This window comes from Collinsella aerofaciens, assembly GCF_015548375.1.
Lineage (GTDB): Bacteria > Actinomycetota > Coriobacteriia > Coriobacteriales > Coriobacteriaceae > Collinsella > Collinsella aerofaciens_AB.
Map to the genome: position 1 here is coordinate 114,826 of NZ_JADMWW010000002.1, position 57,671 is coordinate 172,496.

The 57,671-nt window shown below is 59.8% G+C and carries 49 protein-coding genes and 6 tRNA genes (2 of these 55 only partly in view); 17 read left to right on the forward strand and 38 right to left on the reverse strand.

The genetic code is table 11. The features are described 5' to 3' along the window. Positions 1-1,004, reverse strand: the 5' portion of a protein-coding gene (locus tag I1969_RS01780; RefSeq protein ID WP_195232347.1) for a pyridoxal phosphate-dependent aminotransferase. 133 nt of this gene lie to the left of the window's left edge; only the first 1,004 of its 1,137 coding nucleotides appear in the window; its start codon is at positions 1,002-1,004; its stop codon lies beyond the left edge, outside the window. 93 nt (positions 1,005-1,097) lie between these two features. Here I1969_RS01780 and I1969_RS01785 point away from each other — a divergent pair, with 93 nt between their 5' ends. Further along, the gene (locus I1969_RS01785) at positions 1,098-1,760 is read left to right on the forward strand and encodes a hypothetical protein (RefSeq protein ID WP_195232349.1); all 663 of its coding nucleotides are present in this window, start codon (positions 1,098-1,100) and stop codon (positions 1,758-1,760) included. 1 nt (position 1,761) lies between these two features. On the opposite strand, the gene I1969_RS01790 is transcribed toward I1969_RS01785, so the two are convergent. The 5 genes from I1969_RS01790 to I1969_RS01810 all read right to left on the reverse strand — a co-directional run bounded on the left by I1969_RS01790 (position 1,762) and on the right by I1969_RS01810 (position 8,909). Then, the gene (locus I1969_RS01790; RefSeq protein ID WP_195232351.1) at positions 1,762-2,325 is read right to left on the reverse strand and encodes a uracil-DNA glycosylase family protein; all 564 of its coding nucleotides are present in this window, start codon (positions 2,323-2,325) and stop codon (positions 1,762-1,764) included. A 3-nt stretch (positions 2,326-2,328) separates the two neighbouring features. After that, positions 2,329-3,705 (reverse strand): alpha-amylase family glycosyl hydrolase, encoded by a 1,377-nt coding sequence (locus I1969_RS01795; protein ID WP_161144888.1) that lies wholly within the window; start codon positions 3,703-3,705, stop codon positions 2,329-2,331. A gap of 153 nt (positions 3,706-3,858) precedes the next feature. Beyond that, positions 3,859-5,055 (reverse strand): MFS transporter, encoded by a 1,197-nt coding sequence (locus I1969_RS01800; RefSeq protein ID WP_195232353.1) that lies wholly within the window; start codon positions 5,053-5,055, stop codon positions 3,859-3,861. Between the two features lie 121 nt (positions 5,056-5,176). Continuing rightward, positions 5,177-7,588, reverse strand: coding sequence for a ferrous iron transport protein B (gene feoB, locus I1969_RS01805; protein ID WP_195232355.1), 2,412 nt, complete (start codon positions 7,586-7,588; stop codon positions 5,177-5,179). A gap of 421 nt (positions 7,589-8,009) precedes the next feature. Then, positions 8,010-8,909, reverse strand: a complete 900-nt coding sequence (locus I1969_RS01810; RefSeq protein WP_195232357.1) for an alpha/beta hydrolase — start codon at positions 8,907-8,909, stop codon at positions 8,010-8,012. A gap of 243 nt (positions 8,910-9,152) precedes the next feature. On the opposite strand from I1969_RS01810, the gene I1969_RS01815 reads away from it, so the two are divergent. The 10 genes from I1969_RS01815 (at position 9,153) to I1969_RS01860 (ending at position 19,955) form a co-directional block, all read left to right on the forward strand. Continuing rightward, positions 9,153-9,716, forward strand: a complete 564-nt coding sequence (locus I1969_RS01815; RefSeq protein WP_040359007.1) for a PTS sugar transporter subunit IIA — start codon at positions 9,153-9,155, stop codon at positions 9,714-9,716. 181 nt (positions 9,717-9,897) lie between these two features. Continuing rightward, positions 9,898-11,301, forward strand: coding sequence for an asparagine--tRNA ligase (asnS, locus tag I1969_RS01820; protein ID WP_055285210.1), 1,404 nt, complete (start codon positions 9,898-9,900; stop codon positions 11,299-11,301). Between the two features lie 258 nt (positions 11,302-11,559). Further along, positions 11,560-12,345 (forward strand): hypothetical protein, encoded by a 786-nt coding sequence (locus tag I1969_RS01825; protein WP_117745796.1) that lies wholly within the window; start codon positions 11,560-11,562, stop codon positions 12,343-12,345. A 160-nt stretch (positions 12,346-12,505) separates the two neighbouring features. Continuing rightward, on the forward strand, positions 12,506-13,486 hold the full coding sequence (locus I1969_RS01830; RefSeq protein WP_117745795.1) for an ABC transporter substrate-binding protein: 981 nt from the start codon (positions 12,506-12,508) through the stop codon (positions 13,484-13,486). Positions 13,487-13,689: 203 nt separating this feature from the next. Beyond that, positions 13,690-14,613 carry an ABC transporter permease gene (locus I1969_RS01835; protein WP_006234992.1) on the forward strand — a complete coding sequence of 308 codons (924 nt, stop codon included), beginning with the start codon at positions 13,690-13,692 and terminating at the stop codon, positions 14,611-14,613. Then, entirely contained in the window at positions 14,606-15,400 is a 795-nt protein-coding gene (locus I1969_RS01840; protein ID WP_195232365.1) for an ABC transporter ATP-binding protein, read from the forward strand. Before I1969_RS01835 ends, I1969_RS01840 begins: the two co-directional genes overlap by 8 nt. A 158-nt stretch (positions 15,401-15,558) precedes the next feature. Further along, a complete protein-coding gene (locus I1969_RS01845; RefSeq protein WP_195232373.1) occupies positions 15,559-16,413 on the forward strand; it encodes a metallophosphoesterase in 855 nt (284 codons plus the stop codon). A 58-nt stretch (positions 16,414-16,471) separates the two neighbouring features. Further along, positions 16,472-17,239, forward strand: a complete 768-nt coding sequence (locus I1969_RS01850; protein ID WP_195232375.1) for a mechanosensitive ion channel family protein — start codon at positions 16,472-16,474, stop codon at positions 17,237-17,239. A 92-nt stretch (positions 17,240-17,331) separates the two neighbouring features. Then, positions 17,332-19,248 carry a BMP family ABC transporter substrate-binding protein gene (locus I1969_RS01855; protein WP_195232383.1) on the forward strand — a complete coding sequence of 639 codons (1,917 nt, stop codon included), beginning with the start codon at positions 17,332-17,334 and terminating at the stop codon, positions 19,246-19,248. Next, complete coding sequence (locus I1969_RS01860) at positions 19,245-19,955, forward strand: metallophosphoesterase family protein (protein WP_195232385.1); 711 nt, start codon at positions 19,245-19,247, stop codon at positions 19,953-19,955. Before I1969_RS01855 ends, I1969_RS01860 begins: the two co-directional genes overlap by 4 nt. A 286-nt stretch (positions 19,956-20,241) precedes the next feature. Here the strand turns inward: I1969_RS01860 and rplA are convergent, their stop codons facing one another. From rplA to I1969_RS01915, 11 genes are all read right to left on the reverse strand, one after another. Further along, positions 20,242-20,949, reverse strand: coding sequence for a 50S ribosomal protein L1 (gene rplA / locus I1969_RS01865; protein ID WP_195232387.1), 708 nt, complete (start codon positions 20,947-20,949; stop codon positions 20,242-20,244). Between the two features lie 117 nt (positions 20,950-21,066). Further along, positions 21,067-21,495: a 50S ribosomal protein L11 gene (gene rplK, locus I1969_RS01870; RefSeq protein ID WP_152067404.1), complete on the reverse strand. Its 429-nt coding sequence runs from the start codon at positions 21,493-21,495 to the stop codon at positions 21,067-21,069. Positions 21,496-21,615: 120 nt separating this feature from the next. After that, entirely contained in the window at positions 21,616-22,152 is a 537-nt protein-coding gene (gene nusG / locus I1969_RS01875; RefSeq protein ID WP_195232389.1) for a transcription termination/antitermination protein NusG, read from the reverse strand. 3 nt (positions 22,153-22,155) lie between these two features. Then, positions 22,156-22,494, reverse strand: coding sequence for a preprotein translocase subunit SecE (gene secE / locus I1969_RS01880; RefSeq protein WP_117583102.1), 339 nt, complete (start codon positions 22,492-22,494; stop codon positions 22,156-22,158). Positions 22,495-22,570: 76 nt separating this feature from the next. Continuing rightward, positions 22,571-22,646: transfer RNA gene (locus tag I1969_RS01885), tRNA-Trp, on the reverse strand. 13 nt (positions 22,647-22,659) lie between these two features. Continuing rightward, positions 22,660-22,809 carry a 50S ribosomal protein L33 gene (gene rpmG / locus I1969_RS01890; RefSeq protein WP_117655047.1) on the reverse strand — a complete coding sequence of 50 codons (150 nt, stop codon included), beginning with the start codon at positions 22,807-22,809 and terminating at the stop codon, positions 22,660-22,662. Positions 22,810-23,088: 279 nt separating this feature from the next. Further along, the gene (tuf, locus tag I1969_RS01895) at positions 23,089-24,279 is read right to left on the reverse strand and encodes an elongation factor Tu (RefSeq protein WP_035137538.1); all 1,191 of its coding nucleotides are present in this window, start codon (positions 24,277-24,279) and stop codon (positions 23,089-23,091) included. Between the two features lie 96 nt (positions 24,280-24,375). Then, positions 24,376-24,452, reverse strand: a tRNA-Met gene (locus I1969_RS01900). Positions 24,453-24,455: 3 nt separating this feature from the next. Then, positions 24,456-24,531: transfer RNA gene (locus I1969_RS01905), tRNA-Thr, on the reverse strand. A gap of 10 nt (positions 24,532-24,541) precedes the next feature. Continuing rightward, positions 24,542-24,623, reverse strand: a tRNA-Tyr gene (locus I1969_RS01910). Between the two features lie 399 nt (positions 24,624-25,022). Continuing rightward, positions 25,023-25,859 carry a MurR/RpiR family transcriptional regulator gene (locus tag I1969_RS01915; protein ID WP_195232391.1) on the reverse strand — a complete coding sequence of 279 codons (837 nt, stop codon included), beginning with the start codon at positions 25,857-25,859 and terminating at the stop codon, positions 25,023-25,025. 151 nt (positions 25,860-26,010) lie between these two features. Between I1969_RS01915 and I1969_RS01920 the strand changes: the two genes are divergently transcribed. Beyond that, complete coding sequence (locus tag I1969_RS01920) at positions 26,011-27,429, forward strand: glycoside hydrolase family 1 protein (RefSeq protein WP_195232393.1); 1,419 nt, start codon at positions 26,011-26,013, stop codon at positions 27,427-27,429. Positions 27,430-27,438: 9 nt separating this feature from the next. Next, positions 27,439-28,839, forward strand: coding sequence for a PTS transporter subunit EIIC (locus I1969_RS01925; protein WP_195232395.1), 1,401 nt, complete (start codon positions 27,439-27,441; stop codon positions 28,837-28,839). Between the two features lie 532 nt (positions 28,840-29,371). Here I1969_RS01925 and I1969_RS01930 read toward each other — a convergent pair. Continuing rightward, positions 29,372-29,446, reverse strand: a tRNA-Thr gene (locus tag I1969_RS01930). 223 nt (positions 29,447-29,669) lie between these two features. Here I1969_RS01930 and I1969_RS01935 point away from each other — a divergent pair. Next, positions 29,670-31,010, forward strand: coding sequence for a DNA-binding protein (locus I1969_RS01935; RefSeq protein ID WP_195232396.1), 1,341 nt, complete (start codon positions 29,670-29,672; stop codon positions 31,008-31,010). A 27-nt stretch (positions 31,011-31,037) separates the two neighbouring features. Here the strand turns inward: I1969_RS01935 and I1969_RS01940 are convergent, their stop codons facing one another. From I1969_RS01940 to disA, 6 genes are all read right to left on the reverse strand, one after another. Continuing rightward, positions 31,038-31,715 (reverse strand): NYN domain-containing protein, encoded by a 678-nt coding sequence (locus I1969_RS01940; protein WP_117786129.1) that lies wholly within the window; start codon positions 31,713-31,715, stop codon positions 31,038-31,040. A 3-nt stretch (positions 31,716-31,718) separates the two neighbouring features. Further along, complete coding sequence (rlmB, locus tag I1969_RS01945; protein ID WP_195232398.1) at positions 31,719-32,633, reverse strand: 23S rRNA (guanosine(2251)-2'-O)-methyltransferase RlmB; 915 nt, start codon at positions 32,631-32,633, stop codon at positions 31,719-31,721. 143 nt (positions 32,634-32,776) lie between these two features. Continuing rightward, positions 32,777-34,243: a cysteine--tRNA ligase gene (gene cysS / locus I1969_RS01950; protein ID WP_195232400.1), complete on the reverse strand. Its 1,467-nt coding sequence runs from the start codon at positions 34,241-34,243 to the stop codon at positions 32,777-32,779. A gap of 3 nt (positions 34,244-34,246) precedes the next feature. Then, complete coding sequence (ispF, locus tag I1969_RS01955; RefSeq protein ID WP_195232402.1) at positions 34,247-34,741, reverse strand: 2-C-methyl-D-erythritol 2,4-cyclodiphosphate synthase; 495 nt, start codon at positions 34,739-34,741, stop codon at positions 34,247-34,249. Beyond that, positions 34,731-35,459 (reverse strand): 2-C-methyl-D-erythritol 4-phosphate cytidylyltransferase, encoded by a 729-nt coding sequence (gene ispD, locus I1969_RS01960; RefSeq protein WP_195232404.1) that lies wholly within the window; start codon positions 35,457-35,459, stop codon positions 34,731-34,733. Before ispD ends, ispF begins: the two co-directional genes overlap by 11 nt. Beyond that, positions 35,459-36,499 (reverse strand): DNA integrity scanning diadenylate cyclase DisA, encoded by a 1,041-nt coding sequence (gene disA, locus I1969_RS01965; protein WP_369796797.1) that lies wholly within the window; start codon positions 36,497-36,499, stop codon positions 35,459-35,461. The genes ispD and disA overlap by 1 nt, the downstream gene beginning before the upstream one ends. Positions 36,500-36,873: 374 nt before the next feature. Here disA and I1969_RS01970 point away from each other — a divergent pair, with 374 nt between their 5' ends. The 3 genes from I1969_RS01970 (at position 36,874) to I1969_RS01980 (ending at position 39,308) form a co-directional block, all read left to right on the forward strand. Continuing rightward, the gene (locus I1969_RS01970) at positions 36,874-37,452 is read left to right on the forward strand and encodes a manganese efflux pump MntP (protein WP_195232406.1); all 579 of its coding nucleotides are present in this window, start codon (positions 36,874-36,876) and stop codon (positions 37,450-37,452) included. Between the two features lie 119 nt (positions 37,453-37,571). After that, complete coding sequence (locus I1969_RS01975; protein WP_195232408.1) at positions 37,572-38,003, forward strand: helix-turn-helix domain-containing protein; 432 nt, start codon at positions 37,572-37,574, stop codon at positions 38,001-38,003. Further along, a complete protein-coding gene (locus I1969_RS01980) occupies positions 38,004-39,308 on the forward strand; it encodes a type II toxin-antitoxin system HipA family toxin (RefSeq protein WP_195232410.1) in 1,305 nt (434 codons plus the stop codon). A gap of 127 nt (positions 39,309-39,435) precedes the next feature. Here I1969_RS01980 and I1969_RS01985 read toward each other — a convergent pair whose 3' ends face one another. The 14 genes from I1969_RS01985 to rdgB all read right to left on the reverse strand — a co-directional run. Beyond that, a complete protein-coding gene (locus I1969_RS01985) occupies positions 39,436-40,893 on the reverse strand; it encodes an aminoacyl-histidine dipeptidase (protein WP_195232412.1) in 1,458 nt (485 codons plus the stop codon). 213 nt (positions 40,894-41,106) lie between these two features. Beyond that, positions 41,107-43,749 (reverse strand): ATP-dependent Clp protease ATP-binding subunit, encoded by a 2,643-nt coding sequence (locus I1969_RS01990; protein WP_195232414.1) that lies wholly within the window; start codon positions 43,747-43,749, stop codon positions 41,107-41,109. Positions 43,750-43,941: 192 nt separating this feature from the next. After that, positions 43,942-44,631, reverse strand: a complete 690-nt coding sequence (locus tag I1969_RS01995) for a TetR/AcrR family transcriptional regulator (protein ID WP_195232416.1) — start codon at positions 44,629-44,631, stop codon at positions 43,942-43,944. Then, complete coding sequence (locus I1969_RS02000; RefSeq protein ID WP_195232418.1) at positions 44,615-49,054, reverse strand: acyl-CoA dehydratase activase; 4,440 nt, start codon at positions 49,052-49,054, stop codon at positions 44,615-44,617. Before I1969_RS02000 ends, I1969_RS01995 begins: the two co-directional genes overlap by 17 nt. A 281-nt stretch (positions 49,055-49,335) precedes the next feature. Beyond that, entirely contained in the window at positions 49,336-49,884 is a 549-nt protein-coding gene (locus I1969_RS02005; RefSeq protein WP_195232419.1) for a DUF2798 domain-containing protein, read from the reverse strand. Positions 49,885-50,203: 319 nt separating this feature from the next. Further along, complete coding sequence (locus tag I1969_RS02010) at positions 50,204-51,772, reverse strand: threonine/serine exporter family protein (RefSeq protein ID WP_229028196.1); 1,569 nt, start codon at positions 51,770-51,772, stop codon at positions 50,204-50,206. A 336-nt stretch (positions 51,773-52,108) separates the two neighbouring features. Then, positions 52,109-54,073 (reverse strand): lysine--tRNA ligase, encoded by a 1,965-nt coding sequence (lysS, locus tag I1969_RS02015; RefSeq protein ID WP_195232423.1) that lies wholly within the window; start codon positions 54,071-54,073, stop codon positions 52,109-52,111. A gap of 79 nt (positions 54,074-54,152) precedes the next feature. Next, positions 54,153-54,623 (reverse strand): transcription elongation factor GreA, encoded by a 471-nt coding sequence (gene greA / locus I1969_RS02020; RefSeq protein ID WP_006234960.1) that lies wholly within the window; start codon positions 54,621-54,623, stop codon positions 54,153-54,155. A gap of 106 nt (positions 54,624-54,729) precedes the next feature. Beyond that, on the reverse strand, positions 54,730-55,005 hold the full coding sequence (gene tatA, locus I1969_RS02025) for a twin-arginine translocase TatA/TatE family subunit (RefSeq protein WP_022094895.1): 276 nt from the start codon (positions 55,003-55,005) through the stop codon (positions 54,730-54,732). A 112-nt stretch (positions 55,006-55,117) separates the two neighbouring features. Beyond that, positions 55,118-55,194, reverse strand: a tRNA-Pro gene (locus I1969_RS02030). Positions 55,195-55,243: 49 nt separating this feature from the next. Next, on the reverse strand, positions 55,244-56,140 hold the full coding sequence (gene ispE, locus I1969_RS02035) for a 4-(cytidine 5'-diphospho)-2-C-methyl-D-erythritol kinase (RefSeq protein ID WP_271748020.1): 897 nt from the start codon (positions 56,138-56,140) through the stop codon (positions 55,244-55,246). Positions 56,141-56,142: 2 nt separating this feature from the next. Next, a complete protein-coding gene (locus I1969_RS02040; protein ID WP_006234957.1) occupies positions 56,143-56,439 on the reverse strand; it encodes a Veg family protein in 297 nt (98 codons plus the stop codon). A gap of 183 nt (positions 56,440-56,622) precedes the next feature. Beyond that, positions 56,623-57,069 (reverse strand): D-aminoacyl-tRNA deacylase, encoded by a 447-nt coding sequence (gene dtd / locus I1969_RS02045; protein WP_022094897.1) that lies wholly within the window; start codon positions 57,067-57,069, stop codon positions 56,623-56,625. 3 nt (positions 57,070-57,072) lie between these two features. Continuing rightward, positions 57,073-57,671 carry the 3' portion of an RdgB/HAM1 family non-canonical purine NTP pyrophosphatase gene (gene rdgB, locus I1969_RS02050; RefSeq protein WP_022094898.1) on the reverse strand. 43 nt of this gene lie beyond the right edge of the window, so only the last 599 of its 642 coding nucleotides appear in the window; the start codon falls outside the window, past its right edge — the gene reads right to left on this strand; the stop codon is at positions 57,073-57,075.

The window sequence follows — 57,671 nt, forward strand, 5'->3', positions numbered from 1 at the left end:
TTGATGGCTTTGATGCAGAAGTCCTCACTTGTTAGGCCGAACTTTTTGATGCTCGGGAAAGTGTAGAAGGCTCCTGCGGGCTCTACTGCGTCGAGGCCCATGGCGTTTAAGGCTGCGAGTACACGTTCGCGACGAGCTCGGTAGACTTTGAGCATGGGGGTTGGGTCGACGGTCAGGGCTCGGGCTGCGGCGTCCATTTCGAAGGAGACGGCACTCGATACTAAGTATTGGTGAGCCTTGGCGATCTCGGCGATGACGGGTGCCGCTGCCGCGAGCCAGCCCAGGCGCCAGCCGGTCATGGACCAGGGCTTGGAGAAGCTCTCGATGATGACCGTCTGTTCACGCAGCTCCGGGTGACGCTGGGCAAAGCGCTCGTAGCCATCCACATAAACCAGGCGGTTGTATACGTCGTCGCAGACCACGTAGATGCCCGCCTGCTCTGCCACGCGCGCCACGGCGTCGAGCGAAGCCGCGTTGAGGATGCAACCCGTAGGATTGTTGGGCGAGCAGATGACGATGGCCTTGGTCGCCGGCGTCACGCAAGCACGAAGCGCATCCTCGTCAATCTGGAATTGCGCGGGCTCCGTATCCAAAAAGACTGCTTTGGCGTGGTTGGCCACGACGATGCTCTCGTACAGGCCAAAGGCCGGCGTGGGAATAATGACCTCGTCGCCGGGGTTGAGCATAGCCATGAATGTTGCCGACAGGGCCTCGGTCGCGCCGTCGGTCAGAATGACCTCGTCCGCCGAAAACGTAAGGCCCGCATCCCCCATGTAGGCAGATAACGCCTCACGCAGGGCGGGGCGACCGTTGTTGGGCGGATAGTGCGTGTCACCGCGGTCCAGTGCGGCGGTCACCTCGGCGCTAATCACATCGGGCGTGGGAAAATCGGGCTCGCCAAGCGCAAGCGCGATGCACCCCGGGTGCTGGGCGGCGAGCGCGTTGATCCGGCGGATACCGGAGGGCTTGAGCGTGGCAAGCGAGGTATTCATGGGCAGTCGCATGGCGTTCCTTTCGTAAGGGTTGCACTAGGATAGCGCGGCAGGGCGCCGCCAGACGGTGTAACCTAAACGGAAACGAGCCGGAAAGGAGATGGCATGGAGACGACCGCGCGTGGCGACGTACCAAAGACACTGCAAACCATTGCGTATATCAGTATTCCCAATAGCGCCGATCTTGATTTTTTGCTCTGGGACCTGCAGGATGCCATCGCCGCCTATGCCCGGTTTTCCGGCACCGTACTCCCCCACCCGGTTGACTTGAAGGCGGATAATGCCGACGGCGTTGCCGATGGCATCGTGCTGGCCATTGAAGATATGGCTGACGATGAGACGTTGACTGCTATCGAGCAGGCGCTTGAGCGCTTTGGCAGTACGGGAACGCGTGTCTATGCCGTGATCCGAGCCGCACGACAGGGCGCTGAGCAGGCGCGTGGTGCCGCCGTTCGCCTGCACAAGGCATGTGAGCGCCATGACCAATTGTGGTGTGGCGGCGTTGCCATTTGCGCTGGCAGCGGCATTGCGGCGCTTCGCCATTCCCCACGCATGGGCCTCTTGCGCCGACCATTTTCGGAAGCGATGGATAAGCTTGTGGGCGCTGTGCGCATGGGCTGCTCCGTCGAGCATGCACAGCGACTTGGCGGCGGCAATGCCGGTAGCGTCGATGCCGACGGCATGGTGCGCGCCAGGCCCGCGCTGCCCACACCGATCTGGCATGCCATCATGAAACGCCTCGGCACCCATGCTCAATCAAGGATCTAGACTACCGTGCGATCCAGTCAACGGCTTCGCGCCAACGCTCAACAAGACGTTCCAGACGCCAAGCCGCGTTAGCGGGACTAGTTGACGGCAATACGACAGCGGGCAGGCCTGTCCGCTCCTTTAGATAGCGCTTATAGAGGCGCCCCGCCGTACCTCCGTTACACACCACCAGCTCAATAGGCGCATTGCCCGTAATGCGCTCAATATGTGCCGGAACGACGTTTTTGATGCTGGCGTCGCTCGAGCCCTTAATGTCGCAGCTCTCGACCACATCCCACAGGGCCACGCCGCCGTTCAGCAGCATGGCCCGCTTGGCGGCAATGGAGGCATCGAGCGTCGCGGGCTCACCGCTTGCCAAAGGATCGCCCTCGTTGGGCGGCACAGGCATACCGAGGCACGTGGCCATCACACGCCAAAAGCGATTCTGAGGGTTGCCGTAATAAAAGGCATTGGCGCGCGAAAGCACCGAGGGAAACGACCCGAGCACCAAAACGCGCGAGTGCTCGTCAAACACGGGCTCAAACCCATGCTCAATATGTTGATAGCCCTCGTCAGACACGGCCATGGGCTAGGCTCTCAACAGATAGCGCACCTCGTAGGGTGCAAGCTCAAGGGTACCCGTCAGCTCGACCGTGGGCGCATCGTCGGCAAGCAGGTCGACGAAGGAGCCGTTGAGTTCGCCGGCGCCAAAGGTGTAAGGCTCACCCACGGCATTCACCGCCACGAGCACCGCCGCGTCGTCGCAGGCGCGCTCGAACAGCAGCTGCTTGTTCTGGATCACCACGTTGCGATAGGCACCGTAGTTGAGAGCACGGGCAGCCGCGTCGTCGGCCGAACGAAGGTGTGCGAGCTGCGTGATGAACGCCGTCAGCTCGTTGGGCGCAGGCTCATCGAGCGCAGGTCGCAGAGCCCAGTCACCATCGGGGCCGCCCTTTTCGCCAGGAATCCCCCACTCGCTGCCATAGTAGACGCACGGAATGCCCGGCATACCAAAGAGCATGCCGTAGGCGGGACGCAGGCAGGATTTGTCGGTGAGGATACTTGCCAGGCGCGGCACATCGTGGTTGTCGACAAACGAAAGCAGATGTTTGCCGCGGTAGATGCACCAAGGGTCGCCGCCAAACTGACGGTGCAGCGAATGGGCGATCTCGAACATGTTGACCGAGTTAAAGCTGGAATACAGGCCCTTGTAGCACTCGTAATTAGTGCACGAGTCGAGCATCTCGTCGTTGACGATCTGATTGTAGTCGCCGTGGAGCGTCTCGCCGATGAGCACAAAGCCGGGCTTGAGCTCACGGGTAAAGGAGTGTAGGCGGCGCATAAAGTCGCGGTCGAGCATGTAGGCGACGTCCAGGCGCAGGCCGTCGACGCCAAAGACGTCGGCCCAACGGCGCACAGACTCGAGCAGGTAATCGACCACAGCGGGATTTTGCAGGTTGAGCTTCACAAGCTCAAAATGACCCTCCCAGCCCTCGTACCAAAAGCCGTCGCCATAGCAGGAGTCGCCGTCAAAACTGATGTGAAACCAATCCTTGTACGGCGAATCCCACTTGCGCTCCTGCACATCGCGGAAGGCCCAAAAGCCGCGACCGACGTGGTTGAAGACGGCATCGAGCACCACGCGGATGCCATGGGCGTGCAGCGTGTCGCATACGGCGGCAAAGTCGGCATCCCCGCCCAGGCGACGGTCTATATGGCGCAGGCTGCGCGTGTCGTAGCCGTGACTATCGGACTCGAGCGGCGGGTTGATGAGCACAGCGCCAACGCCGAGTTTTTGCAGGCAGTCGGCCCATTGGGCAATCTTCATGATAGGAGCATCGGGGTTGGGTTCGACATCGGCGGCCTGGGCGAGCTCATCCTCGGCAACGGGGGCGGCGTTTTCGCGCGGAGCTCCGCAAAAGCCCAGCGGATAGATCTGATAGAACGTCGTCTCGTATGCCCACATAGCAACCTCCCGGTAAGCTCAACACAACGACATCCATTGTATGCCCAGCTTGTATCCCCTCCCCCAAAATAAGTTGCGGTGGAATAGTTCCTGCTTGGGCCTTCAAAGGCCTTAAACAGGAACTATTCCACCGCAACTGATGAGGGGACGTGGCTAGGCGACGGGCTTGGCGCGGCGGATGGCTGGGAACATCACCGTGATGGCGAGGATAACGCCCACGACGGCAATCGCCCCGCCCACAAAGCCGATCCAGGCGATACCGGGACCCGAAACCACGGCTCCGCCGATCGCGGTACCCGTGCCGATACCGAGGTTGAACAGGCCCGAGAAGATCGACATGGCGACGGCCGACGAATCTGCCGGCGTGTGCTTGATGAGCTCGGCCTGAAACGCCACGTTAAAGGCCGTGGCGCAGCAACCCCACAGTGCGCACACAGCGAGAACCGCAGCGAGTGACGATGCGGCCGGACCCATGAGCAGCAGAGCCACCGGCACGCCGGAGAGCGTGATAGCCAAGAACGGGAAGCGATGCCCATCGAACAGGCGGCCAAACAGCCAGCTTCCGAGCAAACCAGAGCAGCCAAACGCCGTCAACGTCATGGTAATGGCGCCCGCATCGACGTGCGCGACCTGCGCCAGGAAGGGCTCGATATAGCTGTAGCTTGCGTAATAGCCGGTCGCCATGAAGACCGTGACTGCGTAGAGCGCGATGAGGAACGGGTTCTTGAGCAGCTCGGGCAGCTGCTTGAGCGTAAAACGCTCGCCCGCTGGCATGGCAGGGAACACCGTGGCCTGGTAGACGACCGCGACAGCAGACAGCGCTCCGACCACGGCAAACGTCATGCGCCAGCCCACGGCCAAGCCAATGGCGCGACCGAGCGGCAGGCCAAAGATCTGTGCGATGGAAGAGCCCGTGGCGATCATGCTGATAGCGAGCGCCCCGTGGCGTGTGTCAACCAGGCGCGACGCCATGATCGAGGCGACCGACCAGAACACGGCGTGCGCGCAGGCAACCACCAGGCGCGCGCAGACTAAGATGGGATAGGTCGGTGCCAAGGCGGACAGGAACTGGCCCAGCGAGAACACGGCGAGCACGCCCAGCAGCATCCGCTTGAACTCGAAACGCGAAGCGAACACCATGAGCGGCAACGACAGCAGCATGACGCCCCAGGCATAGACCGAGATCATGATGCCCGCCTGGGCCTCGGTGAGCGAGAACGACGCGGCGATATCAGTCAAAAGGCCGATGGGCATAAACTCCGACGTGTTGAACACGAACGCACAGCAGGTGAGCCCGACGAGCGGGAGCCACTGCCTGAGCGTGATGCCGTCTTGCCTTGCCTGACTCATATATAACGTCTCCAATCATTTTGAGCGGAGGCGATTATATAGCAACGGCCCCGCATCCGTCAGCAACAGATGCGGGGCCGAAAACAATTCGATACACAGAGGTTGCGCCGTCAATTCATAACTAAGCCAACCCCAGCAACATGCCCGCCGAATGCACGACAAACGCCACGACCCAGGCGACCGTCACCTGAAACGCGAATACGGCCACGGCATAGCGTGCGCCCAACTCGCTCTTGACGGCGCCGATGGACGCCACGCAAGGCGGGTACAGCAGCGTAAAGACCAGGAACACGTAGGCGGTAAACGGCGAAAACATGGCTGACAGTGCCGCGGGCGACGTTGCGCCCAAAAGCACCGTGAGCGTCGAGATGACGCTCTCCTTGGCAATGAGCCCCGTGACGAGCGCCGTCGAGGCGCGCCAGTCGCCAAAGCCGAGCGGGGCCAACACCGGCGCGATGATGCTACCCAGACCGGCAAGCAGGCTTTGCGACTGGTCGGCGACCACGTTAAAGCGGATGTCGAACGTCTGAAGGAACCAGATGACCACGGTCGCGGCAAAGATAATGGTAAAGGCCTTGGTGATGAAGTCCTTGGCCTTATCCCATGCCAGCATCACCGTCGTCTTGACGCTCGGCAGGCGGTAATTGGGGAGCTCCATGATAAACGGCACCGGGTCGCCCTTAAATGCCGTGCGGTTGAGCACCAAAGCCGCGACGCAGCCGACCACGATACCGATCAGATAGAGCGAGACCATGGCGGGAACCGTCGCCTGCGGGAAAAACGCCCCGCACAGCAAGCCGTAAACCGGCAGCTTGGCTGAGCAGCTCATAAACGGCGTGAGCATGACCGTCATCTTGCGGTCGTGCTCGGATGGGAGCGTACGGGTCGACATGATAGCTGGCACGGTGCAGCCAAAGCCGACGAGCATGGGCACGAAGCTGCGGCCCGACAGACCAAAGCGACGCAACACCTTATCCATGACAAAGGCCACGCGCGCCATGTATCCGGAGTCTTCCAGAATGGAGAGGAACAAAAAGAGCACGACGATAATCGGCAGGAAGGTCAGCACACTGCCCACGCCCGTAAGCACGCCGTCGACAGCCAGCGAGCGCACCACGTCGTTGGTACCGAACGCCTTGAGGCCCGCATCGGCCGAGGCGATGATGGCAGCGATACCGTCCTCCATGAGTCCCTGCAACGCCGCGCCGATCACGCCAAACGTCAGCCAAAAGACGAGGCCCATGATCACCAGAAACGCCGGGATAGCCGTGTAACGACCTGTCAGGATGCGGTCAATCTTGACGGAGCGCACGTGCTCGCGGCTTTCGTGCGGCTTGACGACGCAACGCCCGCACACGTCGCCGATAAAGCTAAAACGCATATCGGCCAACGCAGATAGGCGGTCGGTGCCGGCCTCGCCCTCCATCTGGGTAATGATGTGCTCGATAGCGTCGAGCTCATTGCGATCCAGGTGAAGCGCCTCGGTTACCAGCTCATCGCCCTCGACCAGCTTGGTCGCCGCAAAGCGCACCGGGATGTGCGCCGTCACGGCATGGTCCTCGATCAGGTTAGCAATACCGTGGATGCAGCGATGCAGCGCACCGCCGTCCGGACCGTCGGGCGCGCAAAAGTCCAGGCGACCGGGGCGCTCGCGGAACCGCGCGACGTGCAAGGCATGATCCACCAGCTCGCCGATACCCTCGTTGCGGGCAGCGCTAATGGGGACAACGGGCACGCCCATCAGGCTCTCGAGCAAGTTGACGTCTACGGCGCCGCCGTTGGCGGTCACCTCGTCCATCATGTTGAGCGCGATGACCATGGGGCGGTCGAGCTCCATGAGCTGCAGTGTCAAGTACAGGTTACGCTCGATGTTGGTAGCGTCAATGATGTCGATGATGGCGTCCGGGCGCTCGTCGAGGATGAACTGACGGCTCACGACCTCTTCGCCTGTGTACGGCGACAGGGAGTAAATGCCAGGCAGATCGGTAACGCTCGCCTCGGGATGGTTACGGATGGTGCCATCTTTGCGGTCGACAGTCACGCCGGGAAAGTTACCGACGTGCTGGTTGGAGCCCGTCAGCTGGTTGAATAACGTGGTCTTGCCGCAGTTTTGGTTGCCGGCGAGGGCAAAGTGCAGCGGCGCGCCCTCGGGCACGGCCGTCTTTGCCGCACGGGGCGAATACGTCCCCTCGCCAAGTGCCGGATGCTCCGTCGTGCCGATTGCGGCGTTAGCGCGCGGACCTGTATCGGTGTCGTGAATACCCACGAGCTCGATGCGAGCGGCATCGTCCTTACGCAGTGTCAACTCGTAGTCACGCAGGCGGATCTCGAGCGGGTCACCCATGGGGGCGTACTTCATCATGGTGACTTCGGTGCCCGGCGTTAGGCCCATGTCCAAAATATGCTGTCGGAGTGCCTGGTCGTCCGATGTCACCGATGCGACGACGGCGTCCTTTCCAATCTCGAGTGTATCGAGCCTCACGTCCGTGTTCCTCCCCCGGCGCCCACAGGGCGTTGCATTTATGTTCGCCATGGCTAACCGTTTGCCATGGCTAACCAATTTTAAGCTTACATGATAGCGTGAACACACAACGACGTTCAATCAGCAGATTGGCGCAATGGGGACAGGCAGGAGAGTTCAGGGCCATAGTTTCCCGATGAGGCCTCTCGGGGAAACTACATCCCAGAATTCTGGCTCGAAACGGGATATGGTTTCCCAAACAGGCCTCTTACGGAAAATGCATCCCGGAATCCCCACTCGAAACGGGACGCACTTTCCCAGTCGAGGCCCTATGGGAAACCGTGTCCCACCTTGAAGGGGGAACTGGGATGCAGTTTCCGGACGGGACATCAAAAACAAAGTTGCGGTGGAATAGTTCCTGGATGGGCTGGTTGATGCCCCAGATAGGAACTATTTCACCGCAAGTTATTGAAGGGCTGGGATGCCCGTCCTCTTACAGATGGCGCTCCAGAAAGCGGAAGGCTAGGCGAATCCAGGGGCGGACCGCCACCTGCTTGTCCTCGTTGTCGACCGCGGTGTTGGCGTTGCCGAGCGAAAGGCCGTGACCGCCCTGGTCAAAGACGTGCATCTCGCAAGCGACGCCCTCCTCCGCCATGCGTTGGGCAAACGGATAGACCTGCGCGATCGGCGCCGTCTTGTCGTCGGACACGCCCCATACAAAGGTCGGTGGCATCTGACGCGAAACATGCGTGGTGGGGCAGATGTCGGCCAGATGCTCGTCAGTTGCCTCGCCGCCCGTCACCATCGACAGGTAGTCGTTGAGCAAATCGCGCCCCGTCTTGCCGCCCGTCTTGGGCACGCGCAAGTCAATGCGCGGATCGCGCGTCTGCATGTCGCGCACATAGGCAAAGTCGAGCAATGGATAGCCCAGCACCACGGCATCGGGACGAATGTCGTCCGGACGCGCCCCGGCAAGTGCCGCAAAGGGGCCGGTCTTCCACTGTGTTGCCAGCGAGGCGCAAATCATGCCGCCAGCAGAAAAGCCCACGACGCACACGCGCTTAGGATCGACATGCCACTCGTCGGCGTTGGCGCGCACCGTGGCGACCATCTTGGCAAGATCTGCCTGGGGATGCGGAAAGCTCACGTCACCCGTAGAACTCGTGACATAGTTGAGCACAAAGGCCTGGTAACCGTGATCCAAAAACGCAAACGCCACAGGATCCTGCTCATGCGGAGCGATATGCGTAAACGCACCTCCGCCACAGATAATCACCGCGGGGCGGCGGCCATTCGGTTTATCGGGCAACGGCTCGGCACCCAAATACGTAAACGTCGCCGGATAATCCTCGGTCGGCTCCTCGCCCCACAGCGCATGGTTCTCGACAATCATATGTGCTCCCTTCGCGCAAATTATGCGCCCTTGTTTTTCGCCTTCAAGCGTACCCCACTTGAACCCGTGGCGCAGAAACACTCCGGCAATAAGTTTCCCTTCAACTGATATATCACATAATCCCAGTTCAGAGGTATCGTTGAGCAGCGTAGAATAGGGGCGTTGACCAAGCCGCGAAACACATGTGAAACGTTTCCGGCAAACCAAACGCGCGATATGCGCCTATTTAAGTTGGAGGCAACTATGGGTCTGCTCGATTCGCTTAAGTCCACCTTCACCTCGACCGGCGAGGCGTCCGTTCCGCCCGCAGCAAGCTTCGCTACCCGCGAAGGCGTCATCTATGCCCCCGTCAACGGCGTGCTCGTCAACCTGAACGAGGTTCCCGACGAGACGATCGCCTCGGGCATGCTTGGCCAGGGCTATGGCATCGAGCCCATTACCGGCACCATCTATGCGCCCGCCAACGGCCGCATCGGTGCCACCACTGTCACCAACCACTCCATCGGCATGATCACCGAGGACGGCCTGCGCGTGTTCATCCATGTTGGCCTGGGCACCGTGGAAATGAACGGCAAGGGTTTTGCCCGCTTTGTCGAGATGGGCGATGTGGTCAAGGCAGGCCAGCCGCTCATCAGCTTCGACCGCGAGGCCATTAAGGCCGCTGGTCACGAGGACATCGTGACCGTCATCGTCTCCGAGCTCGATCGTCTTAAGAGCATCGACCATGTCGGCGAGTCTGGAACGCTTATCGGCGGCAACCCGCTCGTCAAGCTTGGCGACCCGCTGCTGGTTGCCAAGACCAAGTAGCCAGGCCCCACGCCACACAGCCAAAAGGCACCTCGTCAAGCGCCCGCGACCATTTGGCCGCGGGCGCTTTTCGTTTGAAAAACCATCCCGCCAATGCTTTATCTGTATAGCTCAAATGAGCCGAGCTGCTAGAATATCGAACTGTATGGATAACTATCATTCAACCGTTATGGGAGGATACGTGAACCGCACCAAAATCGCGCAGCTCTATGCCGATGCCGAGTCGCTCGGCGGCCAGACCGTCACCGTCGCCGGCTGGGTCAAGTCCGTCCGCGACATGAAGAACTTTGGCTTTGTTACGCTCAACGACGGCAGCTGCTTCCGCGACCTGCAGGTCGTCATGAACCGCGAGGCACTCGACAACTACGACGAGATCGCCCATCAAAACGTCTCGGCCGCACTCATTTGCACCGGCACCGTCAAGCTGACCCCCGATGCGCCCCAGCCTTTCGAGCTTTCTGCCACCTCCATCGAGGTCGAGGGCACGAGCGCCCCGGATTACCCGCTGCAGAAGAAGCGCGCAACCGTCGAGTTCCTGCGCACCCAGCAGCACCTGCGCCCGCGCACCAACCTGTTCCGCGCCGTGTTCCGCATCCGCTCTGTCGCGGCTGCCGCCATCCACCGCTTCTTCCAGGAGCAGGGCTTTGTCTACGTCAACACCCCCATCATCACCACGAGTGACTGCGAAGGCGCCGGCGAGATGTTCCGCGTGACCACGCTCGACCCCAAAAATCCGCCCCTCACCGAGTCCGGCGAGGTCGACTGGAGCCAGGACTTCTTTGGCAAGCATGCAAGCCTCACCGTGTCCGGCCAGCTCAATGCCGAGAACTTTGCCATGGCCTTTGGCGACGTGTACACCTTTGGCCCCACCTTCCGCGCCGAAAACTCCAACACCACGCGCCACGCCGCCGAGTTTTGGATGATCGAGCCCGAGATGGCCTTCGCCGACCTCAACGACTACATGGATAACGCCGAGGCCATGCTCAAGTACGTCCTTAAGGACGTCATGGCAACCTGCCCCGACGAGCTCAATATGCTCAACAAGTTTGTGGACAAGGGTCTGCTCGAGCGCCTGGACCATGTCGCCAACTCCGACTTTGCCCGCGTTACCTACACCGAGGCCGTCGAGATCCTGGAGCAGGCCGTCGCCGCCGGTCACAAGTTTGACTATCCCGTGAGCTGGGGCATCGACCTGCAAACCGAGCACGAGCGTTTCCTGACCGAGGAGCACTTTAAGCGCCCGACCTTCGTGACCGACTACCCGGCCGAGATCAAGGCGTTCTACATGCGCATGAACGAGGACGGCAAGACCGTCGCCGCCGCCGACTGCCTGGTGCCGGGCATCGGCGAGATCATCGGTGGCTCCCAGCGCGAGGAGCGCCTGGATCTGCTCGAGGCCCGCATCAAGGACCTGGGTATGAATCCCGAGCAGTACAAGTACTACCTTGACCTGCGCCGCTACGGTTCCTGCAAGCACGCCGGCTACGGTCTGGGCTTCGAGCGCTTGGTCATGTATCTGACCGGCGTGGGCAACATCCGCGACGTCCTGCCGCACCCGCGCACCGTGGGCAACGCCGACTTCTAATCGTCGAACGCTAGCTCGCGTCGCCACACGCCAACGCTCATCGCACAAGCGTCTCTCGACATCGGTCGAGAGACGCTTTTTTCAACAGCATCCGTCAAGCTTTTGGCAAGTTTTTGGTCAGTTGAGCAGGGCTGTTGAAAACTCGACCCGCCGTTTGCCGACGACTACCGACCGCCCAGAGCGCCCTGCGCCCCTGGGAAAGCCCCGCGTCCTAGGCTCCATACCGTCGCCACCCAAAACGGAAAGGACGTGGGCACCATGACCGAAGCCGCTGTTGAAACCTACGACACCACGACGAGGGGCGCCGCCTCGATGGCAGCCTATCGCGCCGTTCGTATCCTGCAGCTCCTGAGCGAAAACACCGGCGAAGACAAGGCCATGCTTTCCGATGAGCTGATCCGGCGCCTCGCCCATCCCGACGACCCCGCCCGCATGCCCATCTCGGCGGCGCGGCGCAGCATCTACACCGCCATCTCCGCGCTTCGCCATGCCGGATACGAAATTGAATACAAACGCGGCGTGGGCTACAAACTTCTTACCCGCCCGCTCACCGATGAAGAGATCATCCGGCTCCACGGTATGGTCATGCGCAACCGCTCCACGCCTATCGCTATCCGCAAGAGCATGGCGCAGCACTTAGTTGCCATGGCGAGCGCCGACGTTCGCGGCTACCTCGATACACCCGAACCCGCTCCAAGCGCAGGCAGCAAGGCTACCAAGGCAACACGCACGCCCATCAAGCGCATCGACACGTGCGAGCTCGTCGAGCAGGCCATCGACCACGGAACCACGGTGAGTTTTGATATTTCGAGCGTCACGACACGCGGCGAAACCGAAGCAGCACGGATGACACTCCGTCCCTTTGCCATCAGGCAGCGCGATGGCATCTCGTATCTGCTGGGAACGGTCTACGACGCCCGAGGCACCGACGATACGCTGCGCACCGTCGAGATCGCCCGTATGAGAAACGTCAGCACGCGCCTGCTCGACGGCAAGAAGCTCTTCGCCGCCCTGGACGAGGACGACGCCTCCTCCGCCGCATAAGACCCTCCGCCGCCCATTCGACTACCCGTACCGCCCATCCGATTCTGTATTAAAAAACCCGCCAGGCTGTTGTAAAAATGGACATCAGCGCTACTATAGTCCCACTTGCACTTTGTCCCAGTGCAGTGTTTCCAGCCATTTTTATACTGGGGGTAATGATATGAAGGACATCACCATCAGCCGCAGGAGCCTTCTGGTCTCCGCCGGCCTGCTCGCGCTCGCCCCGCTCGCCGGATGCGGCGGCAGCTCTGGTTCCGGCTCCGCTGCCGCCGGTTCCGACTACACCATCGGCGTTCTGCAGCTCACCGAGCACTCCGCGCTCGATGCCGCCAACGACGGCTTCGTCAAGGCCATCAAGAAGAGCGGCCTTAAGGTCAAGATCGACCAGAAGAACGCCCAGAACGACCAGTCCACGTGTAAGTCCATTGCCGACAAGTTTGTGGGCGACAACGTCAACCTGATTTATGCCATCGCCACGCCCGCCGCGCAGGCTGCCGCCGGCGCCACGGCCGATATCCCCATCGTGGGCTGCGCCATCACCGACTACGCCGCCTCCGGCCTGGTCCAGGACAACGACAAGCCCGGCACCAACGTCACGGGCGCTTCCGACCTCACCCCGGTCGCCGAGCAGCTCGAGATGATGCAGAAGGTCCTGCCCGACGTAAAGAAGGTCGGCCTGCTCTACTGCACCGCCGAGTCCAACTCCGACGTCCAAATCAAGGCCGCCAAGAAGGAGCTCGACAAGCTTGGCCTCGAGTACACTGACTTCACCGTCTCGAGCTCCAACGAGATTCAGTCCGTCGTCGAGTCTGCCGTGGGCAAGGTCGACGCGCTGTACTCCCCCACCGACAACACCATCGCCGCGGGTGCCTCGCAGGTCGGCCAGATCTGCAAGGAAAACAAGCTTCCCTTCGTGACTGGCGAGGAGGGTATGTGCATGGCCGGCGGCCTGTTCACCCTCTCCATCAATTACGAGGACCTGGGCTACGCCGCGGGCGAGATGGCCGTTAAGATCCTGAAGGGCGAGGCCAAGCCCGAAGACATGCCGATCAAGCACCTCTCGAGCAAGGACCTGGTCGTCGTCAAGAACGACGAAATGGCCGAGGCCCTGGGCATCGACCTTTCCGCTCTGGACGCGTAATGCCATACGCGGCATGCGTCTAGAGCCCGTGCTCGCGCTTTAGCCGCGTTATTCAATATCTGAGCCACAGGGGCGGGCGCTGTAGACCGGCGTCCGCCCTGCTTGTTTCAGGTAAAACAAAACGTCTGTCCGCAGCTCTTCTATGCATTGTTACCGCTATTATGGTGAATCACGTGTCCACCCTATCCTAGGAGGTATGAAGCATGCTCATTGCATTGCAGGGCGCCGTTTCGCAGGGCGTCCTCTGGGGCATTATGGTGCTTGGCGTGTTTATCACGTTCCGCCTGCTCGACATTCCCGATATGACCTGCGACGGCAGCTTTGCCCTCGGCGGCTGCGTCTGCGCTGTGCTCATCGTCAATAACAACGTCGACCCGCTGCTCGCCGTGCTGGCCGGTATGTGCGCCGGCGCCATCGCGGGCGCCGTCACGGGCATTTTGACCACCGTCTTTGAGATTCCTGCGATCCTCGCCGGAATCCTCACCCAGATCAGCCTGTGGTCCATCAACCTGCGCATCATGGGCAAGTCCAATACGCCCATTCTTGCCAAGGGCACCGTGTTCTCCGCCGTCAGCAATATGACCGGTCTGCCGCAGTCCACCGTTGCCATCATCTTGGGCATCCTGCTCGCCGTGGCTATCGTTGCCATCCTGTATTGGTTCTTTGGCACCGAGATCGGCTCGGCGCTGCGAGCCACCGGCAACAACGAGTACATGATCCGCGCTCTGGGCGTCAACACCAACTCCACCAAGATGATCGCCCTCGTGCTCTCCAACGCCCTCATCGGCCTTTCGGGCGCGCTCATCTGCCAGAGCCAAAAGTATGCCGACATTGGTATGGGCACCGGTGCCATCGTTATCGGTCTTGCCGCCATTGTTATCGGCGAGGTGCTCGGCCGTCTGCTGCCCGGCGGCCTCACGCAGTTTAGCGTCCGTCTTGCCTCCGCCGTCTTTGGCTCCGTGGTGTACTTCCTTATCCGCGCCATCGTGCTGCAGTTGGGCATGGACGCCAACGACATGAAGCTGCTCTCCGCCGTAATTGTCGCTGTGGCCCTGTGCGTGCCCGTGGTTTGGGAGCGCTATAAGCTCCGCAGCTCCTACACGAAGGGAGATGAGGCAGATGCTTAAGCTCTCGCATGTCAAGAAGACCTTTAACAAGGGCACCGTCACCGAGAAGCGCGCGCTCACCGGCGTCGACCTCACCCTGAATGACGGCGACTTTGTAACCGTGATCGGCGGCAACGGCGCCGGCAAGTCCACGCTGCTCAACATGATCGCCGGCGTGTACCCGCTCGATTCGGGCGTTATCGAGCTCGACGGCACCGACATCTCGCGCCTGAGCGAGTCGCAGCGCGCCAAGTACCTGGGCCGCGTGTTTCAGGACCCCATGCGCGGTACCGCTGCCGACATGCAGATTGCCGAGAACTTGGCCCTCGCCAAGCGTCGCGGCCAGCGTCGCGGCCTTTCGTGGGGCGTCACCAAGGCCGAGAAAGATGAGTACGTTGAGCTGCTCAAGCGCCTGGACCTTGGTCTGGACACGCGTCTCAACGCCAAGGTCGGCCTGCTCTCGGGTGGCCAGCGCCAGGCACTCACCCTGCTGATGGCCACGCTCACCAGGCCGCGCCTGCTGCTGCTCGACGAGCACACTGCGGCCCTCGACCCCAAGACGGCCTCTAAGGTGCTCAACCTGACCGAGGAGATCGTCGACGAGAACCACCTGACCACGCTCATGGTCACGCACAACATGAACGACGCTATCCGTCTGGGCAACCGTCTGATCATGATGCACAAGGGCCATGTGATCTACGACGTGGCCGGCGACGAGAAGAAGTCGCTCACCGTGGCCGACCTGCTGCAGAAGTTCGAGGAGGTCTCGGGCGGCGAGCTCGCCAACGACCGCATGCTGCTAAGCTAAAACCTGCCAAAAAGGGACAGGTTTATTTTGGTAGGTTTTATCTGCGCAAACGCCAAAACCGCCGCAAAGGGACAGAGGCCCTTGCGGCGGTTTTCGCATATTATGTCGATAATCCGATATTCAACCAGACATTCTGGCTAAGGACTAAGGAAACTGCCATGAAAAGACTCCCCCGCTTTGCGTTGGCCGCCGCGTTGTTTGCCGGCGCGCTCGCAGGCATCCCAAGCCTCGCTTTCGCGGGAAACCTGCCCGCCGCTATTGACGGCTCCGTGGCCGTCATGCACACCAACGATATCCACGGCAGCTACAAGTACAGCTACAACGCAAGCAAGGGCACCGGCACTGTGGGCTTTGACGGACTGGCGGTTTTCTATAGCGCCCAAAGCAGCGCCCCCGATCTTTTACTCGATGCGGGCGACACCTTCCACGGACAGTCCTTCGCCACCATGAGCGAGGGCAAGAGCATCGCCGAGCTCATGGACACCTTCTACGCCGACGGCTACGACGCAACCACGCCAGGCAACCACGACTGGAGCTACGGCGCGGACAAACTCCGCACCATGACCGGCTACAGCACCACCGGCACGCCCTTCGCCATGCTCTGCGCGAATGCAACGTCCTCGAACGGCGTATGGAGCTCGAGCATCACGAAGACGCTCGATCGCACCTGGGAGGATAGCGAGGATCACTCCACATTCGACTACAAAATCAAGGTCGGCGTCGTCGGAGCCATGGATGAGTCGCTAGGTTCCTCGCTGCGCGCGGACCTGGTCGCGGGCACCAGCTTCTCGAGTGCCGCGAACGCCATCAATGCCGAGGCAGAGCAGCTGCGCAAGGAGGGCTGCGATGTTGTTGTGTGTATCGCGCACACGCTCGACGCAAAGACCTTTGCCACGCGGCTCCGTGGCGTCGATGCCCTTATCGCAGGCCACGAGCACATCAACCTTAACGAGAAGGTGACGGGAGCCGACGGCAAGACGATCCACGTTGTCGAGGCAGGCAGCGCCTTTTGATCGGACGGGCTTCTTGGTGGGTATCATGGTTGGACGATCATTAGGAGGTTTTCCCCACATGGAATTGTTTGAGCCGATTCTTCATTTCTTTGAACAACGGTGGGTCCACAACATCATCTGGGCCGGCATCTTGGTAATAGGCACCGCCATCGCCACCAAGGTCGTATCCAAGACCCTGCGCCACCTGCTCAACCGCGACGACAACCCGCTTCCGGCATCGAGTATCTTCATCAACATTGCGCGCGCCGTCATCTGGATGATCGGCGGCAGCTTTATCCTCGACAACTGCTTTGGCATTAACGCAAACGCCCTCGTCGCCGCTCTTGGCGTCGGCGGCATCGCCATCTCGCTCGGCTTTCAGGACACGCTCTCAAACCTTATCGGCGGCATGCAGGTAACCTTTATGGGCATCATCAAGCCCGGCGACAATATCGAAGTCGGTGGCGTGTCGGGCGTGGTCCAGGACATCACCTGGCGTCATACGACCATCGAGGACGCCTGCGGGCAGACCATCATCGTCCCCAACTCAAATATCTCCAAGAACACGCTCGTGCATCTCATGCCCTTTGGGCGTGTGGCTGTGCCCGTTGTCGTAAAGGACACATCCAAGTGGGCCTCACTCGACGCGCTGGCAGACGAGCTGACCAGCGCCACCAAGGCCGCCGTGCTTCCCATCTCGAGCTTTGACAAGGAGCCCTACGTGCTCTTTAGCGAGATCGGCGACTTTGGCATTAAGGGCAAGGTCATCTTTATCGTCAGCGACGACAGCACCACTTTCACGGCGGCCGACGCCTGCATTCGCGCCATCGCCCCCATCATCGCCTAAACCACCACAAAGGGGACAGGCACCTTTGTGGTGGTTTTCATTCGTGATACCATGGTTCATATAGTTGTTTAAACGACTAAGGGAGCAAAACTATGGAAGAGGCCTATCGTCAAGCACGCAAGCGCGGCGAGCAAGGACGTCGACGCGCCATTAGTCAAAGCGAGCATCCGTACCTTACGGACCTCGATAGCTTGGTTGCCCAGCTCCCCTTGGGCCAGCAAGAGAATGTCGGCCTGAGAGACATTCCGCTCGAAATGGTCGTCGGCACGGTTACCAAGGGCCGTCAGTCGGCCTTTTCATGCAACTTTATGCCCTTGCTGCCGTTTAGCACGGAGTTCGCCCGCAAGTGGTCCAACCTCTACGACATCCAGGTGACCGAGGGCTATCGCGATCCCGTCATCGTCACCGAGTTCATGCATCGGTTTTACGTCCAAGAGGGCAACAAGCGCGTCAGTGTCCTCAAATTCCTGGACGCCCCGACGGTTTCGGCCAAGGTCACCCGTCTCTACCCCGGCACGTGGGATTCCGTCGAAAGCCGCCTGTACGGTGAGTTCTGCGCGTTTTGGCGCGTCTGCCCCCTATACGAGATCGAGTTCTCGCGCGAGGGAAGCTACGAGACGCTCGCCAAGATGCTCGGTCAGGACCTTATCGAAAAATGGCCGCAGAAAAAGGTCGACTACCTGCGCCACACCTTCCTGCTCTTTAAGCGCGCCTACCTTCGCGCGGGTGGCGACCACCTGGACATTACGCCCGCCGACGCCATGCTCGTCTACCTCAATGTGTACAACCAGGACCGCCTGCTGGATACGCCGACGGATATCGTCGTAAACCGCCTGTGTAAGATTTGGCGTGAGCTGGTCATTGCTGGCAAAAATAACGAGGACAAGGTCGATCTTGTCGAAGCACCGAGCGTCGATGAGGAAGAGTCGACCGCCAAGTCCACCTCCGGCGTGCTCAACTTCTTTATGGGCAAGACCGTCTATTCGGCGGACAATCCCCTGCGCATCGCCTTTATCCATGAGTTCCCCTGTGCGACGTCGAGCTGGGACAGCCTGCACGACCAAGGGCGTCAGTATCTCGATAAGCACTTTGGCGGTATCGTGCGCACCGAGGCGCTTGAGGACTGCCACGATCCGGACGTGTTCTACGCCGCCGTGGAAACGGCTGTCAAACATGGAGACAGCGTCATCTTCTCGACCTCGCACCGCCTGATGGAATACACGCTCAGGGCTGCCGTTGAGTATCCCCAGGTTCGGTTCCTCAACTGCTCTATCGGCCTTCCCCATCAAAGCGTCCGTTCGTACTTTGGCAAGATGTACGAGGCCAAGTTCCTCCTGGGCGCCCTTGCCGCCAGCATGGCGGACAATCACCGCATCGGTTACCACGCGTCGGTCTTCGCCTCGGGCGCACTCAGCGAGATCAACGCCTTTGCGATTGGAGCTTCGCTACTCGACCCCCGTGCGCAAATTATCCTGACCTGGGGCGATGTGCCCGCCGGTGGCCTTGCCGAGGCCATGTGCCACGAAGGCGTGAGCGTCATGACCGGCGCCGACATGTCCAAGTCGCTGGAGGACCCCACGGCCTACGGACTCCACCGCCTGATCGATGGCAAGGTCGTCGGCATCGCCATGCCGGTATGGAACTGGCGCCGATACTACGAGCTTATCGTGCGAAGTCTGCTGCATGGCACCTGGGACGAGACCAGTGACGACAGCCGGGTCCGCGCCGTCAACTACTGGTATGGCATGAGCTCGGGCGTTATCGACATTCGCTACGCTCCGGGCCTGCCCTATCAGACGCGCAAACTGGTGCAGCTGCTCCGCAATGGCATCGTCGAGGGCTCCATCAATCCATTTGGCGGCGAGCTTCACAGCCAAAACGGCGTGGTGCAGATTGAGGGCTTCCCCCCGCTGCCGAGCACGCAAATCGTCGAGATGGACTGGCTGGCAGACAACGTGGTGGGTACCATTCCACAGCCCGACGATGAGCCGAAGGTCCGCGCCCTATGAAAATCCTTGCCATAGCCGATACCGAAGAACGATGCCTTTGGGAGTGCTTTCGCAAAGAACGCTTTGAGGGTGTCGACCTGATTTTGTCCGCTGGCGATCTGGACCCGGACTATCTTGAGTTTTTGGTCACGGTCATCAACAAACCGCTCATCTACGTACGCGGCAATCACGATGACCGCTACGCACGTCATGCACCGGGCGGCTGTATCTGTGTCGAAGACACCGTGTACGTGTATCGCGGCGTCCGCATTGCGGGGCTTGGCGGCTCCATGCGCTACCGAGATGGCGCCAACATGTACACCGAGCGCGAGATGGCCAAGCGCGTGCGCAAGCTGTCTCGTAAAGTGAGGATGGTCGGTGGCTGCGACATCTTGCTCACCCATGCGCCCGCCGCCGGCGAGGGCGATCTGGACGATCTGCCACATCGAGGATTCAAATGCTTTAACACAGCGCTCGAGTCCTGGAATCCCGACTACATGGTGCACGGGCATGTGCACCAATGCTATGGTCGCGACTTTCAACGTGAGCGTCAGCACGCATGCGGGGCAACGATCATCAACGCCTGCGGCTATACGCAGTTTGAGCTGGACGAAGCGCGCTACCCCATCCGTGGCTGGCAGGCAGCCTGGCTCAATTCGCAAACCATGCGTCGCGAACTCAAGCGCCACGAGGCTATCGAGTCCTCAACCGCCAGAACACCCTGGTAACCACCTTTAAGGCTTGACGCTGCGCCGGCCCCAAGCACCCCGTCTCGCCCCTCAAGCCGTCGCTCGCGTACCAAAGTACGCGTCGCTCCTCTTTCGGGGCGACCTGGGGCACTTGGAACCGGCTCGCTGCGATGCCATAACATTGACGCCAAAGTGCCAAAACCACCACAAAGGCGCCTGTCCCCTACAGTGGAATTGGAGGCGCGATAGCAAGAAACCCGGTCCTGCACGAGACAGAACCGGGTTTCTTTAGCAATGCTTGCTTTGCTCAGGCAGTAACTAAAAGTTACTCAGCCAGGAAGTCGCGCTGGATAGCGGGATCAACCTTGATGCCAGGGCCCATGGTGGAAGACACGGAGATGGACTTAACGTACTTGCCCTTAGCAGAAGAGGGCTTGACGCGCAGGATCTCGGTGTACAGGGCAGCGTAGTTCTCGACGAGCTGCTGCTCGGAGAAGGACTTCTTGCCCAGGGGCACGTGGCAGATGCCGTAGCGGTCGGCGCGATACTCAACGCGGCCGGCCTTGAGCTCGGAGACCATCTTGGCGACGTCCATGGTCACGGTGCCGAGCTTGGGGTTCGGCATGAGGCCACGGGGACCAAGGATCTTACCGATGCGGCCAACCTTGGCCATCATGTTCGGCGTAGCGATAGCGGCGTCGAAGTTGATCTCGCCCTTCTGAATCTGGGCGACGAGCTCGTCGGAACCGATGATGTCGGCGCCGGCAGCCTCGGCCTCGCGGGCCTTCTCGCCCTCGGCGAAGACGGCAACACGAACGGTCTTGCCGGTGCCGTGGGGCAGGGAGATGGAACCGCGGATGTTCTGGTCGGCCTTACGAGTATCGACGCCCAGACGGAAGTGGGCCTCGACGGTCTCGTCGAACTTGGCGGTGTCGAGCTCCTTGATGAGCTTGGCAGCCTGAAGGGGGGTGTAGAGCGTGGCGCGGTCGATCTTCTCGGCAGCGGCGTTATAGCTCTTACCATGCTTAGCCATGTGCATTACCTCCTGTGGTTAAACGGGCGCGAGCCCTCCCACATCGTATCGTGTGCCCTATTGCACACATTTAACGGGCGCCCCGGTTGGAGCACCCGTCGTTACCAAAAGAAATCGCTACTCAGCGATGGTGACGCCCATGGAACGGGCGGTACCGGCGATGATCTTCTTGGCGGCGTCAATGTCGTTGGCATTGAGGTCCGGCATCTTGATCTCGGCGATCTTGGTGAGCTGCTCCTGGGAGAGCTGACCAACCTTGTCGGCCTGGGGCTTAGCGGAACCAGACTTGAGGTTCAGCTCCTTCTTGATGAGGTGAGCCGCCGGCGGGGTCTTGGTGATGAAGGAGAAGGACTTATCCTCGAAGACAGTGATCTCAACGGGGATGATGTCGCCCTTCTTGTCCTGCGTCTCGGCGTTAAAGGCCTGGCAGAACTGCATGATGTTCACGCCAGCTGCGCCCAGGGCGGGGCCGACGGGAGGAGCGGGGTTAGCTGCACCAGCAGGAATCTGGAGCTTAATGACGTTGGCAACCTTCTTCTCAGCCATGGTCATTCCTTTCGAATCACGAGTGTGAAGTATTTGCTATATCGTAAGCACGCACGTGTTAGAAGCACTCCTGAGATGAGCAGTCACAGAAGAAGCACGCTCGCGCGAACGGACGAAAACTTAAGCGATGACAGCGACCTGGTTAAAGTCGAGCTCGACCGGCGTCTCACGGCCAAAGATCATCAGGGTGACCTTCAGCTTGCCTGCCTCGGTGTTAACCTCGGAGACCTTGCCATCAAAGTCGGTAAGCGGGCCATCAGTGACGCGGACGGACGTGCCAACCTCAATATCAACCAAGGTGCGCTTGGGCGAATCGCCCTTACCGGGACGACGAGTCATCTTATTGTACTCGTCGCGGGAAAGCGGAGCGGGCTTGCCATTGCCGCCCAGGAAACCGGTGACACCGGGCGTGTTGCGAACACACGTCCACGCATCGTCATCCATCTCCATGCGAACCAGGACATAACCCGGGAAGATCTTGGAATCCTTGGTCTCGCGCTTGCCACCCTCTTTGATCTCGGTGACGCGCTCCATAGGAATCTCGATATCAAAGATACGGTCCTGCATGCCCATGGTCTCGATGCGATGCTCGAGATCGGACTTAACGCGGTTCTCGTATCCAGAGTAAGTGTGAACGACGTACCAACGCTTAGACATGGTTTAGCCCCTCAATCCAGAGAACAGAGCAAGAGCCTCGCCAAAGCCAGCATCGAGCAGAGCGATGACGACGCCGACGACGATCAGAGAAGCGCAAACGACGACCGAGTAGTTCACGAGCTCCTTCTTATCGGGCCACGTGACACGCTTCATCTCGGACTTCACCGAAGCGAAATACTTCTTGGTGCGGGCGAAGAAACCAGGCTTCTCGTTCTTCTTGGACTTCGCAGCCTTCTCGTTCTTCTTGGCAACGGCCTTCTTGGCCTCAACCTTGGAGTTGGCGGCAGCGTTGTTGGCAGGTGCCGGCTGCTGAGCCTTCTTCTTGTTCTTCTTGTTGGCCATTTGGGTTACCTCCGCGCAATGCGCTTATACATGAGTAAACCGTAAGCCCCCAATTGGGAGCTTACGGAATAATGACTGGCACGCCAGGAAGGACTCGAACCCTCAACACTCGGTTTTGGAGACCGATGCTCTACCAATTGAACTACTGGCGTATGTGACTAGAGACTAGCGAGTCTCTTTGTGCAGCGTGTGGTGACGGCACCAGGGGCAATACTTCTTGATCTCCATACGATCAGGCATGTTCGACTTGTTCTTGGTGGTCGTATAGTTGCGGCGCTTGCACTCAGTGCACGCAAGAGTAACTAGAGTACGCATTTATCCTGAACCTTTCATTTCCGCCCCGTACGGGCACGAGTTGGTACTTTATCAGCTCTACGTAAGTGCTGTCAATGAAAACCTCGAATCAATTGGTTCTCGCTGGATCCATTCATATTTGGAACACATCAATGAAGCCAGCGAGATCTAATCGATCCCTCACGCTCGGCTTAAGAGCAAGCGAAGCGCAATCGGCAGGGAACAGGCCCCGCGTAGAAAAGAACCCGGCACCCTATAAGTGCCGGGTTCTCTCTAAGTCAACTAAATCAAAGAGCTAATTTACTCAATGATCGTGGAGACGATGCCCGAACCGACGGTGTGGCCACCCTCGCGGATAGCGAAGCGCAGGCCCTCCTCCATGGCGATCGGGTGAATGAGGTCGCCCTCGATGGTGATGTGGTCACCAGGCATAGCCATCTCGGTGCCCTCGGGGAGCTTGACCGTACCGGTAACGTCGGTGGTACGGAAGTAGAACTGAGGACGATAACCATCGAAGAACGGGGTGTGACGGCCGCCCTCCTCCTTGGTCAGAACGTAGATCTCGCCGGTGAACTTGGTGTGCGGGGTAACCGAACCAGGCTTGCAGAGAACCTGGCCGCGCTCGATGTCCTCGCGCTTGATGCCGCGGAGCAGCAGACCGACGTTGTCGCCAGCCTCGCAGAAGTCCATGGACTTACGGAACATCTCGATACCGGTAACGACGGTGTTCTGGGTATCCTTGATGCCGACGATCTCGACGGGCTCGTTGAGCTTGAGCTCACCGCGCTCAACACGGCCAGTAGCAACGGTACCACGGCCGGAGATGGTCATAACGTCCTCAACGGCCATCAGGAACGGGAGGTCGTTGTTACGAGCAGGCGTCGGGATGTACTCGTCGACGGCCTTCATGAGCTCGCGAATGGCGTCCATCCACTTGGCGTCGCCCTCGAGAGCGCCCAGAGCGGAGCCACGGATGACGGGGATGTCGTCGCCGGGGAAATCGTACTCGGAGAGGAGCTCACGGGTCTCCATCTCGACGAGGTCGATGAGCTCGTCATCGTCGACCATGTCGCACTTGTTCAGGAAGACGACGATGTAGGGAACGCCGACCTGACGGGCGAGCAGGATGTGCTCGCGGGTCTGAGCCATGGGGCCGTCGGTAGCAGCGATGACCAGGATAGCGCCGTCCATCTGAGCAGCGCCGGAGATCATGTTCTTGACGTAGTCAGCGTGGCCCGGGCAGTCAACGTGAGCGTAGTGACGGGCAGCGGTCTCGTACTCAACGTGGGAGACGGAAATCGTAATGCCGCGCTCGCGCTCCTCGGGAGCCTTGTCGATGTTCTCGAACGCAGTGAAGTCAGCCTTGCAGCCCTCGGTCTCGGAGAGAACCTTGGTGATGGCAGCGGTCAGCGTGGTCTTGCCGTGGTCGACGTGACCAATGGTGCCGATGTTAACATGCGGCTTAGTGCGCTCAAACTTCTCTTTGGCCATAAAGCCCTCCTCTTAACAGGTCGTCCCCGGACGGGACTTTGCCTTTATACCATAGTGGCCTCTCAACATACTATTGAGAAGCCACCGTGTTACCTATGGTAGCGGTGACTGGATTCGAACCAGTGACGCCACGGGTATGAACCGTGTGCTCTAACCAACTGAGCTACACCGCCGGATGGAGCCTGCAACCAGACTTGAACTGGTGACCTCTTCGTTACCAACGAAGTGCTCTACCGACTGAGCTATACAGGCACTTGACGGGTGGGAGCTATAGGATTCGAACCTATGTAGGCAGAGCCAACGGGTTTACAGCCCGTCCCCATTAACCACTCGGGCAAACTCCCAATCGTTCAAGTATCCGCAGGTCCTTTGGTCTTTTGGACCGCCGCCCCCGCGAACGAAGAAGATAATACGATGCCACCTTGGGGGCTGTCAACGAAAACCTCTAGATACACGGTGCCGGGCGTATCTATATAGCCGTGACCTGCGGTTTTATTGAGTTTGGATATGAAGGACGATGGATTTGGCTACGCTGGTGACATTTCCCGAGGGAACACTTTGTCACGGTGGAGTACATCTGCAGCATCGACCTTCGATACCGACCCTCTTGCACTATTACATAGGTCACGATCGTGCTTCCACGGCACGTTCAAGCGTGGATAATCTCCCGCTTTTAGCGCGGCTCTAAGCCCAAAGCGGAGATTATCCACGCTCATTCTCCAGACGGGAGAACTATAGAGCCGCTACTGCTCGGGCCAGACCAAAGTAGACCCATAGAGCGGCTCCCCCTTGGTGCAGGGGTAGCGACTCAAGTAACACGACGATAGCAAGTCGAAGAAATAGGTCATGGCGTATTTCGAATAAACGCCGAGTCGGTCAATTCCGTTTCCCGCATTACCAAGACGATATACACGGTCAAAAGACCTCGATTTGTCATCGTTGCTAAACGCAGTAATTAGAATCTTCCTGCCCGAACGGCAATCAAGATACTCACGCGCCTGGGACGCAAATAGCCCGGAGACCGATACGAGAATTATCAATGACTGCGAAGCGTCTCCCATGTTTTTCAATTCCGCGACGTTAGCCCCAGCAACTATGCGAACTATCTTGCCCGCATAAAACATTTCCTGCTGAAATCGTACGAGATTGGCGCTCACATTATTGGTGCACCAGATTTCAACGTTTTTATGGCCATCAATTTCGTCGGCAAGGTGCTTAATAGCGATATCGGACACGCCGCTTTCAACCTCAGCGAACATCTCGATCATGCGAACGTCGAGCTCTGCCCTGTACTCCTCGTAGCCAAATTCCTCCTCTCGATGGCTTAAGTCGCTTGGAAAGACTGATTGAGTAAATGATTCTTTCAAATCGCTAAGAGACTGGTAGCCCAATCGATTGCAGAAACGACGAACAGCGGAACGGGTCACGAATGCATCGCGGGTTATTGTGGCAACATTGATTTCGCTCGAACGCCTAATGTGAGCGATGAGATATCGAGCGATGGCGGCATCGTTTGACCCAAACTCGCTGTTGATGATGGAGCTAATGCGATTGAGCACATCGAAGTCATTGATATTCACGTGATCCCTCTTTCCGCTCTCCTCGAAATCATAGTTCATTTATTGAATCAAACAGCTTTGGTCGTTCTCCTATGATTCAAATCAGTTGACGTCATCTTAATCGTAATTCCGCCACACGTATCCACCGTGTTGAATGATGGAAAGGGGATTCATGGGCAACGTGAACAACATCCCGTTTCTCTGGGGTTCCGCCACGGCGTCTTATCAGTGCGAGGGTGCCTGGAACGAAGACGGCAAAGGCCTTGGCGAGTGGGATTTCTTTAACCACACAAGCAATAAGAACATCAACCATGTTGACGGTGATGTATCTTGCGACTTCTACCATCGCTATGAAGAAGATATCCGCATGATGAAAGAAGGCGGACAAAACACCTATCGCTTCTCTCTTTCATGGAGTCGAATCATCCCCACGGGTATCGGTGAAGTGAATGAAAAGGGTATCGATTTTTATAATCGGGTCATTGATTGCTGCCTCGAAAATGGCATAGAGCCCAACGTTACGCTGTTCCATTACGATCTGCCATTCACGCTTGCTTGCAAAGGCGGATGGCTGAACAACGATATGGCAGAATGGTTCTGCAAATACGCCAAGATTTGCTTTGAGCGCTTTGGAGACCGCGTCAAAATCTGGGCTACCGTTAACGAGCCGCATTTCTACAGCTACTGCGTAAACATGTTGGGCAACTATCCCCCCAATCGATCGCTCGACGTTCAGTCGTACATGCAGTTTCAGTACAACCTGATGCGCGCAAGCGCACTCGCAGTCCGAGCATATCGTCAAATGGGCTACGACGGCATCATCGGCGCCGTCCACGATGGCGGCGTTGTCGAACTCGACCCGGCAACCGAGCACGCCGATGACGTATTTCGATACGCAGACTTTTTCGCCAATCGCATGATTCTGGCACCAGCACTTCAGGGTCAACTGCCGCCAGAAATGGACGAAATCCTTGAAAAACTTGGCGTCTCGCTCTATCGATCCCCAAATGACGTAGAAGAATTCAGAGACGGTAAAGTCGATTTTATTGGACTCAACGTGTATTGCCGAGAGTATGTAACCGACTGGCACGGTGGAGAGCTTGCCGTTTCGGCGAACAATAAGGGCGGTTCGAGCAAAAAGGTCGAAGGAAAATGCATTGCGCCCTTGTTTGAAAGCGCCCGCGACAGCAATGTTCCCCGCAATAAATGGGGCCGCGAAATACTCCCAAGTTGCATGTATTCAACCATCATGGATGTCCACGAGCGCTATGACGCGCCCCGCATCTTTATTACGGAAAACGGACATGGCGCCTATGAGCAACCAGACGCAGACGGAATGATCCACGATGATGACCGCATCGAGCTTCTGGGCCAGTTCATCGAGCACATGATGAGGGCTAAGCGCGACGGCGCGCGCGTTGAGGGCTACTACCTCTGGTCGACGATGGATCTGTATAGCTGGATCAACGGCTACGAAAAACGATACGGACTTGTCCATATCGACTTCGAGAACAATCTGGAGCGCACCCCCAAAAAGAGCTGGTATTGGTACCGAGACCTTATCTCGAAGTATCAGGAGCAGGAAGGTTAGGAGAAAGAGATGAAATATCAGGTAATGTCCGAAACAGTCCTAAAGGCTGTTGGCGGCAAAGAGAACATTACATCGGTAACTCATTGTGCGACGCGCCTTCGCATCGACGCACGAGACACCTCGATCATCGATCTCCAGCTCGCCAAATCGGCTGACCAGGCGCTCGGGGCAGCAGTCAGCGGTGGCCAGCTTCAGGTGATCATCGGCCCCAACGTCACCGAGGCCTACAACGACTTCCTCGACTTCGCGGGAATCGAAGTCGGCGGTGGCACGGTTGCCGACGATGCCCAAACCGCCAAAGACCTTGCAGAAGGCATTAAAAGCGGTAACACCGCCATGGGCTTGATTGAGAAATTCGGGAACGTCTCTGCACAGGTATTCATGCCCATCGTCCCGGCGCTCATCGTTGGCGGACTCATTCTTTCGATCAAGAATCTCCTGGTCAATTATTGTGGATTGAGCACCGATAGCGGAACCGCCCAGGTTCTGCTGGCGATCTTCAGCGCCTCATTTAGCTTCCTGCCCGTTTACCTCGGCTATCAGCTCGCCGCCGTCATGAAGATGCAGCCTATCATGGGCGCACTGCTGGGCGCAATCATGATTAGCTCGTCTATTAGCGGTGCTGAGGGTCTCGACTTTCTTGGCATCCCCATCCCGACGAATGACTACTCGAGCACGGTGGTGCCCATCGTACTGGGCGTTGTGTTCATGTACTTTGTTGATCACGGTCTTCAGAAAATCATCCCCGACATTACCAAACTGTTCTTGAAGCCGCTGCTCACCATGTTCATCGTCGTGCCTGTTGAGCTGATTATCCTCGGCCCCGCCGGCAGCATGATGGGCTACGCGCTGAGTGATGCCGCCACGTGGCTCATGGATAACGTGGCATTTATCGCTACTCCAATCCTTGCAGCCCTTAACCCCTATTTTGTCATGCTCGGTCTTGATAAGGCCTACATCGCGATCGAAGTTACGAGCTTGGCGCAGCTCGGCTGGGCGCCCATCATCTTTGGCTTCATCTCAAACCTCTGCATTGGCGGCACGAGTCTCGCCTTGGCAACTGCAATGAAAGGCAACAAGGAGAAGAGAGGTATGGTCACCACGGTTGCCGTCACCGCACTCTGTGGCGTAACTGAGCCCGCATTTTACGGCTGCCTCATCGAGCGTCCCCGCCTGCTTGTCGGCACAGCAATCGGCGCCCTCTGCGCGGGACTCCCTGCAGGCATCTTCGTCCTGAAGGAGTATGTTGCGGGAGCATGCCCCGGTCTTCTTTCTGCGCTGATCTTTATCGCTCCCGATGGATCCATGGGCAACTTCGTACTGGCGTGCGTTGTCGCCGTCATCGCCATCGTTGTCTCGTTCATCGCTGCACGCGTGATCATCAAGAAGAATCCCAACTATATTGAGTAGATGCCCGCTGCTTGCATTGGGGACATCCTCGGCAGACCATTAGCAAGAACCCAAGAGTCCCTTAGGAGCTCGATTAATCCATTCGGATTCCTCAGGCACAAACGACCCCGATTCCACAATGAAATCGGGGTCGTTGTTTCTAAAGCCTTCGATAGACAATCGGTGTTTACCTTAGCTCCCTATCCAAGTTAATTATCCACGCTCGTTCTCCGGTCGGAAGATTTTCTTCTCTCGCGTGTCCAGAAATCCACGCTCGAGCAGAACATCCAGGTCCGTACCCGCCCTTGTCTCGATCTGTAACAGCAAGAGGCCTATTCCGCTTCTACATGTTACAGATCAAGATATTCCTAAAACACCCTAAGTTTCATCTCAATCTGTAACAGTTAGATGCCAAATATCGGTCTTGGTGTTACAGATTTAGACAAACTGGAGGACGAGACAAACCAAAAACGGGATGGGCGCTAACCCGATGGCGCACCACCTAAATAGAAACGGGCCCTGTCCCACAAGGGAACAGAGCCCGAAACTCTCATGGAGCCAGTGACAGGAATCGAACCTGCAACCCACTGATTACAAATCAGTTGCGCTACCGTTGCGCCACACTGGCACACTTGGCGCTTTCGCGCGAAGCCTGTTAAGAATAAAGGAATTGCGGACGGGGCGCAACAGGCCGCACGGCGTTATACAAATATGCAAAATCCAGCAACAACAGGTACCAGGCCCGTTCATTTCTGTCAGTTCGCCCTCAATCTTAAAACTATTCGCCAGAACGAATAGTATTAATTACAATGGAATAGATAAAACTATTCGTTCTGGCGAAGGGTTTCGCGATGTTGACCACGAAGGAAGCTGCAGAGCTACTCGACATCACCCCGCGCAGGGTGCAGGAGCTCATAAAAAACGGAGCACTTGAGGCCCGCAAAGCTTCTGGCGTGTGGCTCATCGACAAAGACAGCGTCGACACGCGACTCCGCTCCGTGACCAAAACGGGGGGACGTCCCCGCCGCGGCCACGGTAAGAGCGAGATCGCGTTCACCCTCATGAACCGCACGTACGAAGTCGCTCAGCTGGTCTACAGCACATCGCGAAAAGACTTTACCCATATCGGCGCCGACATCGATTACACCCACGCGCCTATTGGAGTACTTGGCCCCAATAGTCCCGTGTCGCTCGACTCTTTCCGCATTTGGTGGCGCGGCCGCGGTATCCCGCTCACACGCATTGGGCTAGCCTCCCTGCTTGCAGAAGCCGCAGTCGATGTTCCCGATGAACTCGTACAGCGAAATCTTGGCCTCTCCTTATCCGACCAGTATTGGATTAGGCCCCAAGACTCCGGTCTCACCTGGGAGGATATCAACTTCTTCAATAACGCCTTTGATGACGTCTCACTGTCCATTGCGCCCTTTGCCCCAGAGGGAAAAGCGGCTGCTGCAAAGCCCGATAACACCTCGGACGGCAATCTTCAAAAGTACTGGACGTGCGAGGGCGAGCGTCGAATTCTGCATAAGGCAGGAGCGCACCTGAACCAGGAACCTTATAACGAGCTGGTGGCGACTGCACTTCACCGTCGCATCCTAAACGCCTGCGATTATGTGCCTTACTCGCTCGAGGGCACGGGCACTTCCGCCCTGAGCATATGCGATGTCTTCTTAACTGATGAAGAAGAGTATGTCCCTGCGTTCTATGTAAACCAGTACGCGAACGCAGATGAACGGCTAACCGACTACGAGCGATATGTAGCAAACTGCGAGGAGCTCGGGGTGACAGGCGTCAAGGATGCCCTTGACCGCATGATCGTGTGCGACGACATCATCGCCAACTACGATCGTCATTGGCGTAACTTTGGCCTTGTGCGAAACGTAAACACGCTAGCCTGCAGACCTGCCCCTATCTTCGATTCGGGCTCATCACTCTGGTGCAACATATCACTAGAGGAGCTTAGGGCGGGAGAGCACAGTTTTACCAGCGCACAATTTCATTCAAGCCCCGCCAAACAAATGTTGCTCGTCGAGGACATGGGCTGGTTTGACGGCGACAAACTCGAGAGTTTCGTTGACGAGGCAATCGAAATCCTATCCAAAAACGACGCTCTTACAGCGAGACTGCCTTATCTAAAAGAGGCGCTAACATGGCGCCTCGAAAGAATGATCGACATCGCTGAATGGAGTTAGCGAGACAGCATCGCCCCGCCAACTCCCCTACCTCCCGCGCAGAGCTTTGAGCTTGGCCAGGGCCTCGGGGCTTAGACGGCTGCCCAGGGTCATCTTGATCTGCGGGGCCTCCTCGGCCTCGTGCACGTCGTTGTCGATCTGTTTGATCTCGTCCACCAGCATACGGCTCGAGATGCGCGTGACGCCCTTGCCCATGACGACGGCCTGGATCGTGCCGTCGCTCGATACCACGGAGCACGCGCGGCCTTCCTCGCGCGCCTCGATGCAGAGCTTTTGCACCACGGTATCGGCAGAAACGCCCGTCGGCGAAAACTCGATGCGCACGCCGCGGGCCGGCAGGTTGGGGCGCTCGTTGGAGATATTGCCCGCGCCGTCGAACACGATCACGGCCTCGTAGCGGCCCTGGGCAAAGGCGGCGACGTCGTTGATGAGGGCGGTGCGTGCCATATCGTGAACGTCGCTGGAATACGGATCGTCTGAATGGTCGTACACGAGCTTTTCGTAGCGCGGCGTGCAGTGGATCACGTTGTAGCCGTCGACCACCAGCAGCTCGGGCTTATTGGAGTGCACCGTCGAGACCGGGTCGGCGATGGCCTGCGCAAACGCATTGCCGCCCACGCCGTAGGTCGCGGCCGAAACAATCGGCTTGGCCGAGCCCTCGCCAAAGCGCTTGGCCTTGGACTTGGCACGGTTCTTTTTGGACATGCGCTACTCCTCCCCCATGAGCTCGCCGACGTTGCGGCGCAGCCACTCAAAGCACAGCGCCGTGGTCGCCTGGGCAACATTGAGACTCTCGGTCATGCCGCGCTGGGGAAGCTTGGTCAAAAAGTCGCATTTCTCGAGCACCAGGCGCGAGATGCCGTCGCCCTCGGAGCCCATGACGAGCGCCACGCGGCCCTCGAAGGGAGCATCCCAGCAGCTGCCCTCGGCGTGCTCGGAGGCGCCGCCCACCCAAAAACCAGCGGCCTTGAGGTCATCGAGTGCACGGGCAATATTGGGAACCTGCGCGATAGGCAGATGCATGACAGCGCCGGCCGAGGTCTTGTAGCTGCCCACGGTCACGCCGGCGGCACGCTTGTTGGCGATGACGACGCCGGCCGCGCCCACGACCTCGGCGGAGCGCACAATGGCGCCAAAGTTGCCGTCGTCGGTCACATGGTCGAGCACGACGACAAGCGCCGGACCGTCGCCTGCGCGGTCGAGAATATCGGCGACATCAGCATAGGGGAAGTTGCCAACCTCGAGTGCGATGCCCTGATGAGCGCCATGGCTCGACAGTGCGTCGAGCTGCGCACGCGGCACATACTTAATGCGGACGCCCGCGGCGTTGAGGTCGTCGACCAGGCGCGACAAGGCGGCATCGCGCTCTCCACCCTCGACAATGAGCGCGCACTTGATGGGAAAACCAGTGCGTAGCGCCTCGGCGGCAGCACGACGACCTTCGATAAACTCGCCCTTGGGAGCCTGGACAGCGTCGCGGTTGCGATCGCGCTGCGGACGTGCGGCCTGGGCGCGATCGCGCTGGCCCTTGGGAGCGGCAGCGCGGTCATTGCGGCGAATCGGACGCGAGCCAGAAGCAGCCTGCTTGCCGCCACGAGGCGCACGCTTGCGATTGTCGGCCATAAAGCGGCCTCCTTAAATAGATAACGAACAAGAATCGACCGTCCGAGCCACGGCACCTTGCCTTTCAATCGTCAGGCATGACCACCAGGTCGATGCCCTCCTCTTTCAAGGCAATCCGCCGCACCTCGAACGGTCGACAAATACTAGAGGGTCTTAATACGGGTGCCCGCGGCCGTATCCTCAATGGTGAGGCCCAGGTCCTTGAGCTGATCGCGGATGGCGTCGGCCAGATCCCAGTTCTTGGCGGCACGGGCCTCGGCGCGGGCCTCGAGAATCTTGGCAGCAGCCTCGTCCACGTCGTCGCCCGTATAGGCAACCAAACCGGCGGCAACACCCAGCAGACCCAGCGGCAGCTCCACCTTGGGCTCGGGAAGCTCGACGCCAAACGTATCGAGCAGCTCGGCCAGCGTATCGGCGGCAGCCAGGACTGCGGCCTTGTCGGCAGCATCGCCCGCCTGCTCCAGGTACTGGTTGCACTCGGTTACAAAGCCAAAGACAGCACCCATGGCACCGGCGGTGTTAAAGTCGTCGTCCATGCACTCCTTAAAGGTGGCACGGGTCTCGGCGGCCTTGGCGGCAAACGCCTCGGATGCTGCCTCATCGGCATCGGCCGTCGCATGGTTCGCGGCCCAGCGCAGGTTCTCGACCGTACCGGCGATACGCGTGAGCGAGTTCTCGGCACCCTCCAGGCGCTCCCAAGAAAAGTCGAGCGGCGAGCGATAGCTCGTCTGCAGCATCAGCAGGCGCAGGGCGGCAGCGGAGTGCTGCTCGAGGACCTCGGCCAGCGTAAAGAAGTTGCCGAGCGACTTGGACATCTTCTCGCCGTCTACCAGCAGCATGCCCGTGTGCATCCAGGTGTTGGAGAAGCCCTGGTGCCAGGCGCAGGTGGCCTGAGCGCACTCGTTCTCGTGATGCGGGAAGGCAAGGTCGGAGCCGCCGCCGTGGATGTCGATCGGAGTACCCAGGTAGCGATGCACCATGGCGGCGCACTCGGTGTGCCAACCAGGACGGCCCTCGCCCCAGGGGCTCGGCCAGCTGGGCTCGCCGGGCTTGGCGGCCTTCCACAGGGCAAAGTCGAGCGGATCGTTCTTGTCCTCGTTCTCCTCGATGCGCGCGCCAACCATAAGGTCGTCGATGTTGCGGCCCGAAACCTGACCATAGTTGGGATCGCTGCGCACGGCAAAGTACACATCGCCGTTATCGGCTGCGTAAGCGTGGCCCTGCTCGATAAGCGTCTTGATCATGGCGATCATGGGGCCGATCTCCTTGGTGGCGCGGGGGCGCACATCGGGATCGAGCACGTTGGCAGCGCGCATGACGCCGATGAACTTGTCGGAGAACTCCGTCGCGACCTCGGCAGCCGTACGGCCCTGCTCGTTGGCGCGCTTGATGATCTTGTCATCGACATCGGTGAGGTTCTGGGCGAACGTGACCTCGTAGCCGCTCGCGATGAGCCAGCGACGAATCACGTCAAAGCTGATGAACGTGCGGGCATTGCCGATGTGGATGTTGTCGTAGACCGTGGGGCCGCACACGTACATGCGGACCTTGCCGGACTCGATGGGCTGGAACTCTTCCTTTTTATGGGTAGCGCTGTTATAGATACGCATTCGTTACTCCTTAACGGTTTTCTGTAGCAGGCAGACGGCCCAGGCGCCGATTCCCTCGCCCTGGCCTTCCCAACCGAGCTTTTCGGTCGTAGTGGCGGCGACGCCCACGTTTCCGACGTCAACGCCCAGGGCATGGGCAAGGTTGGCGCGCATGGCATCGCGGTGCGGGGTGATCTTGGGTTGCTGACAGGCAATGGTGCAATCGGCATCGACAAACTCGAAGCCCAGCTCGCGCGCATAGCCCATCACGCGAGCGAGCAGCACCATCGAATCAGCACCCTCATAGGCGGGGTCGGTATCGGGGAATAGCTTGCCGATGTCTCCCCCGCGGCAGGCGCCCAGAATGGCGTCGGCCAAGGCGTGCGCGAGCACATCGGCATCCGAGTGGCCCAGCAGGCCACGCTCGTAGGGAATATCGACACCGCCGATGATACATCGACGCCCCTCCACCAGACGGTGAACGTCGTAGCCATGGCCAATGCGCAGGTTACTGAACATGGGGAAGGTCCTCTCCCTCGGCCATGCGGCCAAGCAGAATCGCGGTTACGGGACGCAAGTCCTCGGGCACCGTCACCTTAAGGTTATCGCGCGGGCTCCGGACGCAGCGGACGCGCCCACCCATGCGCTCGACCAGCGACGAATCATCGGTACCGATAAAGCCCTCGGCAATGGCTGCAGCGTGGGCGCGCTTCATAGCATCGACGCTAAAGATCTGCGGCGTCTGCGCGGCCCAATAGAGCTCACGCGGCGGCGTCTCGACGATATTATCGCCGTCAACGATCTTGAGCGTGTCAATCGCGGGCTGGCCGCACACGACACCGTCGAGAGCACGGTCGCTCACGAGCACGTCGATAGCGTGGTCGATGGCCTCGGTCGTAATGAGCGGACGAGCGCCATCGTGAATGGCGACGTATTCAAAGCCCGCCGGCACCGCGTGCACGCCGGCGCGGGTGGAATCCTGACGAGTATCGCCGGCATCGGCAAAGCTGATGGGCGTGTCATAGTCAAACGGGTCGATGGCAAGGCGGCGCATCTCGGCACGGCGCTCGGCAGGGCAAACCACGACGATGTGGCCGACCTTATCACTACGGTCAAATGCGCGGATGGACCAGCTCATAAGCGGACGGCCCGCTACATTGACGAGCTGCTTGCCACCGGGGTTACCAAAGCGCTGGCCGCTGCCACCGGCAACGACTACGGCGCATACGGGCGCCATTATGCGTTCCCCTGTTTGGTGCCCTTCATGCGGTACAGCGAGTCCGCAAGAATGGCAGGGTTGTTGACGCCAAAGTCGCCCAGGCGCTCCGGATCCTCGCTGATGTCGTCCATGAGCTCCTGCAGCGAGCCGTACTCGTCGACGATCTTCTCGGCCACGCCGTCGCGCACGACGGACACGCGCGAAAGCGTGCGCAGGCCCAGCGGCGTCATGACGGAGTCCTCGTCCAGGTCGTCATAGCCCAGAACTGCCGCCACGTGCTGCGGGTCGGACAGGTCCTTAGGCGTCATGCGGCTCAGCTCGGCGCGGATCTTCTCGGCGTTGGCCTCAGAGGAATCGCTTGCGTAGTCGCGGATCATCAAGTCGTATTCGGTATCCATGCTGGAGCCCGCGAGCTGCTCGAGCTGCATCTGCACGAGCTTGCCCTGATTACCCAGCTTGACAATGCAATCCTTAAGCTCGGTCTTTGCCTGCTGCATGATCTCGAAGCTCGAGAAGATGCCGGTGATGTCGGCGAGCGTGACGTAGTCGTCGAGCTCGAGGGCCGTCAGGCGCAGCAGGGAGCGATCGAGCGACTGACGGGTGGTCTGAAGCGTGGCGACGAGCTGGTTGACCGAGCTCATGATGGTGGTGACGGGCTGGATCTCGTAGCTCTTGCCGTGGACGTACACGTTGACGACGGCACGACGAGCCGAAACCGAGATCACGATGGCGTCGGTGAGCACCGACATGCGAGCGGCAGTACGGTGACGCATGCCCGTCTCACTCGTGGCGAGCGAGGGATCGGGATTGAGGTGGAAGTTGGCACGCAGGATCTGGGTGAGGTCGCCATCGATAACGATGGCACCGTCCATCTTGGAGAGCTCGAACAGGCGGTTCGAGGTAAACGAAATGTTGAGCGGGAAGCCGTCGTTACCGGCGGCGAGCACGTTTTCGGTGTCGCCGACGCAGATAAGGGCGCCCAGGTGACCGGCAATGATCATGTCGAGGGCGGTGCGGATCGGCTGACCGGGGGCAGTCAGGCGGATGGCCTGTTCCATACGCTTTTGCAGCTCGTTCTTATCCAAGGCATCGCTCCCATCGTATACGCTCCATAAACGTCAATAAGTTTCTCACGGTTTGCCCCTGTGACGCCCGCAAAATCCGATGCTTACAGAATGAGCGAACACAGCTGAGAGCCCCAATCCAAATGAGCTGCTTATGTGGTAGCATCGGGATTCGCATAAATGAGGGAGTAGTCGCGTGATCGGGTTCGCCTCCGGTGGCGCGGCAAGTCAACACACTGGCCGATGCGGCCTGGCTTGCCTTAATGAACGAGACTCGTGGCTGTGCGCGCAACGCGTACGCCACGAGTCTTTTTTGTTACTCCCCCAAGAGGTACACGCGGGCCCGCCCGCAGAGAGGGAGCCAGACTATGGGACTCGCAGAGCTCGTGTTGCTCGCCGTTGGCCTTTCGATGGACGCCTTTGCCGTATCCATCTGCAAGGGCCTTGGCATGAAGAAGATCAACCTTAAGGTCGCCGTAGTGCTCGGCCTGTTCTTTGGCGGCTTCCAGGCAGGCATGCCCGTGATCGGATGGGCGCTTGGCAGTCAATTCATGAGCATCATCGGCCCCATCGACCACTGGATCGCTTTTATCCTGCTCGCCTTCATCGGCGGCAAAATGCTGTGGGAGGCCTTTACCGAGGACGAGGATGAAGGCGACGGCAAGGATGCCGAGAAGATTGAACTGGGCGAGTACCTGATCCTCGCCATCGCCACCTCAATCGACGCCCTGGCCGTGGGCATCTCGTTCGCCGCGCTCTCGGTTGACATCGTGCCCGCTGTATCGCTTATCGGCGTCACAACGTTTATCTTCTCCGTCGCCGGCGTAGCGATCGGCCACACCTTTGGCGCGCGCTACGAAAAACCCGCCACCATCGTGGGTGGCGTCGTGCTCATCCTTATCGGCCTCAAGATCCTGCTGGAACACTTGGGTTTTTTGGTGCTGTAAAACACCCTTCAAAACTAAACGTCCGTATGAGGCCTCATGCAGAGTTTTGCATGAGCCTTTTCATGCAGACTTTTGCATGTCATACTAGGATGCAAAAGTCTGCACGTTAGGAGATTGCCATGAATACCCTTCTCATCACCACGCCGCGCCAAGCCGGCATCTACGTGCGTCAGGCGCGCGAGGCGCAGGGGATCACCCGTGCCGCCCTCGCTAAAAAAGCCGGTGTTTCGGAACGCCTGCTCGCATCGCTCGAGCTAGGAGACGCCACCGGCATTCGACTCGACAAGTTGCTGACCGTCTTTAACGCACTCGGCATTGGTCTCTTCGCGCAAAGCGATAACGACTCCATCGCATCGCCCTCCGAACATCCGACGACGATAGTGAACCTCCCTATCGCGAACTCGAATACCCTGCCAAAGCCAAGCGCAGGCAGACGACCCACTCGACAAGGAACGCCATCTTCCTATGGTGCCTTGCTGGCCCAAATCGCAGCCGAGCAAGGCCTTTCCGGCACTTCAAACCTCTCCTTTGGCTGCAAGGTTGTGAAATAAATGGCAGAGATGGAGCTCGCGACCCTCATTTGTGGCGAAATCGCCGGCACTCTCCGCCAAGACGAGCATGGACTCTGCAGCTTTGCATACGCCCCAACCTATCGCGGAGCACCGTTATCGCTAACAATGCCGCTTTCCAATCGCACGTATGGCCATAGCATCGTCCGCCCGTTCCTATTTGGCCTTTTGCCCGACAGTCAAGAGCAGCGTCGCGCTATTGCCACCGAGCATGATGTTGCATCCAACAACCCCGTCGCCCTCTTGTGCCATATCGGTCTAGACTGCGCGGGGGCCGTTCAGTTTTGTCGAGCCGATCAATTAGACGCCGCCCGCGGCAGGGTCTCGGCATACCGCCCGCTTACCAATTCTCAAATCGCTCACAAGCTCAAAGCAATTCGCGATGACGAAAGAGAGGCATGGATGGGCTCCAACGAAAGCTGGTCCCTGGGCGGCAATCAAGGCAAATTTGCACTAGCTTGGCATGATGGCCAATGGTGCGAATGTCTAGGGTCATCCCCCACTACCCATATCTTCAAAAATGGTGTCGTTGGGTTCAAACATCAGGCCTTAAACGAATTCGTCTGCATGAAAACGGCTCGGCGTGTTGGCATTCCAACTGCCAACGTCTCCTATTACACATTTGAAGACGAAGCCGCGCTCGTCGTTGAACGGTACGACAGAATGGTCAATAGCAGCGGAAATATCGAAAGGCTGCATCAGGAGGACTTTTGCCAGGCGCTCGGTGTATTGCCAATCCAGAAATACACCGCCGACGGAGGACCAACTACACGAGACATCCAAGAACGACTGATTAACACAGTCCCCCACCACATGAATCTTGTGCTTTTTACCTATATGTTGTTCTATAACGCCATTATCGGAGCGCCTGACGCACACGCTAAAAACTACTCGCTCATCCTTGGCAAAGGCACAAACGCGGCGCTCGCACCCATGTACGATGTCGCATCGGGGCTGGCATACGAGCGCATGCGCCGCCGGGCGCGCCTTGCCATGAGCGTTGGCGGCGAAAATCGTGTGGGGCGCATCGGTCCAGGCGCTATCCGCCGATACCACGGTATGGGCGACCCCGCGCTGGAGGCGGCACTCACCGATGCCGGGCTATCCGAGAAGTTTTGCTTTGCGACCATGAGGGACCTCGCCTACGAGGTACCCATTTGCATGGAAGAGGTCATGGACGAATACGCCGACCTGCCCGGCATGGCGGACCTACGCGAGCATATGCTCGGCCCCGTCCGCGAAAACTGCAAGCGCACCCTCGACCTCATCAGGGCAGAAATGGACTAGGTGGCCGTAATTTCGCAATTATCAAACAAAAGAGAGGGGGCACCCGTCGCAAAAGACCGGGTGCCCCCTCTCATAATGTCATTTGCAATCCGCTAGCACGTGACTCGGACTGCTGCTAGCGCAACCTTTACGCAGCGAGGCGCTTGAGGACGTCGATGAGCAGCTCGTAGAAGCGCTCGGCAGAAGCGAGCTCCATGCTCTCGTCCGGGGTATGGACATCGGAGAGCGTCGGGCCCACGGCGATGGCGTCCAGGCCGTGCAGAGCCTCGGCAAACAGGCCGCACTCAAGGCCGGCGTGAATGGACTCGATGCGCAGCTCGGAGCCAAAGAGCTCTCGATAGCTCTCGACAAAGACTTCGCGGACCGGCGAATGCTCGGCATAGCTCCAGCCGGGATACTCAAACTCAAACTTGGCGTCGAAGCCCAGGACATCGGCCAGCGTCTGCAGACGGTCCTTGAACTCGTTCTGCAGCGAGGTGATCGAAGAGCGCGGGGACAGCATAATCTTGACCTCGTCATCGGAGGTGGCGACCACGCCGATGTTGGAGGAAACCTCGACGGAGCCGTCGGTGGCGACGTTGCGGCGAATCACGCCGTTAGGGGCAAGGCGCAGGGCGCGGATGAGGGCAAGCGCGGACTTCTGGTCCATGGCCTCAACCTCGGCGTCGTCGGCAATCTCGACGGTGCAAGTAAAGCCGGGGTCGAAGACCTCGAGCTCGGCAGTGACGTCGGCGATGATGCCCTTTGCGATCTGGGCCGCGGCCTCGGCGGCAGCGTGGTCGGCGTAGACCAGAACAGCCTTGCACTCACGGTTGATGGCGTTGTCCTTGGTGCCGCCGTTAAAGCTAACGATGGCGGGCTCGCCGGCAACCATCAGGCGGTCGATGATGCGGGCCATGATGAGGTTGCCGTTGCCGCGCTCCAGGTTGATATCGCTGCCGGAGTGGCCGCCCAGCAGGCCGGAGATGTCGAGCGTGAGGGTGCTACCGGTCTTGTGCTCGCGCGCGATCGGGCAGGTGTAGGTAACGACGACGCCGCCGGCACAGCTGACGGTGGCAACGCCCTCTTCCTCGGAGTCAAGGTTGATCATGGTGCGGGCGCTAATCTGGGACTTGTCGAGCGTCTCGGCGCCAACCAGGCCAGTCTCCTCGTCGGTGGTGAACACGCACTCGAGGGCCGGATGGGTAATCGAATCGTCGTTGAGCACGGTAAGCATAAGCGCGACGGCAATACCGTTGTCGGCGCCCAGAGTGGTGCCGTTAGCGGTGAGGACGCCGTCCTTGACGACCAGGTCGATACCATCGGTCGTAAAGTCGTGCTCAACGGAGCCCAACTTGTCGCACACCATATCGATGTGGCCCTGCAGCATCACGGTCGGGGCATTCTCGGCACCGGCAGATGCGGGCTTGCGAATGATGACGTTGTAGACCTCGTCCTGGTACACATCGAGACCGCGCTCCTTGGCAAACGCAACCAGGAAATCGCTGATGCCCTTCTCGTTGCCAGACCCACGGGGGATCGCGCTGACCTCCTCAAAGAAATGGAACAGCTGGGCGGGCTCGTAGCCGGTAATCTTGTAGTCCATGGTGCCTCCTTGGCGCAACTGGTTAGACAGTAAGACATGCGACTTGTATATTCCCAGACTTTGCGTGCATAAACCAGTCGAAAACGCCGAGCGCCCTCGCATCATCGGCTAACGGTGGACCGCATAGCGTAACGGTCACAACTTCGCAGCTCTACAAATCGAGGCGCCCTTGCCAGAGCGCCTCGATTGCGCGTATCAAATTGTCGCCACGCCCTACAGCGCGCCGGAACCGGCTTGCATCATGCCGCCGGGGCCCGAGGTCACGCCGCCGCTCACGGGCGCGGCGTTGCCGGTGTGCGGTGCCGCCGGAGCGGTATCGCCACCGAGCGTGCCCGCCGGACACGGCGCTGGAATCTCGCCTGTGCCATGGCTAAAGACGAACTTGCCGTCGGCCACGTCGCACAGGACGGTATCGCCCTCGCCCCACTCGCCGGCCAGCAGCTCCTCGGACAGCGGGTCCTCGATGAGCTTTTGGATGGCGCGGCGCAGCGGACGCGCGCCATTGGTGAGGTCAGTGCCCTCGGCCACGATCTTGTCGTAGGCCGCATCGGTGAGCTTGATGTTCATGCCATTAGCGATCAGGCGCTGACGCAGGTCGTCCACCAGCAGGTGCGCGATCTTGGTCAGGTTCTCGCCCGAGAGCTTCTGGAACACCACAATGTCGTCGATACGGTTGAGCAACTCGGGGCGGAACAGGCGCTTGAGCTCGCCCATCGCGCGGCCCTTGATCTCGCTCGACGTGAGACCCTGCTCGCCGGTGGTGCCAAAGCCAACGCTCGCATCCTGCGCGATCTCGCGGGCGCCCACGTTTGACGTCATGATGATCACGGTGTTGCGGAAGTCAACCGTCTTGCCCTGGCTATCGGTCAGACGACCCTCCTCCAGCACCTGTAGCAGGATATTGAAGATGTCGGGGTGCGCCTTCTCGATCTCGTCGAACAGCACGACCGAGTACGGGTGACGGCGAACAGCCTTGGTGAGCTGGCCGCCCTCGTCGTGGCCCACATAGCCCGGGGGGCTACCGATGAGCTTGGAGACCTCGAACTCACTGCCAAACTCCGACATATCGAAGCTGATGAGCGCGTCCTTGCTGCCAAAGAGATACTCGGCGAGCGTCTTGGCGAGCTCGGTTTTGCCCGTGCCGGTGGGGCCCAGGAAGATAAAGCTGCCGCCGGGGCGACGCGGGTCCTTGAGCGGCGAGCGGCTGCGGCGCACGGCCTTGGCAACGGCCTCGACGGCCTCGTCCTGACCGATGATGCGCGTCTTGAGCACGCTTTCGGCCTGCAGCAGGCGGCGGCTCTCGCTCTCGGTGAGCGAGGACACCGGCACGCCCGAGGTCACGGACACGATGTCGGCAATCTGGGAGACATCGATGGTGAGCGGGCTGGCGTCGAGCTCGGCCGTCCAGGCAGCCTTGGCCTCGGCGAGCTCAATCTCGGCAGCCTTTTGCTGCTCGGTGATCTCGGCGGCCTTGTTCATGTCGTCGCTCTCGGTGGCCTCCTGCGCGGCGGCCTTAAGCTCCTCCACGCGATGCTCGGCCTCGCGCACCGGCTCGGGCGCGCGGTTGGCGGCGATGCGGGCGCGGGCGCCGGCCTCGTCAATGAGGTCGATGGCCTTATCGGGCAGGAAGCGATCCTGGATGTAGCGGTTGGAGAGGTTCGCGGCGGCCTCGATAGCACCCTGCGTATAGCGCACATGGTGGTGCTCCTCGTAGCGCGGCTTGAGCGCGGTCAGGATCTTGACCGTGTCCTCGACGCTCGGCTCCTCGACATCGATGGTCTGGAAGCGACGCTCGAAGGCCGGGTCCTTGGTGAGGTACTTGCGGAACTCCTCGGCCGTGGTGGCACCGATGATCTGGAAAGCACCGCGTGCGAGAACGGGCTTGAGCATGGAGCTCGCGTCGATGGAGCCCTCGGCAGAGCCGGCACCGATGATGGTGTGCATCTCGTCAATAAACAGGATGACGTCGTCAGCTTCGGTGGCCTCCTGGATCACGTTCTTGAGGCGCTCCTCAAACTCACCGCGATACTTGGCACCCGCGACAAGACCCGGCAGGTCGAGCGTCCAGATATTCTGGTTCATGAGGTTCTCGGGCACGTTGCCGGCTGCAATCTGCTGAGCCAGGCCCTCGACGATGGCCGTCTTGCCCACGCCGGGGTCGCCCAGAATGAGCGGGTTGTTCTTGGTGCGGCGCGAAAGAATTTCCATCATACGCTGGACTTCCTTTTCGCGACCAATTACAGGGTCGAGCTCGCCATCGCGCGCCTTTTGCGTGAGGTTGGTGGCGAACTGCTTGAGCGTATCGGTGCCACTCCCCTTTTGCTGAGAGGCATCCGAGCCGCTAAAGAACGGCAGGCCCGCACCGGGACGACCAGCACCGGCGCCGGCAAGCGGACGCTTCTTGTCCTGGTCCTTGGCGGTGAGTTTCTCGATAGCCTTTTTGATGGAGGCGGACGACACGCCCAGGCGCATGAGGATGTCCATGGCCATGCCGTTGCCCTCTTCGACGATACCGATGAGCAGGTGCTCGGTCGACACGTAGGTCTGATTGTTCTCGCGCGCCACGCGGAATGAACGCTCCATCACGCTAATGACGAGCGGCGTAAAGGCAAGCTTGGCAGCCTCGGTCTCCTCGCTGGGCTCGGGGACCGTGGTCTGGACCTCCTTGAGGGTGTCCATGATGTCGTCGTAGGAGATATCAAGCGAGCGCAGCGCCTCGGCAGCGATGCCCTCGTCCTCCTTGGCGAGTGCGAGCAGCAGGTGCTCGGTGCCCACCTTATTTGAGTGCAGATCGAGCGCCTCCTGTTTGGCCATCGACATGACCTTGCGCGCTCGATCGGTAAATCTATCTAACATGCTCGTTTCCTTACATGAGTTCATCGAAATCAAAACGCCCGCCCGTCGGCGGCGCTTTTGTCTCTTTACCCACAGGTTGTCTATGTTAACAGCTGGAGGAATATCTATAAACCCGGCTCACATGAATGCAGGTTATGACCGCATCGCGGGACTCACCGCGCGATGCGCGACAGGCGCCCCGCAAGAGAAACCCTAGGCGTCTTTCACCACGTCGGGACTCGTCGCACGCGATGCGCGATAGGCATCGGCCTCCTTGGAGACGCGTTCGAGCAGCTCGGATGTATCGACGCCCTCGACTTGCGCGACCGTTTCCACCGTCTGCATGGCGACCGCCCTCAGGTACGCGCACGCGCTGTCCCCCAGCTGCTCGAGGTCTATCTCCTCGCCGCCCTCCCGGGCAAAGCCGACCGCCATCACAAAGCCCATGATGCCCGAGACCAGAAAGCCCACCGCAAAGCTCGAATCTGCCTTGAGCTCTTCTCCGTCGGGGTGGACGATCTCTCTCACGCGGTCGATGATGATCGTATGGATGCCCTGCACGACCTGCTCGGCGGCACCCGCCCTCATGGTGATGACGATGCGCCGCAGCAGGCAGCGGACGTCGCGCCGGTCGAACGCCGAAAGGCCGCCCTCGCTCGAAAAATGCCAGAGGGCATCGGTGATGAGCTCGTTATCCTGCAGCAGCTGGGCTATGGCGATGGCGACGAGTTCATCGAAATCGTGAAAATAGTAGTAAAACGTTCCGCGATTGCACTGGGCGGCGCGGGTCACCTCGCCAACCGACAGCTCGAAGATGCTGTTGTTCTCGATGAGCTCCCAAAACGCCTCGATGATACGGGTGCGTGCATCGGGCGCATCGGCGTCCTTACGCGGTCTCGCCATGCGCCTCACCGCACCCCTGCGCCTTGGCGTTCATGATGAGCATCTGAAGACGGTTCTCCACGTTGGCGAAGCTCACGTCGGGATCGTAGTCGAGCGGCAGGAACTGCGCCGTGGGATACTGCTCCTTGAGCGCATGGATGAGCCCGCGCCCCACGACATGGTTGGGCAGACACCCGAACGGCTGCAGGATCACGAAGTTGCGGCAGCCGCGCTTGGCGTGCTCGAGAATCTCCGCCGGAATCAGCACGCCCTCGCCCGCATCGAACGTATGGTGCAGGATCTTATCGCTCGCGCGCACGAGCTCGGGCATGCGCGTCGGCGGCTCGTAGAGCGGGCTCGCCGCGCCCAGGCGGTCGCAACGGTCGTGCGCGAGCTCGAACAGGTTGTCCGCCGTGGCGTACCAGGCCTTTTCGGGCAGCGACAGGTCGACGTGGAACTCGCGCGACTGCGCATGCTTGTAGAAATAGGTCTTGCGGATCACGTCGGTCATGCGCGCCTCGATGACCTCGAGCCCGTTGTCCTCGAGGTAGCGCTCGATCTCGTGGTTGGCGCCGAGATGGAAATTGAGCAGGTACTCGCCCACGATGAGAACGGTCGGATGCGGGTTCGAGCGGTCGTACGGAACGGCGTCCATGATCGCAAGCGCGCGTTTGAAGCCCGTCGCCTGGCCTCTCAGCCCGGAGCGCTCCATGCCCTCGATAACCTCATCGAGCGCGCGGTCGAACGCAGCGTCCGCCGCGCCCTTCTCGAGCTCGTAGGGACGGATGCGCCTAAGCATGGCCTCGAGGGCATCGATCATGGGAAGACCGTAGGCGATCTGGATGCTCGGGCCAAGGCCGAGCTTGAAGCCCGGATGCGCATTGTGGGCATCGACGTCGTCGTTGGTGAGCACCGGGACATAGTCGTATCCCGCGTCGTCGAGCGCGCGGCGCAGCAGGGGCATGTAGTGCGTCAGGCGGCAGTCGCCGATATACTTGCCAGTCACCACGGCGACGTCGTGCGGGTCGTACTTACCGCTCTCGAGTGCCGCGAGCGCCTCGCCGATCACGATTTGCGCGGGGAAGCAGATGTCGTTGTGCACATAGCGTTTGCCCAGGCGGATGGCATCCTCGCGCCCGATATCAAGGGCCTCGGCGCGCACGCCCTGATTGCGCATCGCCGCGGTCATGAGCCTGCAGAACGCATGGGAGGTGTTGGGGACCAGCGCGATCTTGTCGTGCCGGTCGCGCTTGGTGTACTTGACCTTATACGGGTCGTCGAGCGGATGGACCGCGTGCACCCGGGCGCCCTCGGCACGCTCCTCCGCGCGACGACGGTTGACCGACTCGATAAACGAACGCACGCGAATGCCCATGGGACCGGCGACGTCGCTCTCATCGAGCTTGATCATCATCGGAACCTTGGAGCCCATCTCGCCCATCATGCGCGCGATCTCGTCGGTGAGATACGCATCGTGGCCGCAGCCGAAGCTGCCCATCTGCACGAGCTCGAGCTCGGGCGTCGATGCGACGATGACCGCGCACGACAGCATGCGCGCATGGTAGTTGTTCACGATGTCGATGCGGCTGTTGGAAAGATCGACGTTGCAGACCCCCGGCACCGCATCGGGCGTCAGCACGGGGATGCCGCGCTCAGAGAAGAGCTTGGGCAGCCCGTGGTTGACCAGCGGGTCGTTGTGGTACGGGCGCGAAGCGATCACCACCGCGTAGCCGCCGTCCTCGCGCACGTTCTCGAGCACCTGCCTGCCGCGCAGCTGCAGCTGGTTCTCAAACGTCTCCTGCGCGCGGTCCGCCTGCTCGGTCGCCTTGGCAACCAGGTCGGCATCGATATCGAAGGTCTCCTTGCACCACGCCTTGAGCTGGCGGTTTCGGTCGCCCTCGTCGTACCAGTGGAACAGCGGCGTATCGAACGGAACGCCGAAACGCTCCTCCGGGTTATCGGAATTGCGCATCACGTAGGGGTATCCCTTTACGACGGCGCACATCCACTCGCTGGTAGAGGCGGTGTTTTCGGTGGGCACCGTCGTGATGATGGGCATGAAGATGCGGTCGACGCCGGCGTCGACGAGATTGCGGATGTGCCCGTGGACGAGCTTGGCCGGGAAGCACACGGTGTCGGATGTGACGTGCGCCAGACCGCGCTCGTACATCGCCTTGGTGCTGCGTCCCGAGACGCGCACCTTAAAGCCGAGCGTGCTGAAGAACGTCGACCAGAACGGCATGGTGTCCCAGAACTCGAGCACACGGGGAATGCCGATCGTGACATCGCGCCCCCCGCTGACGGGAACCGTGGGGTACGACTCGAACAGCAGCTTCTCGCGGTCGACAAAGAGATTGGGGGCAGCCGCGGTCCGGTCGCGCCCCGTGCCGGGTGCCTGTGCCTCGCAAGCACCCTGCGGACGCAGCTCCTCCGCCGCGGGAACCTCGCGCACGAGCTCATCCCATGAGATGGCGCCGCCGCGCGGGCAGCGATTGCCCGTGACGTAAAGCGAGCCGTCGCCAAATGCCACGACCGCGCGCTGGCAGCGGTTGTTGCACCGACGGCAGGTAACGCCGCCGAACTCGCGATGCTCGAAGCGCTCCACGGCATCGAGCCCGATAAACGACGTGCCGGCGTCGCCCTTGCGGCATTCCTCGCGCGCGAGCAGGGCGATACCGATAGCGCCCATCAGCCCCGGGTGGGGCGCACGCATGACGGGTTTGCCCAGATACTGCTCGAATGCGCGCAGCACCGCGTCGTTTCGGAACGTGCCGCCCTGGACGACGACTTTGTCGCCCAGACGGTTGAGATTTGAAACGCGAATGACCTTGGTGAACACGTTCTCGATAATCGAACGGCAGAGACCGGCCATGATGTCGCCCGGACCCTTACCGCGCCGCTGCTCGGAAACGACGCTGCTGTTCATGAACACCGTGCAGCGGCTGCCGAGAACGGCGGGGGCTTTGGACGAAAATGCCTCGGTCGCGATATCCTCAACGGCTATTCCGAGGTTTTTGGCAAAACCCTCGAGGAACGAGCCGCAGCCCGCAGAGCACGCCTCGTTGACGACGATATCGGTCAGCACGCCGTGGTTGAGCCAGATGGCCTTCATATCCTGTCCGCCGATGTCGAGCACGAAGGTCGCATCGGGAACGCATGCGCACGCGGCGCGGGCGTGCGCGACCGTCTCGACCGTATGGTAGTCGGCGTGGAACGCGCGCGCGAAAAGCTCCTCGCCGTATCCCGTGGTGCCCACGGCATCGATCGCAAGCGTGACTCCCGCTGTCTCCCAGCGGTTCTTCAAGCTGACAAGACCCTGTTGGGCGACGTCGAGCGGTCTGCCGTTATTAGACGCGTAGAACGAATCGACAAGCTCACCCGCCTCATCGACCAGGGCGAACTTGGTCGTCGTGCTCCCCGAATCGATACCGAGCGCCACACGCACCGTCTCTCCGGGCGCATACGCATCCGGACCCTTTGCCGGCGTCTCTTTGCCATGGCGTGCCGTAAAATCCGCCTGCTCGGCAGGTGTGGCAAAAAAGGGCTGGGCAAGACGTCCCTCCCCGCTTGCGGGCGCGACCGTCTCGAGCTTATCCAGCCGGACAAAAGCGTCGGGAAGGTCGATCGGTTGGGACGATGCGAACATGTCGGTCAGCGACAGGGCGGCACCGCGCGCGACCATGATTTGCGGATCGCGCGGGACGATAACCTGATCGTCCGATAGATTCAGTTGCTCCCGGAACACGCGGACCAGCGTGGGGTTGTAGGCGAGCGTACCGCCCTCGAAGATTACCGGCGGCTCGATGTCGATACCCTGGGCCAGACCGCCGATCGTTTGGCGGGCGACCGCGTGAAGCGCCGAAAGCGCCAGGTCGGTGGTAGGAATGCCCTCGTTGAGCAGCGGCTGGATATCGGTCTTTGCGTACACGCCGCAGCGGCCCGAGACCTCGTGGACGGTCGTTCCCCGGCTTGCGAGCTGCTCGAACTCGCCCGATTCGGTGCCGACCCCCATGAGCTTTGCCATCTCGTCGATAAATGCACCGGTACCGCCTGCGCACGAGCCGTTCATGCGCATGTCGGCAACCTCGATGTCTCCCTTATCGTTGGTGCGGAAGAAGATCATCTTGGCGTCTTGGCCGCCCAGCTCGATGGCGCAGCGCGTCTGCGGATAGAACCTGCTGATCGCGAGCGCGTTGGCGACCACCTCCTGAACGTACGAGGCGCCCAGCGCGGTCGCGATATCGCGCGCACCCGAGCCGGTCACCGCAACGCGCAGCGACTCATGGGGAAAGCGCTCGGCGAGCTCGCCGAGCATGGCGCGCACGCTCGCTGTCTGACACGCCCCGTGGCGGCGATATCCCCACCACGCCTCGGTCATATCCTCGTGCATCGCGTAAACTTTGGTCGTCGTCGACCCTACGTCCAGTCCTACTAGCAACGCCATAATGCTCCGTCTCTCGCATTTTTCCTGCTAGAGATATACCACTCTACGTAATACAACAGACTGTTGTATTTAAACTCCGTATAAAAAGCGGCTGCCGAAACGCTTCAGCAGCCGCCGAATGCACCAACAGATTGTTCTGCGCGCTAGCACGTCGGGCAACGGAGCAGCACGGGCCCTCCGGTCATGCGCACCGCTCACGCCCGCGATGTCGCCGAGAGAGCTATCCACGCTTAGGGCTCCAACCAAGCAAGTCGCCCGCGCTCAGCAGATCCCTAAGCGAGCTACTCGCACTCAGGAGCCATAGCCTGCTCCAAGAGCTCGGCATGCTCCTCCTCGAAAACCGTCCCCACAGGGAAGGCGCGACGGAAGACGAAGTGGGAAATCGGACCGGCTACCAAAAGGTTCCACGGCAGCGCCATCACAAAATTATGCGGGATGTTGATCATCCAGATCGCGGGCACGGAATACAGGTTCGCAAGGATGCCGCCGGGCATGTGCGTCAGACCCTCGCAGGCACCGTAGAGCGACATGATGATGACCATGGGAACGACCATGCAGGAGCTGACGGCGAGCGTCATGGCAAGCGGCGAGCTCTTGCCCGGCGTGACCAGGAATTTAAAAGCGAAACCCTTGGCAAGGGGGCTGGCAACAAACCAGTCGCAGCACATGGCAAAAATGTAGGCAACGGGGAAGCCGAGCCACGCGGCGGCAACAACCTCGCCGTTAATGGCCCCATGCTGCAGGGCAACGTTGTAGATGCTCATCCAGAGCACCATGCAAAAGCACATGATAAAGGTAAACAGCAGGCTCTCTCGTTTGTTGATAGGCATAAAGGGCATGGTCCTTTCTGTGTTACGCCGCTACGCCACGCAACAAAAACGGGCGAGCAAGATGGAGCTGTTGGGACTTCATCTCGCCCGCCCGTGGTACGTGCGTCTGCGACTACTTATGTGGTGGAACCAGCCTAGCACGAAAAGCACGTGCTTCGTAAGCGTTGAGTTTATGGAGATGCAGGGCACCAATAATCCCCCCCCCGACCCCATAAGTTGCGGTGGAATACGGACTGTTTTGACCCTTTAAGCAGCAATTCAGTCCCTATTTCACCGCAACTCATTGGGGGTGCAAAGTAACCTGTCCCCTTTGCACCAATTAGCTGGTGTGGCGCCAGCGAGGGTCGGTGAGTGTACGTGCCACACCCAGACCAACGGGCAAAAACGCCACGATGAGCACTGCACGCACAAACCAACCGAGCATATTGACTGTGTCGAAGGTGCACATGTAATACATCGAGCGATACAGATACAAACCCGGCACCATAATGACAATCGAAGGCACCGTGAGAGCGATACGCGGGTAGGTGAGCTTGACTTCGGCCAAGCTTGCCAGCAGACCCGATACCAGCGCGCCGATAAACGCTGCTGCCTCGGGAGGCATTCCCGTGCTGAGGCCCAGGAAGGGAATCATCGTCGGCGCATCGACGAGCGTAAGGCGCAGAGTATTGGAAACGGCGCCGATCAACCCAGCTGCCGCGGCCATCTTTACCGGGCTGTTGAACATCACCGAGAAGCCGAATACGCCAACGAAGCTCATCACCACGCGCAGGAGCGTAAGGGCAAGCGGCGAAAGGCCGAGCGGGGCAAAATCATCCGGTGCCAGCCCCACACACTCGGCAACCATCCAGCCCACAAGGGTCGCCATCACAATAATCGACACGGCATACGAAAGACGCTCAATGCCGCTTCGCATATCGAGCTTAGCGATGTCGAGGCCTGCCGTAATGAGGGGAAAGCCGGGAATCACGAAGAGCATGGCGCCGATATAGCCTTCTTGGTGCGACATTGCCCCCGGTACGACCTGGCCAAGGCCGAGCAATGCCAGCAGATACGAAACGCAAGCGAGCGCAACGCCCGTCGTCAGCGCGCTAAACTGGCCAAGACCCTGCTTGAGAATATGGGAGCGAGCAAAGTTACCGACACCAGCGCCTACGAATGCACAGGCCATCTCGATAGGGCCGCCGCCGAGCAAAAAGACGAAGGCGCCGCAAGCACAGGCTGCCGCAAGGCCCTGTTGCCAGGGAGAGTAATCGGGCTTTGAGCTCTCAACGGTCCTGAGCATCTCGTGATACTCGTGTACCGTGAAGCGACGACCATAGGTCTCGATTTCCTTGAGGAAACTCTCCATCATCCAAATGCGATGGGTATTGACTCCCGTTGTGGGCAGGCTGACAACCTCGTTAAAGCAGTGGCCATCTTCGATGCAAGTGCACTCAAACGACAGAAGACTCAGGTCGACGTGAATTGTGACGCCGAGCACGTCAGCAACACGATTCATGGTATCGCGTACACGCCAGGCACCCGTTCCGCTCGCGAGCATAAGCATGCCGGTGCGGCAGATGATGGATGACTTATCGGTGAGCGGCGCATCGACGGCAAGTTCATCGCCTGCCGTCACGATCTGGTGCCAGTCAGTTTTCATATGGAGCGCGCCGGCACGAACGCCGTGGTGCATGGGGGCTCTCGAAAGCAGCGAGTCAAGGCGCGAAGGCTGTGGGGGCTCCACTGATTCACCCTCAACCTCATCAGCCTCTTCATCGACCAGATCAAAGGAATCAAGCGGCGCTGGCTCGCGACGGTCGATCAGCTCCTCGTCCTCATCATCAAAGTAATTGAACTGATCGAGCATGTCCTCTTCGATTGCACGCTCGCTCGCGTCGTCCATATAGACGCTCCCTTCCTGCCGACTAACCCCCATCCTAGGCAGCAACGGCTAAAGGAAACATAAAAGAGACGACTGTCATGCGAGCCATGTGGGCAATATCCGTTGGGTAGTCGTTTAAGAACGTCCCCAATGACTACATCGATGTTCTAAGTGTCAACCAAGTCAACGCCGCAGATAGAGGACGGACAGCGAGCGACGTCCAGAGCGAACAAGTTGGCATGAAAAAGGCAAGGCATAGACCTTCTGGTCATGCCTTGCCTTTTGAATGACAAATTGTCGCTCTGGGCGGCGCGCAGCGTCGAGCGGTTACGGCGTTTGGTAAAACGCCGTAACCCCCTAGTACATCTTTGCGCCGGCGGGGATGGAGGCGTCGAGCTGGATCAGGTTGAGGCGCTCCTCACCATCCTCCTCGTGGATGGCACTGATGAGCATGCCGCAGCTGGGGATGCCCATCATCTTGCGCGGAGGCAGGTTGGTGATGGCGAGCAAGGTCTTGCCGACCAGGTCCTCGGGCTCGTAATAAGCGTGAATACCGGAGAGGATGGTGCGGTCGGTGCCGGTGCCGTCGTCGAGCGTAAAGTTCAGCAGCTTCTTGGACTTCTTGACGGCCTCGCATGCCTTGACCTTCACAGCGCGGAAGTCGCTCTTGGAGAAGGTATCAAAGTCGACGAACTCCTCAAACAGCGGCTCAACGGCGATCTTGGAGTAATCGAGCGTGGGCTTAAGCGACTTAACGAACGGGCTCGCGGCGTTGCCGGCCTCGGCAGCCTTGGCGGCAGCGGCACCGGACTGGAAACCCTTCTCGGGCTTCATGTGCGGGAACAGCAGCACGTCGCGGATAGAAGCCTGGTTGGTGAGCAGCATGACCACGCGGTCGATACCGATGCCGATACCGCCCGCAGGAGGCATACCGTACTCGAGGGCGCGCACGTAGTCCTCGTCATACTCCATGGCCTCATCGTCGCCGCCGGCCTTCTCGGCCATTTGGGCAGCAAAGCGCTCAGCCTGGTCGACCGGGTCGTTGAGCTCGGAAAATGCGTTGGCGTACTCGTGGCCGGCAATAACCAGCTCAAAACGGTGGGTCAGACGCGGATCGTCCTCAAAACGCTTGGCAAGCGGGCTGACCTCGATGGGGTAATCACACACGAACGTGGGGTTGACGATGGTGTCCTCGCCCAGCTCATCGTAAATCTCGGCGATGATCTTGCCAGCAGTCCACTCGGGCTTGATCTCCAGGCCCTTCTCGCGCGCGGCGGCAGCAAGCTCCTCGACCGGCGTGTCAATGGTGACCTGCTTGCCGAGCACGTCGGAGACGATGTCGGTCATGGGACGGCTGGCCCACTCACCAGAAAGGTCGATGGTCTGGCCCTGATACTCGATGACCTCGGGGTTGCCGATGGCCTTGTTAGCTGCCTTAATGACACCCTGGGCGAGCGCCTTCATGCCCTCGAGGTCGGAGAAGGCACGGTAGGCCTCCATCGTGGTGAACTCGGGGTTGTGGGTAAGGTCCATGCCCTCGTTACGGAAGATGCGGCCGATCTCGAACACGCGCTCAAAACCACCGACGATGCAGCGCTTGAGGTGCAGCTCGGTGGCAATACGCAGGTAGCACTCCTGATCGAGCGCGTTGAAGTGAGTGATGAACGGCTTGGCAGTAGCGCCGCCCTGGATGGTCTGCAGGATGGGGGTCTCGACCTCCATGTAGCCGTCGGACTCCATAAAGCGACGGAAGGTGGAGAGAATCTGCGAACGCTTACGGAAGGTCTCGCGAACGTCGTCGTTGGCGATCAGGTCGACATAGCGCTGGCGATAGCGGGTCTCCTTATCGGAAAGACCGTGGAACTTCTCGGGCAGCGGACGAACGGCCTTGGCAAGCAGGGTCGCGCTCTTAGGGGCAACGGAAAGCTGGCCGCGCTGGGTACGCACGACCACGCCGGTCACGCCCAGGATGTCGCCCAGGTCGAGGGCCTTGAGCGTATTCCAGGCAGCCTCGTCCATGTCGTTGATGCGGCAGAACAGCTGAATCTCGGCAGTCGCATCGCGCACGACGATGAACATGATCTTGCCCTGACCGCGCTTGGCGACCACACGGCCGGCGATCTTCACGACATCCTCGGTGTCCTCACCATCGGCAAGATCGGCGTACTTAGTCTCGATATCGGCGACGTAGTCCTCAAGCTCAGAGTGCTCAGGATAGGGGTTCTGGCCCGCCTCGAACAGGGCGGCGCGCTTGGCCAGACGGGTGGCGCGCTCGTCGTTGAGCGTCGATGCCTGATCGGCGGCGTTCTGGTTCTCTGCCATAAGTTAGCTCCTCAAACTAAAACGCTCCCCAGGATTCGGTCCCAGGGAGCGAAAACATACCTTTACGCGGGACCGTGGTCTAGCGTGCGATCTTGGCGATGGTGTAGACGCGAGTCTTGCCGGAAGGCGTAACGACCTCGACGGAGTCGCCCTCGCCGTGACCGATGATGGCGTGACCGACCGGAGACTCGTTGGAAATCTTGTGCTCGAGCGAGTTGGTCTCGGTGGTACCGACGAGCGTGACTTCCATGACCTCGCCGTTGGGATCAATCAGCGAAACGGTGGAACCGATGGAGACGGTCAGGTCGCCCGTGGTGGCAGCAACCTGAGCGTTGGCGAGGATGGCCTGGATCTCGGCAATACGAGCGGCGTTCTGGGCCTGCTTGTCCTTAGCGGCGTCGTACTCGGAGTTCTCCGAAAGGTCGCCGAACGCGCGGGCTTCCTTGATGTCCTCGACGATCTCCTTGGCGTAATCGCCCTCACGCCAAGCGAGCTCCTCGACGAGCTTCTGGCGGCCCTCAGCGGTCAGTACGATCTGGCTTGCGTCCATACGGATATCTCCCCAACTCTGATCAAACAATCAACTGTCAACAAAACGAAAAAGACCGGCTAGCCTGCGGGCAAGCCGGTCAGGTGCTCACCCCAAAGGGATGGGACTACTCTGCGTCCGCGTCGCTGTCCTCTGCCTGCTTCTTCTTGGCAGCAGCGAGCTTGGCCTCGAGCTCAGCGATCTCCTTGTCCTCCTCGGACTGCTCGACCACGACCTCCTCGGCCTGCTTGGTCTCGGCCTTATCGTCGCCCTCCATACCCTCGCGGATATTCTTGACGGTGGAGCCGAGGGACTTGCCGAGCTTCGGCAGGTTCTTGGGCCCGAAGATAATCAGGACAACGACGAGAATAATGATGAGCTCAGGAGCCCTCAGTCCAAACATGTAGACCTCCACAATACAGCGAGACAAGCTCGAATGAGTATACCGCGGGTATCGCGGTATCACAACAATAGCTAAAAAAAGGGACCGCAAGAAGCGGTCCCTCCTCATGCTCTGGTCGGGTTGACTGGATTTGAACCAGCGACCCCTGCGTCCCGAACGCAGTGCTCTACCAAACTGAGCCACAACCCGTTAGCTCGACTATAGTAACAAAGATTTTCGCCGCATGCTAGAGAAATTTTTATTTCTTTGGCGCGTCGATTTGAACCGTGTTGGGAATAAGCTCAGTCGCGCAGGCCCACCAGCCATTTTGCTGGGCAGCATCGGCAAGCCTTTCGGCCGTGGCAGCGGTGTCGCAAATGGCAAACGAGCAGGCACCCGATCCGCACACATCTACAGCAACGGTTCCGTCCTGTTTACGCAGCCAGTCGAGGACCGTTTGAATCTGCGACTCCATCTGTGCGGAAATGACACCAAGGTTGTTATGGATGAGTGCATATGCCGTCTCGGCATCACCAGCACGCAAGGCAGAAGCTATCGCGCCGGGCTTGTCCGCAGGCACCGAGGCCTCGTCAAAACGTCGATAGGCTTCAATTGTCGAAACACTTGCCTCGCGCGGCTTGACCAGCACGACGGGCGTCGCGGGCAGCGCGGGGTACTCAGTTGCCAGCACGTCTCCCCCACCTACGTAGAACGCAGGACTCGCGTGCAAAAAGAACGGGACGTCAGCACCAATGCCTCGCGCAATATCGTCGAGCGCTGGGTCGGTGCGATCAATGCCCCAGAGCTCCGCCAAGGCGACAATGACCGCGGCCGCATCCGTCGAGGGGCCGCCCAAGCCGGCGCACAATGGAATGCGCTTCTCAATCGTCACGCAGATGTTTGCCTCGCGACCATAATGCTCGGCCATAGCAACCGCAGCCCGATACGCCGTATTCTTTTGCATGGGAAAATCTGATGCCGGAACCGTCTGGACGGTCAGCGCCTGCGCCAGCGTGACCGTCACGGTATCGGAAAGACCGACGGCCGCCATCAGGGAATCGACCCTGTGGTAGCCGCGGTCATCGCGCTCGGTATGAACCCCCAGGTAGAGGTTAATCTTTGCCGGCGCGGAAAGAGTCAGGGACCGATCGGTCACCGTTAATGCTCCTCGAGCTGATTGCCGAGCGGGGTAAAGATATGCTCGCCGCTCTCGGGGTCGAACAGCTCGACCTGACCGGTGAGCACATCAATATACTGGTAGGACTGACGCGACTTGCGGCCGCGACGCTCGTCGACCTCGACGATAAAGACGGCGGGGTGGACACTCTTGATGGTGCCCATGCGCTCGACAACGCGGGTGCGGCCCATGTTGGCCTTCACCTTGACGCGATCGCCCACCATATCGGTCAGCTTCTCGTGGATGTCGTCGACGTGATTGACTTCCATCTCTTCCATGAACAGGGCCTCCAGAAGGTGCAATTCAAAAAGGGGATAATACCCCTAAGATAGACAAAACTCTAATACTATAGCACCCTGTTGTGGCCATACGCAAGTAGCTAAATGAGCCCCGTCCCAAATACGTACCAGACGACAATCTCGCATGACCAGTTGTTACGTGGTTTGGTAAAACCGCGTAACCTAAAGGTTGTCGGTGTCCAGGACGATGGTGAATGGGCCATCGTTGACCAGGTCGACCTTCATGTCGGCGCCAAAGATACCGTGCGCCACATGCTCAACGTCCTCGCGCACAAGCGTCAAGAAGTACTCGTAGAGCTCGTTGGCGACATCGGGGGCGCCGGCATCCGTAAACGATGGGCGGCGACCGTGGCGGCAATCGGCGAACAGCGTGAACTGCGACACCACGAGCACCTCGCCGTCGACATCGGCAAGCGCCAAGTTGGTCTTGCCGTTCTCGTCCTCGTTGATACGCAGCCCGCGGAGCTTGCCCCACAGCTTGTCGGCCTCGGCACGCGTATCGCCATGGCCCACACCAAGCAGCACCAGGTAGCCGCGTCCAATGCGACCCACGCACTCGCCGTCGACCGTCACGCCGGCGTTGAGCACGCGCTGCACCACCGCACGCACGGCCTACTCCTCGCCCGTCAGTTTGGCGGATAGGTGCTCGAGCGCATGGAATCGATGGCTGATGGCGTTCTTCTCGTCCGCCGTCAGCTCGGCCATGGTCTTGCCCGGCGTGTCGACCGGCAGGAACAGCGGGTCGTAGCCAAAGCCGTGATCGCCGCGGCCCTCGTGCGCGATAACGCCCTCGCAGGCGCCCTCACCATAGGTGACCAGACCATCCGTGTCGATGAGCGCGACGACACTCATAAAACGCGCGGTGCGATCCTCGTCTGCCACGCCTTCCAAGTTAACGAGCAGCTTGGCGTTGTTGGCGGCATCGTCGCCGTGAACGCCCGCGTAGCGCGCGCTATACACACCGGGCTCACCGTCCAGCGCGTCGACGACCAAGCCCGAATCATCGGCAATGGCCATAAGGCCCGTCTCCTCGACCGCAGCCTGCGCCTTGATGATGGCGTTCTCCAAAAACGTCGTGCCGTTTTCCTCGGGGTCCTCAAAATCGCCCAGCTGGCCGAGCGCCACAAAGCGCACCTCGGGCATGACCTTGCCCAAAATGGCCTCGATCTCGGTGAGCTTATGGGCGTTGCCCGTTGCCACGACGATGGTCG

What these genes read in the sequence shown, in the direction of transcription:
- I1969_RS01785 (WP_195232349.1), top strand. Translation starts at nt 1,098, where the DNA reads ATGGAGACGACCGCGCGTGGCGACGTACCAAAGACACTGCAAACCATT.
- I1969_RS01790 (WP_195232351.1), bottom strand. Translation starts at nt 2,325, where the DNA reads ATGGCCGTGTCTGACGAGGGCTATCAACATATTGAGCATGGGTTTGAG.
- I1969_RS01795 (WP_161144888.1), bottom strand. Translation starts at nt 3,705, where the DNA reads ATGTGGGCATACGAGACGACGTTCTATCAGATCTATCCGCTGGGCTTT.
- I1969_RS01800 (WP_195232353.1), bottom strand. Translation starts at nt 5,055, where the DNA reads ATGAGTCAGGCAAGGCAAGACGGCATCACGCTCAGGCAGTGGCTCCCG.
- feoB (WP_195232355.1), bottom strand. Translation starts at nt 7,588, where the DNA reads ATGGCGAACATAAATGCAACGCCCTGTGGGCGCCGGGGGAGGAACACG.
- I1969_RS01810 (WP_195232357.1), bottom strand. Translation starts at nt 8,909, where the DNA reads ATGATTGTCGAGAACCATGCGCTGTGGGGCGAGGAGCCGACCGAGGAT.
- I1969_RS01815 (WP_040359007.1), top strand. Translation starts at nt 9,153, where the DNA reads ATGGGTCTGCTCGATTCGCTTAAGTCCACCTTCACCTCGACCGGCGAG.
- I1969_RS01825 (WP_117745796.1), top strand. Translation starts at nt 11,560, where the DNA reads ATGACCGAAGCCGCTGTTGAAACCTACGACACCACGACGAGGGGCGCC.
- I1969_RS01830 (WP_117745795.1), top strand. Translation starts at nt 12,506, where the DNA reads ATGAAGGACATCACCATCAGCCGCAGGAGCCTTCTGGTCTCCGCCGGC.
- I1969_RS01835 (WP_006234992.1), top strand. Translation starts at nt 13,690, where the DNA reads ATGCTCATTGCATTGCAGGGCGCCGTTTCGCAGGGCGTCCTCTGGGGC.
- I1969_RS01840 (WP_195232365.1), top strand. Translation starts at nt 14,606, where the DNA reads ATGCTTAAGCTCTCGCATGTCAAGAAGACCTTTAACAAGGGCACCGTC.
- I1969_RS01845 (WP_195232373.1), top strand. Translation starts at nt 15,559, where the DNA reads ATGAAAAGACTCCCCCGCTTTGCGTTGGCCGCCGCGTTGTTTGCCGGC.
- I1969_RS01850 (WP_195232375.1), top strand. Translation starts at nt 16,472, where the DNA reads ATGGAATTGTTTGAGCCGATTCTTCATTTCTTTGAACAACGGTGGGTC.
- I1969_RS01855 (WP_195232383.1), top strand. Translation starts at nt 17,332, where the DNA reads ATGGAAGAGGCCTATCGTCAAGCACGCAAGCGCGGCGAGCAAGGACGT.
- I1969_RS01860 (WP_195232385.1), top strand. Translation starts at nt 19,245, where the DNA reads ATGAAAATCCTTGCCATAGCCGATACCGAAGAACGATGCCTTTGGGAG.
- rplA (WP_195232387.1), bottom strand. Translation starts at nt 20,949, where the DNA reads ATGGCTAAGCATGGTAAGAGCTATAACGCCGCTGCCGAGAAGATCGAC.
- rplK (WP_152067404.1), bottom strand. Translation starts at nt 21,495, where the DNA reads ATGGCTGAGAAGAAGGTTGCCAACGTCATTAAGCTCCAGATTCCTGCT.
- nusG (WP_195232389.1), bottom strand. Translation starts at nt 22,152, where the DNA reads ATGTCTAAGCGTTGGTACGTCGTTCACACTTACTCTGGATACGAGAAC.
- secE (WP_117583102.1), bottom strand. Translation starts at nt 22,494, where the DNA reads ATGGCCAACAAGAAGAACAAGAAGAAGGCTCAGCAGCCGGCACCTGCC.
- rpmG (WP_117655047.1), bottom strand. Translation starts at nt 22,809, where the DNA reads ATGCGTACTCTAGTTACTCTTGCGTGCACTGAGTGCAAGCGCCGCAAC.
- tuf (WP_035137538.1), bottom strand. Translation starts at nt 24,279, where the DNA reads ATGGCCAAAGAGAAGTTTGAGCGCACTAAGCCGCATGTTAACATCGGC.
- I1969_RS01920 (WP_195232393.1), top strand. Translation starts at nt 26,011, where the DNA reads ATGGGCAACGTGAACAACATCCCGTTTCTCTGGGGTTCCGCCACGGCG.
- I1969_RS01925 (WP_195232395.1), top strand. Translation starts at nt 27,439, where the DNA reads ATGAAATATCAGGTAATGTCCGAAACAGTCCTAAAGGCTGTTGGCGGC.
- I1969_RS01935 (WP_195232396.1), top strand. Translation starts at nt 29,670, where the DNA reads ATGTTGACCACGAAGGAAGCTGCAGAGCTACTCGACATCACCCCGCGC.
- I1969_RS01940 (WP_117786129.1), bottom strand. Translation starts at nt 31,715, where the DNA reads ATGTCCAAAAAGAACCGTGCCAAGTCCAAGGCCAAGCGCTTTGGCGAG.
- rlmB (WP_195232398.1), bottom strand. Translation starts at nt 32,633, where the DNA reads ATGGCCGACAATCGCAAGCGTGCGCCTCGTGGCGGCAAGCAGGCTGCT.
- cysS (WP_195232400.1), bottom strand. Translation starts at nt 34,243, where the DNA reads ATGCGTATCTATAACAGCGCTACCCATAAAAAGGAAGAGTTCCAGCCC.
- ispF (WP_195232402.1), bottom strand. Translation starts at nt 34,741, where the DNA reads ATGTTCAGTAACCTGCGCATTGGCCATGGCTACGACGTTCACCGTCTG.
- ispD (WP_195232404.1), bottom strand. Translation starts at nt 35,459, where the DNA reads ATGGCGCCCGTATGCGCCGTAGTCGTTGCCGGTGGCAGCGGCCAGCGC.
- disA (WP_369796797.1), bottom strand. Translation starts at nt 36,499, where the DNA reads ATGGAACAGGCCATCCGCCTGACTGCCCCCGGTCAGCCGATCCGCACC.
- I1969_RS01970 (WP_195232406.1), top strand. Translation starts at nt 36,874, where the DNA reads ATGGGACTCGCAGAGCTCGTGTTGCTCGCCGTTGGCCTTTCGATGGAC.
- I1969_RS01975 (WP_195232408.1), top strand. Translation starts at nt 37,572, where the DNA reads ATGAATACCCTTCTCATCACCACGCCGCGCCAAGCCGGCATCTACGTG.
- I1969_RS01980 (WP_195232410.1), top strand. Translation starts at nt 38,004, where the DNA reads ATGGCAGAGATGGAGCTCGCGACCCTCATTTGTGGCGAAATCGCCGGC.
- I1969_RS01985 (WP_195232412.1), bottom strand. Translation starts at nt 40,893, where the DNA reads ATGGACTACAAGATTACCGGCTACGAGCCCGCCCAGCTGTTCCATTTC.
- I1969_RS01990 (WP_195232414.1), bottom strand. Translation starts at nt 43,749, where the DNA reads ATGTTAGATAGATTTACCGATCGAGCGCGCAAGGTCATGTCGATGGCC.
- I1969_RS01995 (WP_195232416.1), bottom strand. Translation starts at nt 44,631, where the DNA reads ATGGCGAGACCGCGTAAGGACGCCGATGCGCCCGATGCACGCACCCGT.
- I1969_RS02000 (WP_195232418.1), bottom strand. Translation starts at nt 49,054, where the DNA reads ATGGCGTTGCTAGTAGGACTGGACGTAGGGTCGACGACGACCAAAGTT.
- I1969_RS02005 (WP_195232419.1), bottom strand. Translation starts at nt 49,884, where the DNA reads ATGCCTATCAACAAACGAGAGAGCCTGCTGTTTACCTTTATCATGTGC.
- I1969_RS02010 (WP_229028196.1), bottom strand. Translation starts at nt 51,772, where the DNA reads ATGGACGACGCGAGCGAGCGTGCAATCGAAGAGGACATGCTCGATCAG.
- lysS (WP_195232423.1), bottom strand. Translation starts at nt 54,073, where the DNA reads ATGGCAGAGAACCAGAACGCCGCCGATCAGGCATCGACGCTCAACGAC.
- greA (WP_006234960.1), bottom strand. Translation starts at nt 54,623, where the DNA reads ATGGACGCAAGCCAGATCGTACTGACCGCTGAGGGCCGCCAGAAGCTC.
- tatA (WP_022094895.1), bottom strand. Translation starts at nt 55,005, where the DNA reads ATGTTTGGACTGAGGGCTCCTGAGCTCATCATTATTCTCGTCGTTGTC.
- I1969_RS02040 (WP_006234957.1), bottom strand. Translation starts at nt 56,439, where the DNA reads ATGGAAGAGATGGAAGTCAATCACGTCGACGACATCCACGAGAAGCTG.